Here is a 56251-nt window from a genome sequence, read left to right on the forward strand (position 1 = left end):
CAGGCTCTTTCTTCTTGCCATCGCCCATGATCGCCGTGGGCGACAAACTGTTACATTGTTTCAGTCAGAATTCGTTCAGGCTTTCCGGCATAGGCTGTGCAGGCGTCTCGTTGAGCAGTCCTTGAGAGTCCGAGCATGTCCGAATCCGCCGTACCCGTGCCCTCCGTCTACGGGGCTTCCCGTGGACATTTCCTGGCCCGCGTCTGGGCCCTGATCACCCCCTACTGGCGCAGCGAGGAGAAAGGCAAGGCCTGGCTCCTGCTGTCCGTGGTCATCGCCCTGTCCCTGGCCGGGGTCGGCCTTTCGGTGGCCCTGAACACCTGGTACCGCTATTTCTACGATGCCCTGCAGAATCGCGATCTGGCCGCCTTCATCCGGCTGATGCTGTATTTCTGCGGACTGGCCGCCACCGCCATCCTGCTGGCCGTGTACCGGCTCTATCTGACCCAGGCGCTGACCATCAACTGGCGGCGCTGGCTGACCGAAAAGCACTTCGGCCTCTGGCTGTCCGATCGCAACTACTACCAGCTGGAGCGCGAAGGCGGCGCCGACAACCCCGACCAGCGCCTCACCGAAGACATCCGCGACTTCGCCGACACCACCCTGAGCCTGGGGCTGGGCTTCATCCGTACCGTGGTCAGCTTGGTGTCCTTCGGCGTCATCCTGTTCGGCATCTCCGGCGACATCACCCTGTTCGGCATCACCATCCCGGCCTATATGTTCTGGGCGGCGCTGATCTACGCCGCCGTCGGTACCTGGCTGACCCATCTGATCGGCCGTCGGCTGATCGGTCTCTACAACCAGCAGCAACGCTATGAAGCCGACCTGCGCTTCGGCCTGATCCGCGTCCGCGAGAAGGCCGAGAGCGTGGCGCTGTTCCGCGGCGAAGCCAACGAGCACCGGCGCCTGCTGGATCGCTTCGGCTATGTCTGGGGCAACTACCATCTGGTGATGAACTACACCAAGCGGCTGACCTTCTTCACCGCCGGCTACAGCCAGATCGCGATCATCGCCGGCTTCGTGCTGGCGGCGCCGCGCTACTTCTCCGGCAAGATCCAGCTGGGCGACCTGATGCAGATCAACTCGGCCTTCGGCAATGTCCAGGAGAGTCTCAGCTGGTTCGTCGACGCCTATGTCAGCCTGGCCGGCTGGCGCGCCGTCTCCGACCGTCTGCTGACCTTCCGCGAGACCATGGCCGAATTCAGCCAGGAGACCGATATCCTGGTGCCTCATGCCAGTGACAGCGACCTGATCCTGGAAGGGCTCTCCCTGGGGGCCGCCGGCCGGTTGCTGCTGCATCCCACCGATCTGCGCATCGCCCGTGGCGAACACCTGCTGATCGAAGGGGCTTCGGGCAGTGGCAAGAGCACCCTGTTGCGCGCCCTCGCCGGACTCTGGCGGCAAGGGCAGGGCGGTATCGCCGTACCGCCGGGTCGCCAGCTGTTCCTGCCGCAGCAGCCCTATCTGCCCATTGGCACCCTGCGCGAAGCCCTGGCCTATCCGCAACCCGTGGAAGCCTATACCGACGAGCGCCTGACCGAAGTCCTGCGGCACTGTCGCCTGGACCAGCTGGTGGAGCACCTCGACGAAAGCCGTCATTGGGAACGTACCCTGTCGCCGGGCGAGCAGCAGCGCGTCGCCCTGGCCCGGGCGCTACTCTATGCCCCCGACTGGCTGTTTCTCGACGAAGCCAGCTCGGCGCTGAGCGAAGCGGACGAGCGCGCGCTCTATGAACGCCTGCTGGCGGAAAACCCCGGCCTGACCCTGGTCAGCGTCGGCCATCGTCCGAGTCTGCGCGCCTACCACCGTCGCCACCTGCTGCTGGAGGGTCAAGAGCTGCGTCCTAGAGCGGTTGGCGAGGCATCCTGATATGGACTAAGCGGTCTAAATCGGGCGTTTGGGAAGAGGGGGGTGCTATGATTCCAGAGTCCCTTCAATCGGTACGAGAATCCATGTCAGCACCCACCGTATCCCGCCCCCGAAAAAGACCCCGTAGCCTGGCAGAAGAGGTCGTCGGGGTGCTGATTCAGCAGATCGGCGACGGCCAGTTCCAGCCCGGCGACAAGCTTCCCACCGAGTCGGCCATCATGCAGGCCCAGGGCGTGAGCCGCACCGTGGTGCGCGAGGCCATTTCCCGACTGCAGGCCGGTGGCTATGTGGAGACTCGCCACGGCATCGGCACCTTCGTGCTGGAGCGGCGCCCCGAGTCGCCGTTGCCGATCGATCCGGCCACCATCACCACCCTCAAGGACGTGCTGGCGATGCTCGAGTTGCGCATCAGCCTGGAAGTCGAGGCCGCGGGCCTGGCCGCCCAGCGTCGCTCGGCCGAGCAACTGCAGGCCATGTGGGCATTGCTGGAAGCCATGCGCACCGGCGTCGAAGAGCCTGATCGCGCGGTAAGCGCCGACCTGGAGCTGCACCTGCTGATCGCCAGCTCGACCGGCAATCGCTATTTCAGCGACATCATGAGCTACCTGGGCACGGTGCTGATTCCCCGGACCCGCCTCAATTCCGCCTATCTCGCCCACGATGACCAGCAGCTCTACCAGCGCCGTCTGGATGCGGAGCACGAAGCCATCCTCCAGGCCATCGAAGACGGCAACCTGGAAGCGGCTCGCGCCGCCATGCGGCTGCACCTGAGCAACAGTCGCGAGCGTCTGAGACGCGCCCACGAAGAAATGGAGCGTCAGGCGGAAGAGCTCTGAAACAGGGTGGGAGCATCTTAAGGAGCATTTTTCTGGTTGGGGCTTGCCCCTTCCATAAAAGAGGTTGTACGATGACTTACAACAGGTAGCGGACCTGCCGCACCTCAGTCCAACCTTTGCCGAGGCACTCAAGATGACTCCACAAGAACTCAAACACGTCCTCTCTTCAGGTCTGCTGTCCTTCCCGCTGACCGACTTCGATGCCAACGGCGACTTCCGCCCCGACACCTATGCCAAGCGCCTGGAGTGGCTGGCCCCCTATGGCGCGACCGCGCTGTTCGCCGCCGGCGGCACCGGTGAATTCTTCTCGCTGGAAGCCAGCGAATACAGCGGCATCATCAAGACCGCGGTGGACACCTGCCAGGGCAGCGTGCCGATCCTCGCCGGTGTCGGTGGCTCCACCCGCCAGGCCATCGCCTATGCCCAGGAAGCCGAGCGCCTGGGTGCCAAGGGTCTGCTGCTGCTGCCGCACTACCTGACCGAAGCCAGCCAGGACGGCGTGGCCGCCCATGTCGAAGCCGTCTGCAAATCGGTCAAGATCGGCGTGGTGGTCTACAACCGCAACGTCTGCCGCCTGCAGCCCCATCACCTGGAGCAACTGGCCGAGCGCTGCCCGAACCTGATCGGCTACAAGGATGGCCTGGGTGACATCGAGCTGATGGTCGCCATCCGCCGTCGCCTGGGCGATCGCTTCAGCTACCTGGGCGGCCTGCCCACCGCCGAAGTCTATGCCGCCGCCTACAAGGCGCTGGGCGTGCCGGTCTATTCCTCGGCCGTGTTCAACTTCGTTCCCAAGACCGCCGTGCAATTCTACGAAGCCATCGCCCGTGACGATCACGAGGCGGTTGGCAAGCTGATCGACGACTTCTTCCTGCCGTACCTGGAAATCCGCAACCGTTGCGCCGGCTATGCCGTCAGCATCGTCAAGGCGGGCGCCAAGATCGCCGGCTACGACGCCGGTCCCGTGCGGACCCCGCTGACCGATCTCAAGCGGGACGAATACGAGCAACTGGCCGCGCTGATGGACAAGCTCGGTCCGCAGTAAGGTCCGCTACCCGGGAGGTGCTCCGGCATCTCTCCTCCCGTTGCACAACCCGCGGCCAGTCGCTTGGTCGCGGGCTTTTTTTTGCCCGCTCGCCGGGGTTGGCAGACCTTGGTAGCACGCGGCGGGAGGCGACCGGCTTAAGCTATCGCTAAGGACCGGGTGCGAGGCTGAGCAGGCCAGCGCGCCTGAGCGCGAAGCCGGGCAGGGTGGCGCTCCAGCCCTTTCCTGAGCAACGCTTCGCTTGGAGATCCCCGCCATGAGCGCCGCCCTGCTGTATCTCGCCCTGGCTGCATCCCCCGGACACACGACCTGCCTGGCGGCAAGACCGCCCTCGGCCGCGGCGCTGGCGCAGGCGGTCAGTCATCCTCCAGCGGCCGGGCCCCGGGCGCTGCCGGTCATCCATACCGCAGGGACCCTGCCGCATACCGGCATCCACGACCAGTCCGCCGCGGCGGTACGGGATTTCGGCTACATGCTCGATCTGGCGCTGGCTTGGCGGGACAGTCGCGATGCCGTGGCCCTGGCGCGCCTGGGCAGCTATCTCGATGCCTGGCTGCCAGGGTATCGGCCCAGCTTCCAGCCCATCGACGAAACCAACCTGAGCAGCCTCATCGTTGCCTATCAGCTGACCGCGGCGGACCTTCCCGCAGCAACGGCCCGGCGTTCCCGCGCCTTCATCAAGACCCTGGCCGAGGGTTATCTGCAGCAGATGGAGGCGCATCGGGGGAATGCCCACGGGGTCTGGAGCAACAACTGGCAGAGTCACAGGATCAAGCTGGCGACCCTGGCCGCCGGTGCGCTGGACGATCCGGCGCTGTTCGCCCGGGCGCGGGCGGCCTTCGTGGCGCAGCTGTCGGTCAATCTCAAGCCCGATGGCGAGGTGCTGGACTTCGGTGAGCGCGATGCCCTGCACTATGTCGTCTACGACCTCGAACCCCTGGTACTGGCGGCGGCGGTAGCCCAGGGTCGCGGCGAGGACTGGTTGCACTTGCCTGGCGCTGAAGGCCAGACCCTGGCCAGGGCGCTCGACTGGTTGCTGCCTTATGCGCAGGGTCAGCGCAGCCACGAGGAGTTCCGCAATACGACGGTACGCTTCGATGTGCAGCGTGCCCAGGCCGGGCTGCCCGGCTATGCGGGTCCCTGGCAGCCCCAGGGCGCCAGAAACCTGTACTGGTCGGCCAGTCTGCTCGACCCGCGCTATGCGTCCATCGCCCGACAGCTCGCTGCGACACCGTCCCGGCTACTGTGGGCCTATGCCCCGGCCTGTCAGGGCTAGCGCCCGTATCAGTCCAGGCTGCGGATGCTGACCCGGGAGGTGCCGTCGGCCACCATGTCGAGCCGATCGGCCGCGCTGCGCGACAGGTCGATCAGGCGTCGACGAACCGTCGGGCCGCGATCGTTGATGCGGACCACCACACTGCGGCCGTTGGCCAGGTTGGTGACCTGGACGCGGGTGCCGAAGGGCAGGGTGCGGTGGGCGGCGGTCAGGGCGCCAGGGTCGTATTTTTCGCCGCTGGCGGTGCGGCGACCGGCGTGCCACTTGGAGTAGAAGGACGCCATGCCGGTGTCCTGATAGTCATGGACAGCGCTGGAGGACAGCGTGGGCGGGAAGCTTTCCTGACTGGCGCAACCGGCGAACAGCAGGACCAGCGACAGCAGTCCGGCACGGTGGATCCGATGCATCTCGATGCCTCCTGGCAAAACGACCGGCAGCAGCTTAAGGGATGAGTGTGGTGATTCAGAAGCCATCTACACAATTTTGGCGGCGCTTTTTCGGCCGCGGCGGTGGACCGTCCCGGCGGCGTTGCCGCTCCCCGCCACAGCTCTGCTATGACGCGTCGCGGCGCCGAACCGTCAAAAAATCACTCGCTAATTCTTGCGCGAACGTCTGCAACACCACACCAGGACCGGGGCTGTCAGCCCCGGTCCGTAACCCCGTGCGACTGCCGTCAGCCTTCCAGTTTCTGCTTGAGCAGCTGGTTGACCTGGCCGGGGTTGGCCTTGCCCTTGGAAGCCTTCATCGCCTGACCGACGAAGAAGCCGAACATCTTGCCGCGCTTGGCTTCGTCGCTGGCGCGATATTGCTCGACCTGGGCGGCGTTGGCGGCCAGGACCTCGTCCAGCATGGCCTCGATGGCACCGCTGTCGGTGACCTGCTTGAGGCCCTTCGCTTCGATGATGGCATCGGCGCTCGCGCCTTCGCCGGCGGCCAGTGCCTCGAACACCATCTTGGCGATCTTGCCGGAGATGGTGTCGTCCTTGATGCGCAGGATCAGGCCGCCCAGCTGGGCCGCGCTCACCGGCGCCTGGGCGATGTCCAGGTCCTGCTTGTTGAGCAGGCTCGACAATTCACCCATCACCCAGTTGGCCGCCAGCTTGGCATCGCCGCTCACCCGCTGGACTTCCTCGAAGTAGTCGGCCAGTTCGCGGCTGGCGGACAACACGCTGGCGTCATAGACCGACAGCCCGTACTCGCTCTTGAAGCGATCGCGCTTCTCGGTCGGCAGCTCGGGCAGCTGACTGCGCACCTCGGCCAGGAAGGCCGGCTCGATCACCACCGGCAAGAGGTCGGGGCAGGGGAAGTAGCGGTAGTCGTTGGCTTCTTCCTTGCTCCGCATGGAGCGGGTCTCGTCCTTGTTGGGATCGTACAGGCGGGTTTCCTGCACGACCTTGCCACCGTCCTCGAGGAGCTCGATCTGGCGCTGGACCTCGTGGTTGATGGCCTTCTCGATGAAGCGGAAGGAGTTGACGTTCTTGATCTCGGCGCGGGTGCCGAAGGCCTCCTGGCCCTTGGGGCGCACCGAGACGTTGCAGTCGCAACGCAGCGAACCCTCGGCCATGTTGCCGTCGCAGATGCCCAGGTAGCGCACCAGGGCATGGATGGCCTTGACGTAGGCCACGGCTTCCTTGGCGCTGCGGATGTCCGGCTCGGAGACGATCTCCAGCAGCGGCGTGCCGGCGCGGTTCAGATCGATGCCGCTCATGCCGTGGAAGTCTTCGTGCAGGCTCTTGCCGGCGTCTTCTTCCAGGTGCGCGCGGGTGATGCCGATGCGCTTGACGGTGCCGTCTTCCAGGGTGATGTCCAGGTGCCCCTTGCCGACGATGGGATGATCCATCTGGCTGGTCTGGTAGCCCTTGGGCAGGTCCGGGTAGAAGTAGTTCTTGCGCGCGAAGACGTTGCGCTCGGCGATCTCGGCATCGATGGCCAGGCCGAACTTGCAGGCCATGCGCACGGCCTCGGCGTTGAGCACCGGCAGGGTGCCGGGCATGCCGAGGTCGACCAGGCTGGCGTGGGCATTGGGCTCGGCGCCGAAGCTGGTGGCGCTGCCGGAGAAAATCTTCGATTGGGTGCTGAGCTGAGCGTGGATCTCAAGCCCGATCACGGTTTCCCATTGCATGTCTCTATCCTTCCTCAGAAGCCGCTCGGCGCCTGGCGATGCCAGTCGCTGACCTGCTGGTACTGGTGGGCGACGTTGAGCAGACGGCCTTCCTGGAAATAGTTGCCGAGCAGTTGCACGCCCACCGGCAGGCCGTCGACGAAGCCGGCCGGCATCGACAGGCCCGGAATGCCGGCGAGGTTGGCGGCGATGGTGTAGAGGTCCTCGAGGTAGGCGGAGACCGGGTCGTCGCTCTTCTCGCCGAGTTTCCAGGCCAGGTTCGGCGTGGTCGGGCCGAGGATGACGTCGACCTCGGCGAAGGCCGCGACGAAGTCGTTCTTGATCAGCCGGCGGATGCGCTGGGCCTTGAGGTAGTAGGCGTCGTAGTAGCCGGCCGACAGGGCATAGGTGCCGACCATGATGCGGCGCTTCACCTCGGCGCCGAAGCCTTCGCCACGGGATCTCTTGTAGAGATCTTCCAGATTGACCGGATTCTCGCAGCGATAGCCGAAGCGCACGCCGTCGAAGCGCGACAGGTTGGAGCTGGCCTCGGCCGGGGCGATGACGTAATAGGCCGGAATCGCGTGCTGCAGGGTGGGCAGGGAGATGTCCTTGACGGTGGCGCCGAGCTGCTTGAGCGCCTCGACCACGGCCAGCACCTTCTCGCCGATGCGGGCGTCCAGGCCGGCGCCGAAGTATTCCCGCGGCAGACCGATGCGCAGGCCGCTCAGCGGCTGCTGCAGGGCAGCCTGATAGTCGTCCACTGGCTGGTCGACGCTGGTGGAGTCCTTGGGGTCGAAACCGGCCATGGCCTGCAGCAGCAGGGCGCAATCCTCGGCAGTGCGCGCCAGCGGGCCGCCCTGATCGAGGCTGGAGGCGTAGGCGATCATGCCCCAGCGCGAGACGCGGCCGTAGGTGGGCTTGATGCCGGTGAGGTTGGTCAGGGCCGCCGGCTGGCGAATCGAGCCGCCGGTGTCGGTGCCGGTGGCGGCCGGCAGCAGGCGCGCGGCCACGGCCGCGGCGGAGCCGCCGGAAGAGCCACCCGGCACCCGGGTGACGTCCCAGGGATTCTTCACCGGGCCGTAGTGGCTGGATTCGTTGGCCGAACCCATGGCGAATTCGTCCATGTTCAGCTTGCCGAGGGAGACGGCGCCAGCCGCGGCCAGCCGCTCCACCACGGTGGCGTCATAGGGCGCCTTGAAGCCGGTGAGGATCTTCGAACCGCAGCTGGTCAGCACCCCCTGGGTGCAGAACAGGTCCTTGTGGGCGAGCGGCGCACCGAGCAGGGCGCCGTTTTCGCCGGCGGCGCGCCGGGCGTCGGCAGCCCGCGCCTGGGCCAGCGCCTGGTCGGTGGTCACGGTGATGAAGCTGTTGAGCCGGGGGTCGAGCTGCTCGATCCGCTGCAGCAGGCCGCGGGTCAGTTCCTCGGCGGAAAAATCCTTGGCGGCCAGGGCGGCGGCGATTTCGGTCAGGGTCAGCTGATGCATGTCGTGTCTCACTCGATCACCTTGGGAACCAGGTACAGGCCGGCTTCCACGGCCGGGGCGATGGCTTGGTAGGCCTCGCGCCGGTCGCCTTCAGTGGCCTGGTCGGGTCGCAGGCGCTGGGTGGCCTCCAGCGGGTGGGCGAGGGGGGCGATACCCGTGGTATCCACGGCCTGCATCTGGTCGACGAGGCCGAGGATGTCGTTGAGGGTGGCGGTGGTAGCGGCGAGATCCGCTTCATCGAGACCCAGACGGGCCAGGTGAGCGATCTTTTCGACGTCGGTGCGTTCGAGCGCCATCGGCTTCTCCAAGCAGGAAGGCGGCGTGACCCGGTTGGCGGCCGCGTATGCTGGAGACGGGCTGGGCAGGTCGGGCGCCGCGTTGAACAGGGGCTTAACGGCCCGGAAAAGCTCTCAATCTAGCATATCGGCGCCTTGCCCTAAATCCCTGCGATTGTTAGAGTCTGCCGCACTTTTTTACCCGCACGTTTGTCCTGTCGCGTGCCTGCTTGTCACCGCCTAGGGTCACCTCATGTTCAAGAAATTGCGTGGCATGTTCTCCAGCGATCTGTCGATCGACCTGGGAACCGCCAACACCCTGATTTATGTCCGCGAGCGTGGCATCGTGCTCAACGAGCCGTCGGTCGTCGCCATCCGTACCCATGGCAACCAGAAGAGCGTCGTCGCCGTCGGTACCGACGCCAAGCGCATGCTTGGTCGGACGCCGGGCAACATTGCCGCCATCCGCCCGATGAAGGACGGCGTCATCGCCGACTTCAGCGTCTGCGAAAAGATGTTGCAATACTTCATCAACAAGGTGCACGAGAACAGCTTCCTGCAGCCCAGTCCGCGGGTGCTGATCTGCGTGCCCTGCAAGTCGACCCAGGTCGAGCGCCGCGCCATTCGCGAATCCGCGCTGGGCGCGGGTGCCCGTGAGGTGTTCCTGATCGAGGAGCCGATGGCCGCGGCCATCGGCGCCGGTCTGCCGGTCGAGGAAGCCCATGGCTCCATGGTCGTCGACATCGGCGGCGGCACCACCGAGATCGCCCTGATCTCGCTGAACGGCGTGGTCTATGCCGAATCCGTCCGCGTCGGCGGCGATCGCTTCGACGAAGCCATCGTCACCTACGTGCGCCGCAACTACGGCAGCCTGATCGGCGAATCCACCGCCGAACGCATCAAGCAGGAAATCGGTACCGCCTATCCGGGCGGCGAGGTCCGCGAGATCGACGTCCGGGGCCGCAACCTGGCCGAAGGCGTACCGCGCAGCTTCACCCTCAATTCCACCGAGGTGCTCGAAGCCATGCAGGAATCCCTGGCGACCATCGTCCAGGCGGTCAAGAGCTGCCTGGAGCAGTCGCCGCCGGAGCTGGCCTCCGACATCGCCGAGCGTGGCCTGGTGCTGACCGGTGGTGGCGCCCTGCTGCGCGACCTGGACAAGCTGCTGTCGCTGGAAACCGGGCTGCCGGTGATCGTCGCCGAAGACCCGCTGACCTGCGTGGCCCGTGGCGGCGGCAAGGCGCTGGACATGATGGATCGCCACGCCATGGACCTGCTGTCCACCGAATAAGGCAGTTCCAGGCTACAGGCCCCGCTCCGGCTGCTCCTGGCGGCCGGAGCGGGGCGCGTTCTGCGAGGAACTCACCATCAAGCCGATTTTCAGCAAAAGCCCGGCGCTGGGCATTCGTCTGCTGATCCTGGCCGCCCTTTCGGTGGGTGTCATGGTCACCGACGCGCGCTTCGACTACCTGAAACCGGTACGCAGCGAACTGGCACTGGTCCTTTCGCCCCTCTATGAGGTGGCGGGTTTCCCCCTGCGCGCCTGGGAAGGCGTCAGCGACCAGTTTTCCAGCCGCACCGAACTGATGGCGGAAAACGAGCGGCTCAAGGCTGAGCAACTGCTGCTGCAGCGCCGCCTGCAGAAACTCGCCGCCCTCACCGAACAGAACGTGCGCCTGCGCGAGCTACTCAATTCCGCCGCCCTGGTGGACGACAAGGTGCTGGTCGGCGAACTGATCGGCGTCGACCCCAATCCCTACACCCACCGCATCATCATCGACAAGGGCGCGAAGGACGGCGTCTTCGTCGGCCAGCCGGTGCTCGACGCCAGCGGCCTGATGGGCCAGGTGGTGGAGGTGATGCCCTATTCGGCGCGGGTGCTGCTGCTCACCGACGTGACCCACAGCATTCCGGTGCAGGTCAATCGCAACGGCCTGCGCGCCATCGCCGTCGGTACCGGCAATCCCGAGCGGCTGGAACTGCGCTATGTGGCCGACACCGCCGACATCAAGGAAGGCGACCTGCTGGTGAGTTCCGGCCTGGGCCAGCGCTTTCCGGCGGGCTATCCGGTGGCCACCGTGTCCAAGGTGATCCACGACTCGGGGCAACCCTTCGCCGTGGTGCGCGCCATTCCCACCGCCAAGCTCAATCGCAGCCGCTACATGCTGCTGGTGTTCAGCGATACCCGCACGCCGGAGCAGCGCGCCAACGATGCCGCCGAGGCCCAGGAAGCCGCCGATCGCCATGCGGCCCAGCGCCCGGCGGCGCCGGCGAATCCGCCGCCGGCCGGCGCCTCGGCTGCGCAGCCGGCGGCCGCCAACGCCACGCCGGCGCCCGCTACCGGCACCGGCACCGGCAGTCGCAGCGCGACGCCGGTCAAGCCGCCCGCGGGCCAGGGCAGCAGCTCGGCCCATCCCGCCACGCCGACCAAGCCGCCCGCGAATGCGAGTGGCAACGCGGCTCATCCGGCGACGCCGGCCAAGCCACCGGCGTCGGGCGCGACCGCCACGCCCGGCCACCCGGCAGCTAACGCCACCCAACCGCAGCGCCGGACCCAGCAACCCGCACCGGAACTGCCGGACGAGGGTGATCGTTGATGGCGCTGCGCATCGGCCACAACGGGTGGGTGATCTGGCTCACCCTGTTGGTCGGGTTGCTGCTGTCCGTCGTGCCCATGCCCGAGTTCATGGAGATCGGCCGGCCGCTGTGGCTGGCCATGTTGCTGACGTTCTGGACCCTGACCCTGCCGCACCGCGTCGGCCTGTTCACCGCCTGGACGATGGGCATCGCCGAAGACGTCCTCTACGGCAACCTGCTGGGCCAGACCGCCCTGGTACTGAGCCTGGTGGTCTTTCTCGTGCGCTCCCTGGCGCAGCGGCTGCGGGCCTTTCCCATCTGGCAGCAGAGTTTCGTGCTGCTGGTGGTCTACGGCATCGCCCAGTTGCTGGCGCTGTGGCTCAATGCCCTGGCCGGCAGCCGGCCACCGACCCTGGTGTTTCTCACCCCCTCGCTGGTCAGCGCGCTGCTCTGGCCGTGGATCTATCTGCTGCTGCGCGGACTGCGCCTCAGATTCGGCGTCAACTGAGGCTCGTCTGAAAAGTCGCCGAGCGAAGGTCAGGCAAGGCGCGACGACCAACGAGTGACGGCCGAAGGCTGGCCCGAAGGATGAGCGCTAGCGAATCAAGGCAGCGAGGAAGCGGACCGGGCTCGCGCACGAGCTCACGAAGGGTAGATGAGCCTTCCGAGTTGATTTTTACCGCCGCATGATCGAGCGCAGCACTTGTCAGACAAAGCCTAGGCTGGTTTCACCTGCAACAGGCTGGCATTCTCCCGTCATCCCCCCGCCGTCTGGTTGTTGTCGATGTCCCAGCTCTACCTCGCCTCCGCTTCGCCCCGCCGCGCCGAACTGCTCGAACAGATCGGCGTGGCCTTTCAGAAGGTCGCCGCAACGGTGGACGAAACCCCGCATTCGGGGGAGGCGGCGGACGCCTATGTCGAACGCCTGGCGCGGGCCAAGGCGGCCATGGGCTGGCAGGTGCTGGCCGGTGCCTCCGCTGGCTGCGTGCTGGGCGCCGATACCTGCGTGGTGCTCGATGACCAGCTGCTCGGCAAACCCCGGGATCGCGCCGACGCCCTGGCCATGCTCGCCGCGCTCAGCGGACGTCGGCACCGGGTGGTGACCGGCGTCGCCGTCGCCGATGGCGAGCGCTGCCTGAGTCGCGTGGTGTCCGCCGAGGTGGAATTCCGCCCCCTGGCGGCCGGCGAGGCCGAACGCTACTGGGACACCGGCGAGCCGGGCGACAAGGCCGGCAGCTACGCCATCCAGGGCGCCGGCGCGGTCTTCGTGCGCGGCCTGGTGGGTAGTTACAGCGCCGTGGTAGGGCTGCCGCTGTGCGAGACGGCGGAACTGCTGAGCGCTTTCGCCATCCCTTGTTGGCGGTCTGTCTGACGGCCGAATACCCCGTCCTGAGGCGCCAGGCGCCACGGTCCCCTTTCTGCCCTTCCACGTCGTCCAAGAGTCCTCCATGAGCGAAGAGATCCTCATCAACATCACGCCCATGGAGTCCCGTGTCGCCGTCGTGGAAAACGGTGTGCTGCAGGAGGTGCACGTAGAGCGCACCCTGAGACGCGGCATCGTCGGCAACATCTATCGCGGGCGGGTGGTGCGGGTGCTGCCGGGCATGCAGGCGGCCTTCATCGACATCGGCCTGGTGCGTGCGGCCTTCATCCACGCCGCCGAGATCTCCCAGCGCGAAGGTGCGGCGGTGGAAAGCATCAACGCCCTGGTACGCGAGGGCCAGACGCTGGTGGTGCAGGTCACCAAGGATCCCATAGGCACCAAGGGCGCCCGCCTCACTACCCACCTGTCGATCCCCTCGCGCTACCTGGTCTACATGCCGCGCACCTCCCACGTCGGCATCTCGCTGAAGATCGAGGACGAAGCCGAGCGCGAGCGCCTCAAGGCGATCATGGCGCGCTGCGTGGAGAGCGAGGGCATCGAGCACGAGGGCGGCTTCATCCTGCGCACCGCCGCCGAGGCGGCGCGCGAAGAAGACATCCTCGCCGACATCCGCTACCTGCGGCGGCTCTGGCAGCAGATCTCCGGAAACCTCCAGGGACCGACGCCGGTGCCCATCTACGAAGACCTGACCCTGGCCTTGCGCGCCCTGCGCGATCTGGTCGGGCCGCGCACGGAAAAGATCCGCGTCGACAGTCGCGAGAATTTCCAGCGCATCGGCCAGTTCGTCGAGGAGCTGATGCCCGAGGTGGCGACGCGGCTGGAGCACTATCCGGGCGAGCGGCCGATCTTCGACCTCTATGGCGTGGAAGACGAGATCCAGAAGGCCCTGGAGCGTAAGGTGCTGCTCAAGTCCGGTGGCTATCTGGTGATCGACCCCACCGAGGCCATGACCACCATCGACGTCAACACCGGCGCCTTCGTCGGCCATCGCAATCTGGAAGAGACCATCTTCAAGACCAATCTGGAGGCGGCCACCGCCATCGCCCGCCAGCTGCGGCTGCGCAATCTCGGCGGCATCATCATCATCGACTTCATCGACATGGAAGACGAAGAGCACCAGCGCCAGGTGATCCGTACCCTGGAAAAGCAGCTCGAACGCGACCATGCCAAAACCAACATCATCGGCATCACCGAACTGGGCCTCTTGCAGATGACCCGCAAGCGCACCCGCGAGAGCCTGTCCCAGGTGCTCTGCGAGCCCTGCGCCAACTGCCAGGGGCGCGGCATCCTGCGCACCGCCGAGACGATCTGCTACGAGATCTTCCGCGAGATCCTGCGCGAGGCGCGGGCCTACCAGGCCAATTCCTACCTGGTGCTGGCCAACCAGAAGGTGGTGGATCGGCTGCTGGACGAGGAATCGGGCAACGTCGCCGATCTCGAGGCCTTCATCGGCCGCACCGTCAAATTCCAGGTCGAGACCATGTATTCCCAGGAGCAGTACGATGTCGTGCTGCTCTAGGTCCGGGTCTTGATGTCCCTGCTCAAACGCGGCGCGCTGGGTCTGGCGCTGCTGGTGCTCGTCCTGTTGACGCTCTACCTCGGCCTGGGGCGGTTGCTCATGCCCTGGGTCGGCGAATACCGCGATGAAGTCGAGTCACGCGCTGCGGCGGTGCTCGGCGAGCCGGTGCGCCTGGGCCGGCTCGAAGGACGCTGGGCCCGCTGGAATCCGGTGCTGATCCTGCGCGATCTGTCCCTGGGTCGCGGCGAGGGCATGGTGCAGCTGGATCATCTCCAGGTGGTGCCGGATGTCTTCGGCAGCCTCTGGCATCGTCAGCTGCGGCTCAAGTCCGTGCAGGTCGATGGCGTCCATCTGGTCCTGCAGGAAGACGCCCAGGGGCATTGGCAATTGCGCGGCCTGCCGCCGCGAGCGCCGGATGCCAAGCCCTTCGATCCGGGTCCGCTGCTCGATGGCCTGGCACGTCTGGGCCATGCCAGTCTGCTGGACAGCCAGCTCAGCCTGATTCCCCAGCAGGGTTCGCCGGTGACCCTGAGGTATGCCGAGGCCAGTCTGTCCCGGCAGCTCAGCGGCGCCCTGGAACTGGCGACCCGTTTCCGGCTGCCCGACGGTGGCACGGTAGCGGCGCACTTCACCGCCATGCCGCGTCCCGAAGACTGGCGTGCCAGTACCGTCGAAGGCTATCTCAGCCTGCCCGCCAGCGATTGGTCCCGCTGGGTGCCGGCGGCCCTGACCCGGCAGTGGCAACTGCGGCGTGCCCAGGCGGAAGGCGAGCTCTGGTTCGCCTGGGCCGAAGGTCGACTAGAGCGCTCGCACCTGCGCCTGAAGGCGGATGAATTGACGCTCGCCTATGCCGATCATCCTCCGGTGCGCCTGCAGGGCCTGACCCTGGACGCCGACCAGCAGGCCGGTGACGCCAGCCAGTACCGTGGAGCCCTGGCGCTCAAGGCCCAGCTCGACGGCAAGCCGCTGGAGGCCCGCTATGGCCTGGGCTATGACAGCACCGCCCAGCACCTGCAGGTGCGCGGCGACCAGCTGGATCTCAGGCAGGCCGCCAGGCTGGCGCGGGACCTGGCGCCCCTGCCGGCGCCGGTCGCCCAGGCGCTCCAGGCCCTGGCGCCCCATGGCCAGTTGCGCAACCTCAACGCCGACTTCTATCCGCAGAAGCCGCTGCGCGAGCGCCTGACCTATGCGGCCAACCTGGAACGGGTGGGCTTTGCCGCCTATCACGGCGCCCCGGCCGCCGAGGGCGTCACCGGCAGCCTGAGCGGCAGCCTGGGCGGTGGCGAATTGCGCCTGGATACCACCGACTTCATGCTGCACCTGAGCGACCTCTTTCCCGAGCCCTGGCGCTATCGCACCGCCAGGGCGCGGCTGACCTGGAGTCTCGACGACCAGCGCTTCACCCTGGGCAGCGCCCTGATGCAGGTCACCGGGCCGGAAGGCGCCGCCAGTGGCGACATGCATATCCAGCTCGGCCTGCATCCCGAAGTGGACAGCTACATGGACCTGCGCGTCGGCCTCAAGGATGGCGACGCCAGCTACACCCGCAAGTACCTGCCGACCAAGCTGCCGGCCACGGATTTCAGCCCGGAGCTGGCCCAGTGGCTGACCACCGCCATCGTCGGCGGCCGCATCGACGAGGGCATCTACCAGTACCAGGGTTCGCTGCGCCACGGCTCGCCGGCGCACTCGCGCACCATGAGTCTGTTCTTCCGGGTGCACGACGCCCAGTTGGCCTACCAGCCCGGCTGGCCCGCCCTGCGCGAGGCGCGCGGCGATGTCTTCATCGAAAGCGACGGGGTCAAGGTGCAGTTCCCCGAAGGCCGCATCCTCGACACCCGGGTCAGGGACGTCGAGGCGCGCATTCCGCTGCTGCACGATGGCAGCGCACCCCACCTGCGGCTCAGCGCGCTACTCGACAGCAGCGTACGCGATGGCCTGAAGATCCTTCAGGAAACGCCGCTGCCGACCGCCAAGGTCTTTGCCGGCTGGAAGGGCGAGGGCGCGCTCGCCAACAGCAGCCTGAATCTGGACATCCCCCTGGCCAAGGGGCAGCCACCGGTGGTGGTGGTCGAGCTGACACCGGACAAGGCGCGCCTGGAGCTGGCCGATCCCCCGCTGACCCTCACCGAGCTGCGCGGCACCTTCCGCTACGACACCCGCAGCGGCCTCAGTGCCCCCGACATCCATGCGCGGGTCTTCGATCAGCCCATTCGCGGTCAGGCGCTGGCCGAGGGTAAACCCGACGATCCGCGCACCCGGCTGGTGGTGGACGGCCGGGTCGACGTCGACCAGCTGGCGCGCTGGCTGGGCAGCGAAGGTCGGCCCATCCCGGCGCGTGGCCTGCTCGGCTATCGCCTCGGCCTGATCCTGGCCGAGCACAGCGAACTGGCGGTCACCTCGGATCTGCGCGGGGTGACCGTCGATCTGCCGGCGCCCTTCGGCAAACACGCCGACGAGGCGCGTGACGGCTTCTTCAGCCTGGCACTCAACGAGGGCGAGCGGCGGGTCGAGGCGACCTACAAGGGCCTCGCCGATGCCGTGCTGCTGCTCGACCCCAAGGCCATCGCCAAGGGCCGCGGCGAGATCGTGCTGGGCGGCGGCACCGCCAATCTGCCCACCGCCGCCGGCTACGACCTGCGCGGGCAATTGGCGGAATTCGATCTGGCCGCCTGGCAGGACATCTACCAGCGCTATGGCAGGGCGGGGAGCGGCGGCAGTGCAGGGCCGGGCGGTGGCAATACCCTGGACGTCTCCAGCCTCGGGCGGGGCGATCTCAACTTCGGGCGCTTCCTGGCGTTCGGGCAACAGATCGACAACCTGCGGCTCACCTATGAACCCCAGGGCTCTGCCTGGCAACTCGGCCTGGCCAGCCAGACCATCGCCGGCCAGGTGCGCATCCCGCGCCAGACCGGCCAGCCGATCGACATCAACCTGCAGCACCTACGCATTCCCCAGACGCCGGCGGATCCCTCGGTGGAAAGCGAGGCGCCGCGCCCCGATCCGCTGGCCGACGTCGATCCGCGCAGCCTGCCGGCGCTGAATCTGGTCATCGATCGCCTGGAGCTGGGTGGCCGTCTGGTGGGTGCCCAGCGCCTGCAGCTCAGGCCTTCGCCCTCGGGCGCCAACTTCAACGCCCTGGATCTCGACCTGCGGGGCCTCAAGGTACAGGGCGCGCTCCGCTGGGAAGGCGCGCCAGGTGCAACCCACAGCTACTACCAGGGCCGCCTCGCCGGCGGCAACATCGCCGATATCCTGCTGGGCTGGAATTTCGCCTCCAGCGTCACCAGTCGCGATTTCCGCCTGGATGCCCGGGTCGACTGGCCCGGCTCGCCAGCCTATGTCGCCCTGGCCCGGCTCAATGGCAGCCTCGATGCCCGCTTCAATGACGGCCAGTTGCGCCAGGTGGAAGGCACGGCCTCGGCGCTGCGCATCTTCGGTCTGCTCAATTTCGAATCCATCCGCCGCCGCCTGCGGCTGGATTTCTCCGATCTGTTCGGCAAGGGCCTGAGTTACGACAGCATCACCGGGGTGCTCGACGCCCAGCAGGGTGCCTTCCGCACCCGCAAGCCCATCAGCCTCAGCGGGCCGGGTGCCGAGATGAGTCTGCAAGGCCTGCTGGACATGGCCAGCAACCGGGTCGATGCCAACCTCAAGGTGGGGCTGCCGGTCAGCAACTCCCTGCCGCTGGCCGCGCTGATCGCTGGGGCGCCGGCCATCGGTGGCGCGCTGTTCATCGTCGATCGGCTGATCGGCGATCGCATCACGCGCATGGCCAGCATCAACTACCATATCGAAGGCCCCTGGCAGAATCCGACCATGACCACGGGCAAGCGCGATTGAGCATTGCCCTGCGGCCGCGCCGCTGCTTAGGATGGACGCTCCCTTCTGGAGTGCCTGCATGTCCATAGCCATCCTGCAGATGGTCAGCGGTCCCGCGGTGGCGGCCAATCTGCGCGCCGCCGAGCGACTGCTCGAACGCGCTGCCGGAGCGGGCGCGCGCCTGGCGGTGCTGCCGGAAAACTTCGTCGCCATCGGCCATCCAGCCCCTGCCGAACTGGCGCGGGCCGAGGCGCTGGGGCAGGGCGAGATCCTGCCCTGGCTCTCCGGTCGGGCGCGCGAGCTGGGGCTCTGGTTGCTCGCCGGTACCCTGCCGCTGCTGCCCGACGGCGCGACCGAGGGCAAGCCCTGTGCCTGTTCGCTGCTGTTCGACGACCAGGGTCGCCGCGTCGCCCGCTATGACAAGCTGCATCTCTTCGATGCCGACGTCAGCGACAGCCAGGGCAGCTATCGCGAATCCGATCACTATGCCGCCGGTGAGACCCTCACGGTGGTGGATACCCCGGTCGGCCGCCTGGGCCTGACCGTCTGCTACGACCTGCGCTTTCCCGAACTCTACGGCGCCCTGCGCGCCGCCGGTGCGGAGCTGATCAGCGCCCCCTCGGCCTTTACCGTGCCCACTGGCCAGGCCCATTGGGAGCTATTGCTGCGCGCCCGGGCGGTGGAGACCCAGAGCTACCTGCTGGGCGCCGCCCAGGGCGGTGTCCATGCCAATGGCCGCACGACGTGGGGCCACGCCATGGCCGTGGATCCCTGGGGCGAGGTGCTTGCCGTCCAGGCCAGTGGCGAGGCCGTGCTGCTCATCGAGCGCGATGCCGAGCGCCAGGGCCGATTGCGCCAGCGAATGCCCGTCATCCAGCACCGCCGCTTCGCGCCGGCGCGCCTGGCTGGCCACTAGGAGCCGAACGGCAATGGCGCCCATTGGTCTTTTGCATCAGGGATCAGTCACTTCCGCGAGTAGGCTAGAGGTCACCTCGCGACCCTTTCATCGTTCCGGCGCCCCTGTTGGCGTCGTTTGGAGTTTCCATGAGTGATTACCTGAATAGCGTCGGCTCGGCCCTGCTGGGCCCCGGCGGACTCGCGGTGGACGATCTGCAACCCGTGCTGCAGCGTCTGGCCGGGCCCGGCATCGACGCCGCCGACCTGTATTTCCAAAGCATCGTCTCCGAGTCCTGGCTGCTGGAGGATGGCATCGTCAAGGAAGGCGGTTTCCACCTCGACCAGGGCGTCGGGGTGCGGGCGCTGTCCGGCGAGAAGACCGGTTTCGCCTACAGCAACGCCATTACCGGCGAGGCCCTGGATCTGGCCGCCCAGGCCGCGCGTTCCATTTCCCGCAGCGGCGCCGAGGGCCAGGTCCAGGCGTTTCGCGCGGTGGAGCCGGCGCAGCGGCTCTATGGCCAGGACAATCCCCTCGAGGTGCTGGATCGCGCCACCAAGGTCAGCTTCCTGAAGCAGCTGGACGAGGCGACCCGCGCCCTGGACCCGCGTATCCAGCAGGTCACCATCAGCCTGGCCGGGGTCTGGGAGCGCACCCTGGTGGCCGCGGTCGACGGCACCCTGGCGGCCGACGTACGCCCGCTGGTACGCCTGGGCGTCAGTGTCATCGTCGAGCAGAACGGCCGCCGCGAGCGCGGCAACAGCGGCGGCGGCGGTCGCTGCGACTACCGCTATTTCCAGCGTGACGACCGCGCCCTGGGCTATGCCCGCGAAGCGGTGCGCCAGGCGCTGGTCAACCTCGAAGCCACCGCGGCCCCGGCGGGCACCCTGCCGGTGGTCCTGGGCGCCGGCTGGTCCGGCGTGCTGCTGCACGAGGCGGTCGGCCATGGCCTGGAAGGCGACTTCAACCGCAAGGGCAGCTCCAACTACAGCGGCCAGCTCGGTCGCCAGGTGGCGTCCTCGCTGTGCACCATCGTCGACGACGGTACCCTGCCGGATCGTCGCGGATCCCTGTCCATCGACGACGAGGGCACCCCCAGCGGCTATAACGTGCTGATCGAGAACGGCATCCTCAAGGGCTACATGCAGGACAAGCTCAACGCCCGGCTGATGGGCGTGGCGCCCACCGGCAACGGTCGCCGCGAATCCTATGCGCACCTGCCCATGCCGCGCATGACCAACACCTACATGCTGGCCGGCCAGAGCGATCCGGCCGAGATCATCGCCTCGGTGGAGAAGGGCATCTATTGCGCCAGCCTGGGCGGCGGTCAGGTGGACATCACCAGCGGCAAGTTCGTCTTCACCACCAACGAGGCCTATCTGATCGAGAACGGCAAGCTCGGTCGCCCGGTGAAGGGCGCCACCCTGATCGGCAACGGCCCCGAGGTCATGAACCGGGTGTCCATGGTCGGCAACGACCTGGCGCTGGATGCGGGGGTAGGGACCTGCGGCAAGGACGGCCAGTCACTGCCGGTGGGCGTGGGTCAGCCGACCCTGAAGATCGATGCCATCACCGTGGGCGGCACCGGCGCCTGATGCGGGCGCCGGCCGTGGCCATCGCGGACAGAGACCTAGCGCAGACCGCGCTGGCTCTCGTCGAGGGTGCGGATGTACTTGAACACCTTGCGCGCCGCCGCGGGCGGCTTGTTGTGCGCGGCCTCGTGCTGGGCATGCCGCACCAGGCCGCGCAAATGCTGGCGATCGGTTTCCGGATACAGCGCCACGAAGGCTTCCAGCGCCTGGTCGCCCTCGGCGATCAGGCGGTCGCGCCAGCGCTCCAGGGCATGGAAGCGCTCGTTGTACTGCCGCGTCGAGGTGTCCATCTGGTCGGCCAGCGCCAGGATGGCTTCCAGGTCCTGGTCGCGCATCAGTTTGCCCAGGTACTGGATATGCCTTTTGCGCGCGATGTGCGTCTTGTGCTTGGGCGCGTCGGCCAGGGCCTTGCGCAGCGGATCGGTCAGCGGCAGGCGGTCCAGCTGCTCGGCCGGCAGGCCGGCCAGGCGTTCGCCCAGATCCTGCAGCGCATGCAGCTCGCGCTTGACCTGTGTCTTGCTCTTTTCGCCCAGCGGCGCGTCGTCGTCGTAAGAATCAACCATGAACTATGGGGTCCAGCTAAGAATGGGCGCCATCATAACGAGTTGCCGCACGGTTGTCCGGCCTGGCCGGCGCCGTCCGTAAGGAGAACGTCATGAATCGCAACGCCGCCGTGGGTCCCGCCGCGCTCCCCGAATTGCGCGAACAGGTCGAGGCCATCCTGGCCGAGGCCCGGCGCCAGGGCGCCAGTGCCGGTGAAGTGGCCGTCTCGGTCGACCAGGGTCTGTCCACCTCGGTGCGCAAGGGCGAGGTGGAAACGGTCGAATTCAATCGCGACCAGGGCTTCGGTATCACCCTCTATGCCGGTCAGCGCAAAGGCTCGGCCAGCACCTCCGCCACCGGTCCCGAGGCGATCCGCGAAACCGTGGCCGCGGCCCTGGCCATCGCCAAGCACACCTCCGAGGATCCCTGCGCGGGCTTGGCCGACGCCGAGCTGATGGCGCGCGGCGAGCTGCCCGATCTCGACCTCTATCATCCCTGGGACATCACCCCCGAGCAGGCCATCGAGCAGGCCCTGGCCTGTGAAGCGGCGGCCTATGCCGCCGACAGTCGCATCGGCAACGCCGACGGCACCACCCTCAACACCCACCAGGGCTGCCGGGTGTACGGCAACAGCCACGGTTTCGTCGGCGGCTATGCCAGCACCCGCCACAGCCTGAGCTGCGTGATGATCGCCGGCAGTGGCGAGGCCATGCAGCGCGACTACTACTACGACGTCAACCGGATCGGCAGCGAGTTGATGAGTGCCGAGGAAATCGGCCGCCGCGCCGCCGAGCGTGCCGTGAGTCGCCTGGGCGCGCGGCCGGTGCCCACCGCCAAGGTCCCGGTGCTGTTTTCCCCGGAAATGGCGGCCGGTCTGTTTGGCACCTTTCTCGCCGCCATCTCCGGCGGCAACCTCTATCGCAAGTCGTCCTTCCTCGAAGGCGCCCTGGGCCAGCAGGTGTTTCCCGAGTGGCTGACCCTGGACGAGCGGCCGCACCTGCCGCGCGCCCTGGGCAGTGCCGCCTTCGACGGCGAGGGGCTGGCCACCTACGCCAAGCCCTTCGTCGAGAACGGCCGCCTGGTGTCCTATGTGCTCGGCAGCTATTCCGCGCGCAAGCTGGGCATGCAGAGCACGGCCAATGCCGGCGGCGTGCACAACCTCCATGTCAGCCACGGCACGGCGGATCAGGCCGAACTGATCCGGCAGATGGGCACCGGCTTTCTGGTCACGGAAATGATGGGGCAGGGCACCAACCTGGTCACCGGTGACTATTCCCGTGGCGCGGGCGGCTTCTGGATCGAGAATGGCGAGATCCAGTTTCCGGTCCAGGAGGTCACCATCGCCGGACGGCTGGGCGACATGTTCCGCCAGGTCCTGGCCGTGGGCAGCGACGTGGAACGCCGCGGCAGTCTGCGCACCGGCTCGGTGTTGATCGATGGCATGACCCTGGCGGGCAGCTAGTTGCAGGTCGCCGCAGACGTCGTGGAAAGGAAAATCCTGTCGAACGCGAGACAGCCCACCCCGTTACTCGTTAGTATCCTAGCAATGCACTAGGACATAGCCGTGCGGTCGAATCCGCTGACCGGACGGCCCAGGCTTCAGACGGTGCGCCGTGGCGCACCAGCCGTACACCCCATCGCCCAAGGGCGATGGGTCCATACCAAAGCCACCATGGAGACAATCCGCATGCCGCATACTCTGCCTCAGCTGCCCTACGCCTACGACGCGCTGGAACCGCACGTCGATGCCCAGACCATGGAAATCCACCATACCAAGCATCACCAGACCTACATCAACAACCTGAACGCGGCGCTGGAAGGCACCGAGTTCGCCAACCTGTCGGCCGAAGACGTGGTTCGCCAGCTGGACAAGCTGCCCCAGGACAAGCGCGGCGCCGTGCAGAACAACGGTGGCGGCCATGCCAACCACAGCCTGTTCTGGACCGTGATGGCCCCCAACGCCGGTGGCAAGCCCGAAGGCGCCCTGGCCGAAGCCATCGAGTCCCAGCTGGGCGGCTTCGATGCCTTCAAGGAAGCCTTCACCAAGGCTGCCCTGACCCGCTTCGGCAGTGGCTGGGCCTGGCTGAGCGTCACCCCCGAGAAGAAGCTGGTGGTCGAGAGCACCGGCAACCAGGACAGCCCGCTGATGACCGGCAACACCCCGATCCTCGGCCTGGACGTCTGGGAGCACGCCTACTACCTGCGCTACCAGAACCGCCGTCCCGAGTACATCGGCGCCTTCTTCAACGTCATCAACTGGCCGGAAGTGACCCGTCGCTACGAAGCGGCGCTGAACGCCTGAGTCGACGCCCAATAAAAAAGCCGCCTTCGGGCGGCTTTTTTATTGGGCGATGCTGGAGCAGGGCCGATCACTCACCTTCGTCGAAGTAGTTGTTGATCAGCTCGACCAGGGCACGCATGGCCTCGTCGCTCTGTTCACCCTCAGTTTCCAGTTGCAGCACCGTGCCCTTGCCAGCGGCCAGCATCATGACCGCCATGATGCTCTTGCCATCCACGGGCGGCTCGCCACTGCGACCGACGCGAATGCTGGCGGGATAGCGGCCGGCCACGCCGACGAACTTGGCAGCCGCACGCGCGTGCAGGCCCAGCTTGTTGATGATGGTGATCTGTTGGGCAGGCATTGAGTCTGTCCTTGTCGAAACAAAACGGGCGTCAGAGATCGCGGTGACGAATCTGGACGTTCTTGAGCAGGTCTTTGAGTTCGCGACCCAGGCGATCGGCCAGATAGACCGAGCGGTGATGACCACCGGTACAACCAATGGCGACGGTCACATAGGACCTGTTGTTGGCGGCAAAACGCGGCAGCCACTTCACCAGGTAATCGCGGATGTCATTGTACAGGGTCTCTACCTCGGGCTGTTGCTCGAGATAGTCGCGTACCGGCGCATCCAGTCCGGAAAAGTCGCGCAGGTCCGGTTTCCAGTAGGGATTGGGCAGGAAGCGCACATCGAACACCATGTCCGCGTCCACCGGCAGCCCGCGCTTGAAGCCAAAGGATTCCACCAGGTAGGCGGTACCGGGCTCCGGCGCGTTCAGCAGGCGCAACTTGAGGATGTCGCGCAGCTGATAGAGATTCAGGTGGGTGGTGTCGATCTTCAGGTCGGACAGGTCGGCGATGGGCGACAGCAGCACCTGTTCGTCGTGAATGGCCTCGGCCAGGGACCTTTCCTGGTTCGACAGCGGATGCCGGCGGCGCGTCTCGGAAAAGCGCTTGAGCAGCGCCTGGTCATCGGCATCCAGGTAGAGGACGTCGCAGCGGATGTTGCGACTGCGCACCTGTTCGAGCAATTCGGGAAAGCGTTGCAACTGACTGGGCAGGTTGCGCGCATCGATGGAGAGGGCGACCTTGGGCTGGGGGCGCTCCATGTCGGTCAGCGCATGCTGGGCCAGATCGGGCAGCAGGCTAGCCGGCAGGTTGTCGATGCAATAGAAGCCATTGTCCTCAAGCACGTTGAGCGCCGTACTCTTGCCCGACCCGGAACGTCCGCTCACGATGATGAGGTGCATGTCAGTGTCCGCTCTGGGCCTCGACGACGATCTGATAGAGCGCCTGACTGTCCCTGGCCTTGCGCAGCCGCTCGCGGATGTCGGCGCGATCGAGGATGCCGGCGATCTGGCGCAGCAGCGTGAGGTGCTGCTCGGTGGCGGCTTCCGGGACCAGCAGGACGAACACCAGGTCTACCGGAGCGCCGTCCAGGGAGTCGAAGTCGACCGGTTGCTGCAGGTGGAAGAGCACGCACAGCGGTTGCTGCAGACCCGCCAGGCGGCAGTGGGGAATGGCAATGCCGTTGCCGAAACCGGTCGAACCCAGGCGCTCGCGCGCCATCAGGCATTCATGGATGTGCGCCGCGTCGTGGCCGGGCAGTTCCTGCGCGGCCAGTTCGGCGATGCGTTCCAGTACAGCGGCTTTGCTGCCACCCGGCGCATCCGTCTGGGTGCGGCCGGGGGTCAGGATGTTTTCGAGTCTGATCATAAAGCGGCGATCGAAACCTCAGCGGACGCCGACGCCCTGCTGGCGTTCGATCGATTTTTCCTTGTGTTTAATCAGTTGGCGGTCGAGCTTGTCGGCCAGGAGATCGATGGCGGCATACATGTCGTCGTGCTCGGCATTGGCAACCACCGCGGCGCCGGCGACGTGCAGGGTGGCTTCGGCTTTCTGCTTGAGCTTGTCCACTTCCAGAATGACCTGGACGTTGGTGATACGGTCGAAGTGCCGTTCGAGGCGGGCGAGTTTCTCGCCGATGTAGTCACGCAGGGCTTCTGTCACTTCAAGCTGATGGCCACTGATGTTGACTTGCATACCGCTTCTCCTTATTGCCGGGCTGCGATCGGCGAAGCTGCTCGCCGACATGACACGGGTCGAACGAAGCACGGTCACACATCAGGACGCGTCAGATGAGACGCTTGCGTTCGCTGGACGGAGCGATACCCAGGGATTCCCGATACTTAGCCACCGTGCGACGAGCGACTTGTATACCTTGCGATTCCAGTAAACCAGCGATCTTGCTGTCACTCAACGGCTTTTTCGCGTTTTCCGCCGCCACCAATTTCTTGATGATCGCGCGGATCGCGGTGGAGGAGCATTCGCCCCCCTCGGCGGTGCTGACGTGGCTGGAGAAGAAATACTTGAGTTCGTAGATGCCACGCGGGGTGTGCATGAACTTCTGGGTGGTCACCCGGGAGATGGTCGACTCGTGCATGCCCACCGCCTCGGCGATGTCATGCAGGACCAGCGGCTTCATGGCCTCTTCGCCGTATTCGAGAAAACCGCGCTGGTGCTCGACGATCTGGGTCGCCACCTTCATCAGGGTCTCGTTGCGGCTCTGCAGGCTCTTGATGAACCAGCGCGCTTCCTGCAGCTGGTTGCGCATGTAGGTGTTGTCGGCGCTGCTGTCGGCACGCTTGACGAAGCCGGCGTACTGGGGATTGACCCGCAGGCGCGGCACGGCTTCCTGATTGAGCTCCACCAGCCAGCGCTCGTTATGCTTGCGGACGATGACGTCCGGCACCACGTATTCGGCTTCGCCGGATTCGATCTGCGAGCCGGGACGCGGATGCAGGGTCTGGATCAGTTCGATGACGGGCTTGAGCTCGTCTTCCTTGATCTTCATGCGCCGCATCAGCTGCGCATAGTCGCGGCTGCCGAGCAGATCGAGGTAGTCGCTGACCAGGCGCCTGGCCTCGCCGAGGAGGGGGAGGTTGGCCGGTAGCTGGGCCAGCTGGATCAGCAGGCATTCGCGCAGGTTGCGAGCGGCGACACCGGCCGGCTCGAATTGCTGGACGCGTCTGAGGACCACCTCGACTTCATCGAGATCGACTTCCAGTTCGGGATCCAGCGAAGCATGGATGTCTTCGAGGCTTTCCTGCAGATAGCCGTCGGTATCGATGCCGTCGATGATCGCCACGGCGATCAGGCGATCGAGATCCGACATGGGTGCCAGGTTGAGCTGCCAGAGAAGGTGGGTCTGCAGGCTCTCGCCCGCCGAGGTGCGAGTGGTGAAGTCCCACTCGTCGTCGTCATTGCTGGGCAGGCTGCTGGCGCTGGTCTGGTAGATGTCTTCCCAGGCGGTATCGACCGGCAGCTCGCTGTCGCTGGGGATGCGCTCGCTCCACTCGGATTCGTCGGCCATCTCGTTGGTGGCGACCGAAGTTTCCTTGAAGGTGGTTTCCATGTTGCCCGAGCCTGAGCTCTCATCGCCTTCGCTCGAGGCTTCGCTCTGGTCGAAGTCTTCACCTTCTTCCTGGCGTTCCAGCATCGGGTTGGACTCCAGGGCTTCCTGGATTTCCTGCTGCAAGTCGAGCGTCGAGAGCTGAAGCAGACGTATGGCTTGTTGCAGCTGCGGCGTCATCGTCAGCTGCTGGCCCATCTTGAGGACTAGCGATGGTTTCATGGCTGCGGAAATACACCTTGTCTACCGACGCGAACAGCGCCACCGAACCTCGCGAACCCTGCGAGCGTTAGCAAATTATATGCCTTGTTTCCCCGGGTTTGCCTAGAGGCGGAATTCGTGGCCCAGATAGACTTCCTTGACCAGGTCGTTGGCGAGGACTTCCTCGGCGGTACCCTCGGCGATGAGCTGGCCGTCGTTGACGATATAGGCCGTTTCGCAGATGGTCAGGGTTTCCCGGACATTGTGGTCGGTGATGAGCACACCGATGCCCTTGGCCTTGAGGTGGCGAATGATCTGCTTGATGTCGCCCACCGAGATGGGGTCCACACCGGCGAAGGGTTCGTCCAGCAGGATGAACTTGGGTGCGGTGGCGAGGGCGCGAGCGATCTCGACGCGGCGTCTTTCGCCACCCGACAGGCTCATGCCGCGATTGTCGCGGATATGGGTGATGTGGAATTCCTGCAGCAGGCTTTCCAGCTCGCGCAGGCGACCGGCCTTGTCCAGGTCCTTGCGGGTTTCCAGGATGCCGAGGATGTTGTCGGCCACGGTCAGCTTGCGAAAGATCGAGGCTTCCTGCGGCAGGTAGCCGATCCCGGCGCGGGCCCGGCCATGCATGGGCAGGGCGGTGACATCCTGATCGTCGATCAGCACGCGACCCTGATCGGCCTTGACCAGGCCGACGATCATGTAGAAACAGGTGGTCTTGCCGGCGCCGTTCGGACCGAGCAGGCCGACGATCTGACCGCTGTCGATGCTGACGCTGACGTCGCGAACGACCTGACGACCCTTGTAGCTCTTGGCCAGATGCTGGGCTTTGAGCGTGACCGTCATTGTCCCTGCCCCGACTGCTGCTGATCCTTGGGCTGGATGACCATGTCGATGCGCGGCCGTGGCGTGGTGACCTTGCTGCCGTTGGCGCGCCCGGCGTTGACGATCTGGCGCTGGGTATCGTAGACGATCTTCTCGCCTTCGAAGGTGTTGCCCTGTTGGACCACCTTGGCCTGATCGATCAGGATGATGCGATTTTCCTGGGCGAAATACTGGATCGTCAGACCATAGGCCTTGACGATGTCCTTGTCTGCCGAGGGCTTCTGCTCGTAGTAGGCCGGTTTGCCCACTGCGGTGGCGACCTTGATGTTGCCCTGGTTGTCCTGGGTCAAGGTCACCGTGTTGCCGGTGATCTTCATGCTGCCCTGGGTGATGACCACGTCTCCGCGGTACACGGCCACGCCCTGCTTGTCGTCGAGCTCGGCGCTGTCGGCCTGCACGCGGATCGGCTGGGTGCGATCGGTCGGCAGGGCCCAAGCCGCGGCACTGCCAAAGGTGGCGCCGAGGGTGAACAGGAAGGGGAGGGTTTTAACGAACCTCATGCTGGCCTCTTACGTTGGACAGCAGGAGCATTCTGCCGTCTTCTAGATACGCTTTCATGCCATTGGCCGTGGTCACCCCATTGGCGGCCTCGATTCTAACGGCTTGCTCGGTTTGCGCATATTGTTTGTCAGGAAAGACGGTCATGCGGGTGGTGGTCAACACCACCGGGCGGCCTTTTTCATCGGTACGCTCGACGCGCACGTCATCGATCAGCTCCGCCTGACTGCCACCGGGGGCGACCTCGGCGCGGGCACTGCGAATGTGCCAGGGATAGTCGGTACCGCGAAAGGCCAGCATGTCGGGCCGGGTCACCAGGGTGACGTCGGTCGCCTTGACGTGTTCGCTGCGCTCGGCCTTGAGTTCGTACTGGATCTTGCCGTCCAGGCGATACTGGATCGTCCGGGTATTGAGGGCATAGCCGTCGATGGCGCTGTCTTGCGGGGTCGACGAGGCCGGAGCATCGACGAAGCGCTGCGGCAGGATGTTCCAGTAGCCGATCGCGATGAGCGCGGCGGCGATCAGGACCAACAGCACGGGGCGGCGCAAGCTGCGAAACATGAGGGTACCTGTGGTGGGCCGCACCAGGGGCGGCGGGTTGAACACGAGATTGCGGCGTATTAGTCGGGCAGTATAACCCGGCCTACAGCACCCCGGCGCGTAGCAGGTCACCCATGTTGAGGGCGCCGATCGGCCGGCGCTCGTCATCGATCACCACCAGCGCGTTGATCTTGTGCTCCTCCATGATCTTCAGCGCCTCGGCGGCGAGCATCTGCGCCCTGGCGGTTCGACCGCCACGGGTCATCACGGTTGCGATCGCCGTGGCGCGCACGTCGATGCCGCGATCCAGGGCGCGACGCAGATCGCCGTCGGTGAAGATGCCGGCCAGACGACCATCGGTGCCGAGCACGCTGGTCATGCCCAGTCCCTTGCGCGACATCTCCAGCAGGGCATCGGACACCAGGGTGTCTTCGCTGACCTGCGGCAGGTCGACGCCGGCATGCATGACGTTTTCCACCTTGAGCAGCAGGCGCCGACCCAGGGCGCCGCCCGGGTGGGAAAAGGCGAAATCCTCGGCGGTGAAGCCGCGGGCCTCGAGCAGGGCGATGGCCAGGGCGTCGCCGAGCACTAGGGCGACGGTGGTGGAGGAGGTGGGTGCCAGATTGAGCGGGCAGGCCTCGGTGGCGACGCTGGTATCCAGGTTGACGTCGGCGGCCTTGGCCAGCGGCGAGGCGGGATTGCCGGCGAAGCTGATCAGCGGGACGCCGAGGCGCTTGATCAGTGGCAGCAGGGTCAGGATCTCACTGGAGGTGCCCGACTGGGAGATGGCGATGATGACGTCATCGCGGGTGATCATGCCCATGTCGCCATGGCTGGCTTCGGCCGGGTGCACGAAGAAGGCCGGACTGCCGGTGCTGGCCAGGGTCGCGGCGATCTTGTTGCCGACATGCCCGGACTTGCCCATGCCCAGGACCACGATCCGCCCGCGGCAGGCGAGCAGGCGGCGACAGGCGGCGGCAAAGCTTTCGTCGATACGTTCGCCCAGGGCGGCCACTGCCGCTCGCTCTACATCTATGGTGCGCTTGGCGGAAGCGATGAAATCTATTGAGTCGGGCATGGGTCAGAAGGCAGGTGACGGGACAATCGGAAATTATATGCGCAAAGCCGCGACACTCAGCAACGTCGCCCGCAGTTCAGGAGTCTCATCGGCAACGAATGCTATAGTGCCGCCCTTTTGCCGGGGCCGCCGAACGCGAGAGCCGCGTGCCCTGAAGCGGCGGAGCGGCGTCTCCCTGCACAGAGTTGAACCTTAGGAGTCTCGATGACCGTCGATAGCCCGTACGCCGTGGAGCTAAAGGGCGTTTCCTTCAAGCGCGGCACGCGTCTCATCTACGACCGGGTCGATATCCGCATCCCGCGGGGCAAGGTCACCGGGATCATGGGACCGTCCGGCAGTGGCAAGACTACCCTGTTGCGCCTCATCGCCGCCCAGTTGCGGCCAAGCAGTGGCGAGATCTGGGTCAATGGCGCCAATCTGCCGCAGCTGTCCCGGGGTGAGCTGTTCGACATGCGCCGGCAGATGGGTGTGCTGTTCCAGAGCGGCGCGCTGTTCACCGATCTCGATGTGTTCGAGAACGTGGCCTTTCCACTGCGGGTGCACACCAAGCTGCCCGAAGAGATGATCCGCGACATCGTCCTGCTCAAGCTGCAGGCGGTGGGCCTGCGCGGTGCCGTCGAGCTGATGCCGGACGAGCTGTCCGGCGGCATGAAGCGCCGGGTCGCCCTGGCACGGGCCATCGCCCTGGATCCGCAGATCCTCATGTACGACGAGCCCTTCGTTGGCCAGGACCCCATTGCCATGGGCGTGCTGGTACGGCTCATCCGCCTGCTCAACCAGGCGCTCGGGCTGACCAGCATCGTGGTCTCCCACGACCTGGCCGAGACGGCCAGCATCGCCGACTACCTCTATGTGGTTGGCGATACCAAGGTGCTGGGGCAGGGCACGCCGAAGGAGCTGCGCGAATCGCCCGATCCGCGGGTTCGCCAGTTCATGCAGGGCATCCCCGATGGCCCCGTACCCTTCCACTACGCCGCGCCTGATCTGCGCGATGCCTTGCTGGGGAAACACTGATGCGTAAGGTCTCCGCCGTAGAGCGGATTCGTCGGCTGGGCAAGGCCGGGCTGGACGTCGTGGCGGCCATTGGCCGCTCCGTCATCGTCCTGCTCCTGGCAGTGTTCGGTCGCGGTGGCGTGGGCAGCGGCCTGCAGCTGCTGGGCAAGCAACTCTATTCAGTGGGCGTGATGTCGTTGCCCATCATCGTGGTGTCGGGCTTCTTCATCGGCATGGTGATTGCCCTGCAGGGCTACAACATCCTGGTCAAGTACGGCTCCGAGCAGGCCGTGGGGCAGATGGTCGCCCTGACCCTGCTGCGCGAACTCGGCCCGGTGGTGACGGCGCTGCTGTTCGCCGGTCGGGCCGGTTCCGCCCTGACCGCCGAGATCGGCAACATGAAATCCACCGAGCAGCTGTCCAGCCTGGAAATGATCGGCGTGGATCCGCTCAAGTACATCGTCGCGCCGCGTTTCTGGGCCGGCTTCATTTCCATGCCCTTGCTGGCCGCCATGTTCAATGTGGTGGGTATCTGGGGCGCGGCCATGGTCGCCATCGACTGGCTCGGCGTCTACGACGGGTCCTTCTGGGCCACCATGCAGAACAGCGTGATGCTCAGCGACGTGCTCAATGGAGTGATCAAGAGCCTGGTGTTCGCCTTCGTGGTGACCTGGGTCGCCGTTTTCCAGGGGTATGACTGCGAGCCGACCTCCGAAGGCATCGGTCGCGCCACCACCCGTACCGTCGTCTATGCGTCGCTTGCCGTGCTCGGCCTCGACTTCATTCTTACCGCCCTGATGTTTGGAGATCTCTGATGCAAACCCGCACCCAGGAAATCGGTGTCGGACTCTTCCTGCTGGCCGGCGTGCTCGCATTGCTGCTGCTGGCGCTGCGGGTAAGCGGTCTGACGATGAGCGACCATCACGATACCTACAAGGTCTATGCCTACTTCGACAACATCGCCGGTCTCACCGTGAGATCGCGGGTGACCATGTCGGGCGTGACCATTGGCAAGGTCACCGCCATCGATCTCGACCGCAACAGCTACCGCGGCCGGGTCACCATGCAGATCGACAAGCAGGTGGACAACCTGCCGACCGACTCCATCGCCTCGATCCTGACCGCCGGCCTGCTCGGCGAGAAATACATCGGCATCAGCGTGGGCGGGGACGAACAGGTGCTCAAGGAAGGCTCGACCATTCGAGATACACAATCCTCGCTGGTTCTCGAAGACCTGATCGGCAAATTCCTGCTCAACTCGGTCAATAAAGACTCTTCCGCCAACAAATGATGAGAGGCTTCTCCATGCTCAAGCTACTTCGTCACGGAGTGATCGCGATCCTGGCCCTGCTGCCCCTGGTGTCCCAGGCGGCACCCTCGGCCCACGACGTGATCCAGCAGACCACCAGCACGCTGCTCAGCGATCTCGAGGCCAATCGCGACAAGTATCGCAGCAGCCCGGAAGCCTTCTACGAGTCGCTCAACAATATCCTCGGCCCGGTGGTGGATGCCGAAGGCATCTCGCGCAGCATCATGACCGTGCGCTATAGCCGCAGCGCCTCGCCCGAGCAGATGACGCGCTTCCAGGAAAACTTCAAGCGCAGCCTGATGCAGTTCTATGGCAACGCGCTGCTGGAATACAACAACCAGGGTATCCGGGTACTGCCCGAAGGTCCGTCCGACGGTCCTGATCGCACCAGCGTGGGCATGGAGGTCAAGGGCAACAACGGCGCCGTCTATCCGGTGCAGTACAGCATGGTCAAGCAGGGCAATGACTGGAAGGTGCGCAACGTCATCATCAATGGTCTGAACCTCGGCAAGCTGTTCCGCGACCAGTTCGCCCAGGCGATGCAGGAAAACGGCAACGACCTGGACAAGACCATCAACAACTGGGCGGGCACCGTGGCCAAGGCCAAGGATTCTCCCGAGGCCCAGAAGGCCAAGGTCGGTTCGTGAGTCGCGCCGCCATTACCCGCGAGGGCGCCCGGCTGCAGCTGTCGGGCGTACTCGATCACGCCAGTGTGCCGGTCCTGCGCGAGCAAGGTCGAACCCTGATCGCCCAGGGCAGCGGTCCGCTGGTGCTGGACTGCGCTGGCGTTGAGCACTCAAACAGCGCCGGGCTGGCGCTGTTGCTGGCCTGGTTGCGCGATGCCCAGGCCGCGGGCTGCTCGCTGGCTATCGTCAGGCTGCCCTCCGAGTTGCGGCAGATCGCCGAGGTCTCGGATGCCCTGGAGCTGCTACCCCTGGCGGACGACGCTCACGGGTAACGGTCATCGCAGTCGCCGTACAGCCGGTTTTTTTGTATGATCGCCGGCTGTACTAGATTGCCGAGGTGCCGCCATGCAGGCCCAAGAAGTCAAAAGCCTCCTTGAGGCAAAACTGGCCGATACCCAGGTTGAAGTGGAAGGCGAGGGCTGCAACTTCCAGCTCTACCTGATCAGCGACGAGCTCCAGGCACTCAGCCCGGTCAAGCGTCAGCAGCAGGTCTACTCCCATCTCCAGCCGCAGATCGCCGATGGCAGCATCCATGCTGTCACCATGAAATTCTTCACCCGTGCTGCCTGGGCCGAACGCGCCTGATTCGCAGCGCCGAGAACTCGCTATGGACAAACTGATCATTACCGGCGGCAACTGCCTGAACGGTGAAATTCGCATTTCCGGGGCCAAGAATTCCGCCCTGCCGATCCTGGCCGCGACCCTGCTCGCCGACACCCCGGTGACCATCGCCAACCTGCCGCACCTGCACGACATCACCACCATGATCGAGCTGTTCGGCCGCATGGGCGTCCAGCCGGTGATCGGTGAAAAGCTCAATGTCGAGGTAGATGCGTCCAGCATCAAGACCCTGGTCGCGCCCTATGAACTGGTCAAGACCATGCGCGCCTCGATCCTGGTGCTGGGCCCGATGGTCGCGCGCTTCGGCGAAGCGGAAGTCGCTCTGCCCGGTGGCTGCGCCATCGGCTCGCGTCCGGTCGATCTGCACCTGCGCGGCCTGGAGGCTATGGGTGCCAAGATCACCGTCGAAGGCGGCTACATCAAGGCCAAGGCGCCGGCCGGCGGCCTGCGCGGTGCCCACTACTATTTCGACACCGTCAGCGTGACCGGTACCGAGAACGTGCTGATGGCCGCCACCCTGGCCAAGGGGCGCAGCGTGATCCAGAACGCCGCTCGCGAGCCCGAGGTCGTCGATCTGGCCAACTGCCTGATCGCCATGGGTGCCAATATCCAGGGCGCCGGTACCGACACCATCACCGTGGAAGGCGTCGAGCGCCTGGGCGGCGCCACCTATTCGGTCCTGCCCGACCGCATCGAGACCGGCAGCTACCTGGTCGCCGCCGCTGCCACCCGTGGCCGCGTCAAGCTCAAGGACACCGATCCGACCATCCTCGAGGCCGTGCTGGCCAAGCTGGAAGAGGCCGGTGCCCACATCTCCACCGGCAGCAACTGGATCGAGCTGGACATGAAGGGCAATCGCCCCCGCGCGGTCAACATCCGCACGGCGCCCTACCCGGCGTTCCCCACCGACATGCAGGCCCAGTTCATCTCCATGAACGCCGTCGCCGAAGGCACTGGTACCGTGGTCGAGACCATTTTCGAGAACCGCTTCATGCACGTTCACGAGATGGTACGCATGGGTGCCAACATCGCCATCGAAGGCAATGCCGCCATCGTCACCGGCGTGCCCAGCCTCAAGGCCGCCCCGGTCATGGCGACCGACCTGCGCGCCTCGGCGAGCCTGGTCATCGCCGCCCTGGTGGCCGAAGGCGATACCCTGATCGATCGCATCTACCACATCGACCGCGGCTACGAATGCATCGAGGAGAAATTCCAGCTGCTCGGTGCCAAGATCCGTCGTACGCCCAAGTAAGGACCTCCGATGCTGACCATCGCCCTGTCCAAGGGCCGTATCCTCGACGACACCCTGCCGCTGCTGGCGGCGGCGGGGATCGCCCCGACCGAGAATCCGGACAAGAGCCGCAAGCTCATCATCCCGACCACCCAGGACGATGTGCGCCTGCTCATCGTTCGCGCCACCGACGTGCCCACCTATGTGGAGCACGGCGCCGCGGACCTGGGCGTGGCCGGCAAGGACGTGCTGATGGAGTACGGCGGCGATGGCCTCTATGAGCCGCTGGACCTGCGTATCGCCCGCTGCAAGCTGATGACCGCGGGTGCCGTGGGCGCTCCGGCGCCACGTGGCCGGCTGCGGGTGGCGACCAAGTTCGTCAATGTCGCCAAGCGCTACTATGCCGAGCAGGGCCGCCAGGTCGACATCATCAAGCTGTACGGCTCCATGGAGCTGGCACCGCTGGTGGGGCTGGCCGACAAGATCATCGACGTGGTCGACACCGGCAATACCCTCAAGGCCAACGGTCTCGAACCCCAGGAGCTGATCGCCCACATCAGCTCGCGCCTGATCGTCAACAAGGCCTCGATGAAGATGCAGCACGGTCGTATCCAGGCGCTCATCGAAACCCTGCGCCACGCCGTCGAGGCGCGTGGCGCCTGAGAACCTGTTCAAAGCCTGCTGCGCGTCGGCCAAACTACGTTAAAAATGGCCTGGAGGGTCAGCCCCGTCGGAATGCTCGTTTACCACTCGTAAACTCGTGCGCGAGCCCGGTCCGCTTCCTCAGCTATTTTCGTGTGGCCGCCTAGGCCTTGTTTGTCTCTAGCTAGCGAGACTTTGAACAGGCGCTAAGTCCTGGCCGGTAGCTGAATGCCGGCCAAGACTGCTTCCATCCTTCCAGCTTCGCCTATCCGTGCCATAGCCAAATTGTCGGGCGCCCACACGGAGCCGGCTGTTACTCTCGGGCGCCCCTTTCGCTCTCCTGAAGAGGATCCGCCATGACCGCTCCGCTCGCCATCCGCCGACTCGCCGCCTCCGCTCCGGATTTCGCCGAGCATCTGGATCATCTGCTGAGCTGGGAAGGGGTGTCCGACGCCGACATCAACCAGCGGGTCCTGGCGATCATCGCCGACGTCCGTCATCAGGGTGATCAGGCCCTGCTGGAATACACCCGGCGCTTCGACGGCGTCGAAACGACGTCCATGAGCGATCTCATCCTGCCGCGTGCGCGCCTGGAAGAAGCCCTGACCCGGATCACGCCGGAGCAGCGCACCGCGCTGGAAGCCGCCGCCGAGCGCGTCCGTCGTTATCACGAAAAGCAGCGCCAGGATTCCTGGCAGTACCAGGAGGCCGATGGCACCGTGCTCGGCCAGCAGGTCACCCCGCTGGATCGTGCCGGTCTCTATGTGCCGGGGGGCAAGGCCTCCTATCCGTCCTCGGTGCTGATGAACGCCATCCCGGCCAAGGTCGCCGGCGTGCGCGAGGTGGTCATGGTGGTGCCGACGCCCCGCGGCGAGGTCAACGAACTGGTGCTGGCCGCTGCGGCCCTGGCCGGTGTCGATCGCGTCTTCACCATTGGCGGCGCCCAGGCGGTGGCCGCCCTGGCCTATGGCACCGAAAGCGTGCCTCCGGTTGACAAGATCGTCGGCCCCGGCAACGTCTATGTCGCCACCGCCAAGCGCCACGTGTTCGGCAAGGTCGGCATCGACATGATCGCCGGCCCCTCCGAGATCCTGGTGGTCTGCGACGGCCAGACCGATCCCGACTGGATCGCCATGGACCTGTTCTCCCAGGCCGAGCACGACGAGGATGCCCAGGCCATCCTGGTCAGTCCGGACGCCGCCTTCCTCGACGCCGTGGCGGCCAGCATCGCCCGCCTGCTGCCCGAGATGGAGCGCGCCGACATCATCCGTGCCTCCCTGGAAGGGCGGGGTGCCCTGATCCAGGTCACCGACATGGCCCAGGCCATCGAAGTGGCCAATCGCATCGCCCCCGAACACCTGGAGCTTTCCGTCGCCGAGCCGGAGCAGTGGCTACTCAGCATTCGCCATGCCGGCGCCATCTTCATGGGTCGCTACACCGCCGAGGCCCTGGGCGACTACTGCGCCGGTCCCAACCATGTGCTGCCGACCTCGGGCACCGCGCGCTTCTCCTCGCCGCTGGGCGTCTACGACTTCCAGAAGCGTTCCTCGATCATCCACTGCTCGGCCGCTGGCGCTTCCACGCTGGGCCGGGTCGCCTCGGTCCTGGCGCGCGGCGAGTCCCTGACCGCCCACGCCCGCAGCGCCGAATACCGTATTCAGGAAGAGCAGGCATGAGCGAACTCTGGAGTCCCTTCGTCAAGAATCTGGTGCCCTATGTGCCGGGTGAGCAGCCCAAGCTGACCAACCTGGTCAAGCTCAATACCAACGAGAACCCCTATGGTCCGTCGCCGCGGGCGCTGGACGCCATCCGCGCCGCGGCTACCGATGACCTGCGTCTCTATCCCGATCCCAACGGCCAGGCGCTGAAGGATGCCGTCGCCCGCTACTACGGCATCCAGAGCGACCAGGTGTTTGTCGGCAATGGCTCGGACGAGGTGCTGGCGCACATCTTCCTGGGCCTGTTCGGCCATGGCCGACCCGTGCTGTTCCCGGACATCAGCTACAGCTTCTATCCGGTCTATTGCGGCCTCTACGACATCGCCTTCGAGACCCCGGCGCTGGACGAGGATTTCCAGATCGTCCCCGAGGACTATCTGCGCCCCAATGGCGGCATCATCTTCCCCAACCCCAATGCGCCGACCGGCAGCGCCCTGGCGCTGGACGCCATCGAGCGCATCGTCGCCGGCAATCCGACCTCGGTGGTGGTGGTGGACGAAGCCTATGTCGACTTCGGGGCGGAGTCAGCGGTCGCCCTGATCGAGCGCCATGCCAATCTGGTGGTGACCCAGACGCTGTCCAAGTCCCGTTCCCTGGCCGGTCTGCGGGTAGGCCTGGCCATGGGTCAGGCGCCGCTGATGGAGGCCCTGGAGCGGATCAAGAACAGCTTCAACTCCTATCCGCTGGATCGCCTGGCCCTGGCCGGCGCGACCGCTGCCTTCGAGGACCGCGCCTATTTCGACGAGACCTGCCGGCAGGTGATCGAGAGTCGCGAAGCGCTGGTGGGCGAGTTGCTGGCGCGCGGCTTCGAGGTCCTGCCCTCGGCCGCCAACTTCATCTTCGCCCGTCATGTGCACAAGGGCGGGGCGGTGCTGGCCGCGGGCTTGCGCGAGCACGGCGTCATCGTGCGCCACTTCAGCCGCCCCGAACGCATCGCCGACTTCCTGCGCATCACCATCGGTACGCCCGCGCAGAATCAGGCGTTGATCACGGCCCTCGACACCCTCTAAGGGCCGCTCATGGCCAGGCTCTGTTCGAAAAGTCGCCGAGCCTAGGCACTTTACGTACGGAGCCTAGCGCGCCTTCTCCATCAGGGGGCGCAGCCCGACGGTCACCTTGACCTGCACGGTCTTGTCCTGGCGCAGCACCTCGATGGGGATGCTGTCGCCAGGTTGCTTGCGGGCGATCTGGTTCATCGCCAGCCGGCCGTCTCTGATCGGTTGACCGGCCAGCTTGACCAGCACGTCGCCGGCGCGCAGGCCGCCCTTGTGTGCCGGTCCTTCCGGATCGATATCGGTCACCACGATGCCCTGGTCGACCTTCAGCCCGTAGGTCTTGACCAGCTCTGGCGTGATCACTTCCACCGCCACCCCCAGCCAGCCGCGGATGACCTGGCCATGCTGGATGATCGAGCGCATGACCTCCATGGCCAGCTTGATCGGGATGGCGAAGCCGATGCCCTGGGAGCCGCCGGAGAGGATGGCGGTGTTGATGCCGATCAGATTGCCGTTGGCATCCACCAGCGCCCCGCCCGAATTGCCCAGGTTGATCGCCGCATCGGTTTGGATGAAGTCCTCGTAGGTATTGAGACCCAGCTGGTTGCGGCCGGTGGCGCTGATGATGCCCATGGTCACGGTCTGGCCGACGCCAAAGGGATTGCCGATAGCCAGCACCACGTCACCGATGCGGATGGCGGTCGAATCGCCTACCGAGATGGCCGGCAGGTTGGGCAGGTCGATCTTGAGTACGGCAAGGTCGGTGGCCGGATCGTTGCCGATCAGCTTGGCCAGGGTCTGGCGACCGTCGGCGAGCGCCACCACGATGGATTCGGCGTCGAGGGTCACGTGGTTGTTGGTCAGCAGATACCCGTCATGGCTCATCAGCACGGCCGAGCCCAGGCTGAGTTCTTCCACCGGTTTGGTCGCGCCCTTGCGGTCACTGGCCGTATCGCCGGCCTTGCCCGGCTTGGCCGCCTTGGTCGAACGCAGCGATACCACCGCGGGCGCGGCGCGGCTCGCCGCGTCGGCGTAGGAGACCGGTCCCTGCTGACGCGAATTCGCGGGCGCCTGGGCCGCCTCGAACAGCGGCGGCTGGGCGGGCAGGCCGAGCCATTGCGGATAGCGCTGCATGATCAGGGCCGCAACGAGCAGACCGCACAGCACGGGCCAGCCGAGATAACGCAAAGCCTTGTACATCGATCACATCCTTGAATTTGTCCACCCGGGGTGCGCCGGATAAGCTGGCGGGCATTATAAGGAGCGGCGCCACCCGAAGACACGCTGTGGCGCCGCCAGCGAGGAGGTAAGCCGTCCGTGACCCTGTCCCTTGATCAATTGGTGGAGACCGCCGACCGCTACCTGGAGTCGGCCCGTATCCAGGATTATTGCCCCAACGGCCTGCAGGTCCAGGGCCGCGAGCAGGTGCGCCTGCTGGTCAGTGGCGTCACCGCCTCCCAGCAGCTGCTGGACGCCGCCGTGGCGGCCGGGGCCGATGCCATCCTGGTGCACCATGGCTATTTCTGGAAAAACGAGGACGCCCGCCTTATCGGCATGAAGCACCGGCGGATCAAGACGCTGCTGAGCCACGACATCAGCCTGCTGGCCTACCACCTGCCGCTGGACGTCCATCCCGAGGTGGGCAACAACGTCCAGCTGGGTCGCCGCCTGGGCCTGCAGGATATCCGGCCGCTGCCGAGTGATGCCAAGGGGCTGATCTGGCAAGGCGAATTGCCGCAGCCACGGTCCGCCGCGGACTTCGCTCGGCAGGTGGCGCAGGTGCTGCAGCGCGAGCCGCTGGTGGTCGACGGCGGGCGGTCGATCCGGCGCCTGGCCTGGTGCACCGGCGGTGCCCAGGGCTACCTCGATCAGGCCATTGCCGCAGAGGTGGATGCCTATCTCACCGGTGAGGTGTCCGAGCAGACGGTGCACAGTGCCCGTGAGAACGGGGTGAGTTTCTTCGCCGCCGGCCACCATGCCACCGAGCGCTATGGGGTGCAGGCGCTGGGCGATTTTCTGGCCGCGCAACTGGGCATCGAGCATCGTTTCATTGACTGCGACAATCCCGCCTGAGCGTCATAAGCATATAACTTCTGGATCTAGATGGCCTGGCGGGCCATAACCGTTGCCTATGGTAAGGTTGAGGTTCGTCCACGGCCCGCTCTGTCCGGTGTGTCCAGTCGACTGGATGCCGCAACGGACATCTTCTAGGCCACCTTTCTGCAATCGTGAGTAGCCATGCTCGACAAACAGACGCACCTCAAACAGCTTGAGGCGGAAAGCATCCACATCATCCGTGAAGTGGCCGCCGAGTTCGACAATCCGGTCATGCTGTATTCCATCGGCAAGGATTCGGCCGTGATGCTGCACCTGGCCCGCAAGGCCTTCTTTCCCGGCAAGCTGCCGTTCCCGGTACTCCACGTGGACACCGGCTGGAAATTCCAGGCCATGTACGAATTCCGCGATCGCATGGTCGCCGACATGGGGCTCGATCTGCTGGTGCACAAGAATCCGGAAGGGGTCGCCCAGGGCATCAACCCCTTCACCCATGGCAGCGCCAAGCACACCGACATCATGAAGACCCAGGGCCTCAAGCAGGCGCTGGACAAGTACGGCTTCGACGCGGCCTTCGGCGGCGCGCGCCGCGACGAGGAGAAGTCCCGGGCCAAGGAGCGCGTCTACTCCTTCCGCGACAGCAAGCACCGCTGGGATCCCAAGAATCAGCGTCCCGAGCTGTGGAACATCTACAACGGCAAGACCAACAAGGGCGAGTCGATCCGCGTCTTTCCGCTGTCCAACTGGACCGAGCTGGACATCTGGCAGTACATCTATCTCGAAGGCATCCCGATCGTGCCGCTGTACTTCGCCGCCGAGCGCGAGGTGATCGAGAAGAACGGTACCCTGCTCATGATCGACGACGACCGTATCCTCGAACACCTCTCGCCCGAGGAGAAGGCACGTATCCACAAGCGCCAGGTGCGCTTCCGTACCCTGGGCTGCTACCCCCTGACCGGCGCGGTGGAATCCCAGGCGACGACGCTGACGGACATCATCCAGGAGATGCTGCTCACCCGCACCTCCGAACGCCAGGGCCGAGTCATCGACCACGATGGCGCCGGATCCATGGAAGAGAAGAAACGTCAGGGGTATTTCTAAGATGTCGCACCAATCCGATCTGATCGGCCAGGACATCCTGGCCTACCTCGCGCAGCACGAACGCAAGGAGCTGCTGCGCTTTCTCACCTGCGGCAATGTCGATGACGGCAAGAGCACCCTGATCGGGCGCCTGCTGCACGACTCCAAGATGATCTACGAGGATCACCTGGAAGCCATCACCCGTGATTCCAAGAAGGTGGGCACCACCGGCGAAGAGGTCGATCTGGCACTGCTGGTGGACGGCCTGCAGGCCGAGCGCGAGCAGGGCATCACCATCGATGTGGCCTATCGCTATTTCTCCACCGCCAAGCGCAAATTTATCATCGCCGACACCCCCGGCCATGAGCAGTACACCCGCAACATGGCCACCGGTGCCTCCACCTGCGACCTGGCGATCATCCTGGTCGACGCCCGCTACGGTATCCAGACCCAGACCCGTCGGCACAGCTACATCGCCTCGCTGCTGGGCATCAAGCACATCGTGGTCGCCATCAACAAGATGGACCTGCTGGGCTTCGACGAGGCGGTGTTCGAGCGCATCAAGGACGACTACCTGGCCTTCGCCCAGCGCATCGACCTGAACGCCAAGGACATCCATTTCGTGCCCATGTCGGCGCTCAAGGGCGACAACGTGGTCAACCGCAGCGAGCAGACGCCCTGGTACAGCGGCAAGTCCCTGATGGAGATTCTCGAAACCGTCGAGATCGCTGCGGATCGCAACCTCGACGACCTGCGCTTCCCGGTGCAGTACGTCAATCGTCCCAACCTCAATTTCCGTGGATTCGCCGGGACCCTGGCCTCGGGCGTGGTCACCAAGGGCGATGCCGTCGTGGTCCTGCCGTCGGGCAAGGGCAGCCGGGTCAAGTCCATCGTCACCTACGAGGGTGAGCTGGAGCAGGCGGGCCCTGGCCAGGCGGTGACCCTGACCATGGAAGACGAGATCGACATCTCCCGCGGCGATGTCCTGGTGCATGCCGACAATCGTCCCCAGGTGACCGACAGCTTCGAGGCCATGCTGGTGTGGATGGCCGAGGAGCCCCTGCGCCCGGGCAAGAAGTACGACATCAAGCGCGCCACCAGCTATGTGCCGGGTTCGCTGCCGAGCATCGTGCACACGGTGGACGTCAACACCCTGGAGCACGGCGCTGCCAGCGAACTCAGGCTCAACGAGATCGGCCGGGTCAAGGTGGCCCTGGATGCCGCCATCGCCCTCGACGGCTATGGCGTCAACCGCACCACCGGTGCCTTCATCGTCATCGATCGCCTGACCAATGGCACCGTGGGTGCCGGCATGATCATCGCCGAGCCGGTGGGCGCTAGCGGTCACGGCCAGGGCGCGCATCAGTTGCACGTCGCCACCAGCGAGCGGGCGGCGCGTTTCGGTCAGCAGCCCACCACGGTGCTCTTTACCGGTCTTTCCGGTGCCGGCAAGACCACCCTGGCCTATGCGCTGGAGCGTCGGCTGTTCGATGCCGGTCGTGCGGTCTTCGTGCTGGACGGCCAGAATCTGCGCCACGACCTGAACAAGGGGCTGCCGCAGGATCGCGCCGGTCGTCGCGAGAACTGGCTGCGCGCCGCCCAGGTGGCCCGTCAGTTCAACGAGGCCGGCCTGATCGCCCTGGCTGCCTTCGTTGCACCCGATGCCGAGGATCGGGCCCAGGCCCAGGCGCTGATCGGCGCCGAGCGTCTGCTGACCGTGCATGTCAAGGCCTCGCCCAAGGCTTGTGCCGAGCGCGATCCCCAGGGACTCTATGCGGCCGGTGGTGACAACATCCCGGGTCTTTCCTTCGCCTACGATGCCCCGGAAGACGCGGATCTGGTAATCGACACCGAGCAGCTGTCGGTGGAGGAGGGCGTCCAGCAGATCCTCGACGTCCTGCGTCGGCGGCAGGTGATCTAGGGCGTTCAGCCATGAAAAAACCCGCCTCTCGGCGGGTTTTTTCATGAGCCTCTACCAGCGCGGGGGCGGGCCGTAGTAGTAGGCGCCGGGCGGCGGGCCGTAGTACACGGGGCGCGGTTCCACCACGCGATATTCGTAGACCGGTGCCGGTTCGTAATAGACCACGCGCGGCGGTGGCGGCGGTGGCCCTTCGACATAGACTGGCTCGCGGGCGTAGGAATGGGAGACGATGGCTCCGCCAACCACGGCGCCCACTACGGCACCGAGAAAGGCCGGACCGGGGCCACGACCGTGGGCGGACGCCTGACCGGCGATGGCGAGGCAACCGGCAAGCACCACGACTTGAGTGATGCGACGTAGCATGATCATTCTCCTGCAACCCGGGGAAATGAAACCGGGTATGTCTATCAGACCGCAAGGGCGGCGAGTCGCCTAGATCGACGCGGGTAAAGTTTGGGTAAAACCAAATTCGGGGACATCAGTCCCAACAACTCGAGGTCGACGTGTCCCCAGTCCCGCGGGATGCATCTCCTGTATCTGGTACCGCGACCGGTGCCCTGACCACGAGACCACCGTGCAGATTCTCTATACCGCTCTGATTCTCTTGCTGATGGTGGGTGCCACCCGTCTCAGCGCCCATCTCATTCCCATCCCGCTGCCCCTGATCCAGGTGGTGGTCGGCGCCTTGCTCGCCTGGCCCACCCTGGGGTTGCATGTCGCCCTGGACCCCGAACTCTTCCTGCTGCTGTTCATCCCGGCACTGCTGTTCTCCGATGGCTGGCGCATGCCCAAGCGGGAGTTCTGGCGTCTGCGCCGACCGATCTTCGTCCTGGCCTTCGGCCTGGTATTCCTCACGGTGCTGGGCGCCGGCTGGTTCCTGCACTGGATGCTGCACCTGCCCTGGGCGGTGGCCTTCGCCCTGGCGGCGGTACTGTCGCCCACCGATGCCGTGGCGGTCTCCAGCATCGTCCGCGGCCGGCTGCCCAGCGCCCTGCTGCACGTGATCCAGGGCGAGGCCCTGCTCAACGACGCCTCGGGTCTGGTGACCTTCAAGTTCGCCGTGGCGGCGGCCCTCACCGGCGTCTTTTCGCTGAGCCAGGCCAGTCTGGAATTCGTCATCGTCGCGGTGGGCGGCGTGCTGGTCGGCGGGGTGCTGAGCTGGCTGGTCGGCCGGGCGCGCGCCTGGATGGTGGTGAAACGCGGCTGGAGCGACGCCGCGCCCCATGTCGTCTTCATGCTCCTGCTGCCTTTCGCCGCCTATGTGCTGGCGGAGCGACTGGGCGTTTCCGGCATCCTGTCCGCCGTGGCCGCCGGGATGATGCAGAGCCGGGTCGACATGCTGCCCCGCCAGACCGCTACCCGCCTGCTCAATCACAGCGTCTGGGGGCTGGTGGAGTTCGCCTTCAACGGCCTGGTGTTCCTGATCCTGGGTCTGCAGCTGCCCGACATCCTGGCGGCCGCGCTGCCGGCCTCCCAGGCGCTCTGGCCGGCCGCGGGCTGGCTGACGCTCTATGTGCTGAGTGCCTACGGGGTGATCATGGCCATTCGCTTCGGGGTCATCCTCGGCTATTGGCACCTGAGCCAGCCTGGCAGCGGCCCCATCACCCTTGTGGGCGATCCGCGCCTGATCGCCGCCATCGCCTCGCTCAGCGGGGTGCGCGGCGCCGTGACCCTGGCCGGTGTGCTGTCGCTGCCGTTGATGCTCCCGGATGGCACGCCCTTTCCCCTGCGCGACATCCTGGTGTTCATCGCCGCGGGCGTGATCCTGCTGTCACTGGTGGTGGCGAGCATCGGTATTCCGCTGCTGCTGGCGCGCTTGCCGGAGCAGTCCAACGACCTGTTGCAGCGGGAGCGTTGCGAGGTGCGGATCAACGCCGCCCGGGCTGCCATCGCAGCGCTGGAAGACGTGGCATCGAACGATGCCGACGAGCCGGCGCGGGCAGCGCTGCAGGCCGAGATCAAGGCCGGCATCATCGCCGAATTCCGTGACGAGCTGAGTTCCGCCGACGACAGCGAGGATGCCCGTTCCCTCGCGCGCCTGCGGGATACCCTGGATGGCGAGCTGCGCCTGCTCGCCATCCGCGCCCAGCGCCGCGAACTCTACCGGCTGCGAATCGCCGGGGTGATCGATGACCTGGTGGTCAGCGAGTTCCTCCGCGAGCTGGACATCCAGGAGACCGCGCTGATGCGCGATCAGGGCAATCGCTAGCCCTGGCAGAAGCGGCGGATGCGCTCCGCCGCTTCCACGCATTCGGCCAGGGGCGCGACCAGCGCCATGCGGATGCGACCGGCGCCCGGATTGACGCCCGCCACTTCCCGCGACAGGTAGGAGCCTGGCACCACGGTCACGTGTTCGCGGGCGAACAGGTCGCGGGCGAAGGCTTCGTCATCGCCCGGTGTCCTGGCCCAGAGATAGAAGCCGCCATCCGGCAGCGACACCTCCAGGCTGCCCTGCAGGATATCCAGCACGGCGGCGAACTTCTGCCGATAGAGCTCGCGGTTCTCGCGCACATGGGCCTCGTCGCGCCAGGCCACGGCACTGGCCTTCTGCACCTGCACCGGCATGGCGCAGCCGTGGTAGGTGCGATAGAGCAGGAAGCGCTTGAGAATGGCGGCATCGCCCGCGACGAAGCCCGATCTCATGCCCGGCAGGTTGGAGCGCTTGGACAGGCTGTGGAAGACCACGCAGCGAGCGAAGTCGCTACGACCCAGTTCGGCGCAGGCGGTGAGCAGGCCGGGTGGCGGGCTGGCTTCGTCGAAATAGAGTTCGCTGTAGCACTCGTCGGCGGCGATCACGAAGTCGTATCGATCGGCCAGGGCGATGAGCTTTTTCAGCGTCGCCACCGGCAGCAGGGCACCGGTGGGATTGCCGGGCGAGCACAGGAACAGCAGCTGGCAGCGCTGCCAGACTTCGTCCGGCACGCTGTCGAAATCGGGATTGAAGCCCTTATCCGCCAGGCACGGCAGGTAGTGGGGCTCGGCGCCGGCGAGCAGGGCCGCGCCTTCGTAGATCTGATAGAAGGGGTTGGGACTCAGCACCAGGCCCGCCTGGCTGCGATCCACCACCGCCTGGGTAAAGGAGAACAGCGCCTCCCGGGTACCGGTCACCGGCAGCACGTGACGCGCCGGGTCCAGCCAGCCCGCGGGTACGCCGAAGCGCTGGCCGGCCCAGCTGGCGATGGCCTCGCGCAACTCGGCGATGCCAAGGGTGGTCGGGTAGACCGCCAGCTGATCCAGGTTGGCGGTCAGAGCCTCGGCGACGAAGGCCGGTGACGGGTGCTTGGGCTCGCCGATCGACAATGGAATCGGCTTGAGCGCCGCCGGCGGGGTCACGCCAGCGAGGAGGGCGCGCAGCTTCTCGAACGGATAGGGCTGCAGCAGGTCGAGGGTGGGATTCATCGTCGGGTGGTCCTTCGTTCGAGACTAGATGCTGATGCGGCTAAGTGGCGCCTGGCTGTCAGGCTCGCGCAGCTGTTTGATCAGGGCCTGCTGCAGGGCGCTGCAGAGGCCGGGATCCGCCAGCGGACGACCCTCGGCGTCGGTGACATAGAAGACGTCTTCCACGCGTTCGCCGAGGGTGGCGATCTTGGCGTTGAGCACGGACAGGTCGAAGTCGAGGAAGATCCGCCCCACCCGCGCCAGCAGTCCGGGCCGATCCGGGGCCGTCAGTTCGATCAGGCTCGCCGAGCGCGTGGTGTCGGTGTAGATGTTCACCTGGGGCGAGAAGGCGAAATGCTTGAGCTGGCGGGTCACGCGCCGGTTGATGATGCTCGGGTATTCCTCGGGATGCTTGAGCGCCTCGATCAGGCCGCCGCGGATCTGGGCGATGCGCGCGGGATTGTTGCCGATCGAGCCGCCATCGGTATCCAGCACGATGTAGGTGTCCAGGGTGAACTGGCTGCTGGAGGTGATGATGCGCGCGTCCTGAATGTTCAGGTTGAGCTGGTCCATCACCGCCACGGTCACCGCGAAGAAATCGTGCTGGTCCGCGGCATAGATGAAGATCTGGGTGCCGCCTTCGGAATCGCGCTGGGTGGTCTCGCGGATCAGCACCAGCGGCTCGGCGGTATCGCCATGGCCGAGGATGGCCTCGGTGTGCCAGGCGACGTCCAGCGCGGTATGCCGCAGGAAATAGGTGTCGCCCAGCTGCGACCAGAGCTGTTCGGCGTCATCGGCATCGATGCCGCGACGCATCAGGGTGTCCAGCGCCGATTGCTGGGTACTGCGGATCTGTTCTTCGCGATTGACCGGATTTTCCAGGCCGCGACGCAGGGCGCGCTTGGTCTCGGTGTAGAGCTGGCGCAGCAGGGTCGCGCGCCAGGAATTCCACAGCGACGGATTGGTCGCGGTGATGTCGGCCACGGTGAGGACGTACAGATAGTCCAGGTGGGTGTGGTCACCGACCGTCAGGGCGAAATCGTGGATCACCTGGGGGTCGGAAAGATCCTTGCGCTGGGCGGTGGTGGACATCACCAGGTGATTGCGCACCAGCCAGCTGACCAGGCGGGTGTCCCACTCCGGCAGCTGGTGACGGCGACCGAAGGCCTCGACGTCTGCCGCGCCCAGTTCCGAGTGATCGCCACCCCGGCCCTTGGCGATGTCGTGGTAGAGGCCGGCGATGTAGATCAGCTCCGGCTTGGGCAGCTTGTGGATCACCCGCGTCGCCAGCGGATACTTCTCGGCGAGTACGTCATAACTCATCTTGCGCAGATGCTTGATGAGATTGAGCGTATGGGCGTCCACCGTATAGATGTGGAAGAGGTCATGCTGCATCTGGCCGACGATCTGGCCGAATTCGGGCAGGTAGAGCCCCAGCAGCCCGTAGCGATTCATCCGTCGCAGGTTGCGATGGATGCCGGATTCGCTCTTGAGCAGTTCGATGAAGAGGCTGGTATTGCGGATGTCCTGGCGAAAGGCGTCGTCGATGAGGTGACGGCTGTCGCGCAGCAGACGGATGGTGCCGGCACTGGGTCCCTTGATCGCGGGATTTTGCGCCAGCAGCACGAACAGCTCCATCAGCGCGAAGGGGGTGCGCAGGAACACCTGGGGGTGCACCACCTCCAGATAACCGTTGCGGATCTGGAATCTGTTGTTGAGCGGAGTCACCGCGACTGGCACCTGCTCGTCGCGCAGATTCACTTCCTCGAAGTGCTGCATGACCACATCGCTGAGCTGGGACACGTCCATCACCACCCGGTAGTACTTCTGCATGAAGCGTTCTACCGCCAGCTTGGCGTCGTTGTCCTCGTAGCCGAGCAGGCTGGCGATGCGCCGCTGGTGGTCGAACAGCAGCCGATCCTCGGCGCGCCCGGCCAGCATGTGCAGGGCATAGCGGACCTTCCACAGGTATTCCTGCGCCGAGATCAGCAGGCTGCATTCGCTTTCGGTCAGGAAGCCCTGGCCTACCAGGGCCTGCAGATTGAGGGTGCCGAACTGCCGCCGGGCGATCCACAGCAGCGTCTGGATGTCGCGCAGACCGCCAGGCGAACCCTTCACGTTGGGTTCGAGGTTGTACTCGGTGTCGTTGTACTTGGCATGCCGCGCACTCTGCTCGGCGCGCTTGGCCAGATAGAAGGCGCGTCCTGGCCAGAGGTGCTCGACACTCGTGGCCGCCAGCATTGCCTGGCGCAGGTGCTCGGGGCCGGCGAGGGTACGGCTTTCCATCAGGTTGGTGATCACCGTCAGGTCGGCCAGGGCCTCGGTGGTGCATTCGCGCAGGGATCTGACGCTCTGCCCCACGGCCAGGCCCACGTCCCACAGCAGGGTCAGGAAGCCCTCGATGGATTCGCGGAAGCGTTCCTGTTCCTCCTCGGCCAGCAGGATCAGCAGGTCGATGTCCGAGTGCGGATGCAGTTCACCGCGGCCATAGCCGCCCACCGCGAGCAGGGCGATGCCATCCCCCGGCCAACTGAAGCGATTCCAGGCGGCGATCAGCATCTGGTCGATGAACCAGGCGCGATCCTCGACCAGCCGGCGCACGCTGCGGCCCGCCATGAAGCGGGCATCGAGAGTGGCGTTCGCGGCCCGGATGAATTTCTTGAAGGCCGCGAGGGGGCTGGCTTTCAGCGAAAGCTCAGCCTGGAACTGACCGGCGTCGAACAACTCCGAATCGACCTGGGGCATGGGCGCTCACTCACGCAGAAACGCGGGGAAAGGTTTCGTCCTTGCGCAGGGTCAGGATCTCGTAACCCTCTTCGGTGACCAGCACCGTGTGTTCCCACTGCGCGGACAACTTGCGGTCCTTGGTGATGGCGGTCCAGCCGTCGCCCAGCAGGCGGGTCTCGTAGCGGCCCTGGTTGATCATCGGTTCGATGGTGAAGATCATCCCGGCCTGCAGTTCGAGGCCCGTGCCGGCCCGGCCGTAGTGCACCACCTGCGGCTCCTCGTGGAAGCCCTTGCCGATCCCGTGGCCGCAGTATTCGCGAACCACCGAGAAGCCGTTCTTCTCGGCGTGCTTCTGAATGACCTCGCCGATATCGCCCAGCCGCGCGCCAGGGCGCACCAGGTCGATACCCTTGTAGAGGCATTCCTGGGTGACCTGGCAGAGCCGGTCGGCCCACTCGGGCACGTCGCCCACCAGGTACATCTTGCTGGTGTCGCCGTGGTAGCCGTCTTTGATGACGGTGATGTCCACGTTCATGATGTCGCCGCTCTTGAGCGGCTTGTCATTGGGAATGCCGTGGCAGACCACGTGGTTCAGCGAGGTGCAGATGGATTTGGGGTAGCCCTTGTAGTTCAGCGGGGCGGGGATGGCCTGCTGCACGTTGACGATGTAGTCGTGGGCCAGCCGATCCAGTTCTTCGGTGGTGATGCCGGGACGCACGTGTTCGTCCAGCATTTCGAGCACTTCGGCGGCCAGCTGGCCGGCGATGCGCATCTTGGCGATGTCTTCAGGGGTCTTGAGGATGACGGTCATCGGAAATCTCTAGGTATCACGCCGGGTGTCAGCTTTCGATCCGCTATTCTATCAGAGCCGGCGCCCGCACTGTGGCTGCCGGCGGTACCCCGGACCTCCGGCATGCGGCAATCGCCGCTGGTGGTATCCGGCAGGGCGTGATATAAAGTCGCGCGCTTTTTAGGGGCTATGCCCTTCAGCGCTCCTAACCCCACACACGCATCGACACGATGACCTGGGTGCTTCCCGATGGGAAGTTGGTCATTGGGATGCGTGGAGGCCCAACCCGACTACGAGGAACATCTAAATGTCTCAAGTCTCCATGCGTGACATGCTGAAAGCCGGCGTGCATTTCGGCCACCAAACCCGTTACTGGAACCCGAAGATGGGCAAGTACATCTTCGGCGCGCGTAACAAGATCCACATCATCAACCTCGAAAAGACCCTGCCGATGTTCAACGAGGCCCTGACCTTCGTTGAGCGCCTGGCGTCCGGCAAGAACAAGATCCTGTTCGTCGGCACCAAGCGTGCTGCCGGCAAGATCGTTCGCGAAGAAGCCGCGCGTTGCGGTCAGCCCTTCGTTGATCATCGCTGGTTGGGCGGCATGCTGACCAACTACAAGACCATCCGTGCCTCGATCAAGCGTCTGCGTGATCTGGAAATCCAGTCCCAGGACGGTACTTTCGACAAGCTGACCAAGAAAGAAGCCCTGATGCGTACCCGCGATCTCGAAAAGCTCGAGCGCAGCCTGGGTGGTATCAAGGACATGGGCGGTCTGCCGGATGCCCTGTTCGTGGTCGACGTTGACCACGAGCGCATCGCCATCACCGAAGCCAACAAGCTGGGCATCCCGGTCATCGGCGTCGTCGATACCAACAGCAGCCCGGAAGGTGTTGACTACATCATCCCTGGCAACGATGACGCCTTCCGCGCCGTTACTCTGTACCTGAGCAGCGTTGCCGATGCCGTGATCCGTGGCGGCAGCAACGGCGGTGCCAACGAGCAATTCGTCGAAGAACCCGCTGCCGAAGCCGTCGAGGGCTGAGCATTTCGACCCTAGGGTCGAGCGGTTCGACGTGCGAGAAGGGGGCCTAGCCCCCTTTTTGCCTACTGGCGTTTCATTGGCTCCGCCTGCGTGCGGAGTGACCTCGAAACCGATTCAAGAGGATTTCAAACATGGCAGAAATCACTGCAGCCCTGGTCAAAGAACTGCGCGAGCGCACCGGCCAAGGCATGATGGATTGCAAGAAGGCCCTGACCGCTGCCGGTGGCGACATCGAGAAAGCCATCGACGACATGCGTGCCGCTGGCGCCATCAAGGCTGCCAAGAAAGCCGGTAACGTGGCTGCCGAAGGTTCCATCGCGGTCAAGGTCGCTGACGACCACAAGGCTGCCGTCATCATCGAAGTCAATTCCCAGACCGATTTCCTGGCTCTGCAGGATGACTTCAAGGGCTTCGTCGCCGCCAGCCTGGACAAGGCCTTCGCCGAGAAGATGAGCGATGCCGCTCCGCTGATCGCCGCTCAGGAAAGCGCCCGTGAAGCGCTGGTCGCCAAGTGCGGCGAGAACGTCAACATCCGTCGCCTGACCCGTGTCGAAGGCGATGTCGTTGGCGCCTACCTCCACGGTCACCGCATCGGTGTGGTCGTTACCCTGCAGGGTGGCACCGCCGAACTGGCCAAGGAAATCGCCATGCACGTCGCGGCGAGCAATCCCCAGTTCCTGAATCCCTCCCAGGTTTCCGAAGAAGCTGTCGCCAAGGAAAAGGAAATTTTCCTGGCGCTGAATGCCGACAAGATCGCCGGCAAGCCGGAAAACATCGTGGAGAACATGGTCAAGGGTCGTATCAACAAGTTCCTGGCCGAAGCCAGCCTGGTTGAGCAGCCCTTCATCAAGGATCCGGAAGTCAAGGTCGGTGAGCTGGCCAAGAAGGCCGGCGCCGAAATCGTTTCCTTCGTGCGTTACGAAGTAGGCGAAGGCATCGAGAAGGCTGAGGTCGACTTCGCTGCCGAAGTCGCTGCCCAGCTGGCTGCCAGCAAGCAGTAAGACCGGCATCCGCCGTTGACCAGGAGGCCGCCCGCTTCGAGCGCGCGGCCTCTTTGTCAAATTGGAAGGCAGGTCTGATTTCTGGTCTTCCAAGGAGTTTTTTGCCGATTGGAGTGAACGCAACTGCGGTTGCGCTTTCCTATCGCAGGATCAAAATCCCCCGCACATGTTCATCGCCACAGGAGAGAGTGAATGGCACAGCAGATGAGTGGTCGCCAACCCCGTTACAAGCGTATTCTGCTGAAGCTCAGTGGCGAAGCCCTGATGGGAAGTGAAGACTTCGGGATCGATCCGAAGGTGCTGGATCGCATGTCGCTGGAGATCGGCCAACTGGTGGGCATCGGTGTCCAGGTCGGTCTGGTGATTGGCGGTGGCAACCTGTTCCGCGGTGCAGCGCTGTCCGCCGTGGGTATGGACCGGGTGACCGGCGACCACATGGGCATGCTGGCTACCGTGATGAACGCCCTGGCCATGCGCGATGCCTTGGAGCGCTCCAATATTCCCGCCACGGTGATGTCCGCCATTTCCATGGTTGGGGTAACCGATCAATACGATCGTCGCAAGGCCCTGCGTCAGTTGAAGGACGGCGAAGTCGTCATCTTCTCCGCCGGTACCGGCAATCCGTTCTTTACCACCGATTCCGCCGCCTGCCTGCGGGCCATCGAGGTCGAAGCCGATCTGGTGCTCAAGGCCACCAAGGTGGATGGTGTATACACGGCAGATCCCTTCAAGGATCCCAACGCCGAAAAATTCGAGCGTCTGACCTACGACGAGGTGCTCGACCGCAAGCTGGGTGTCATGGATCTCACGGCCATCTGTCTCTGCCGTGATCACAACATGCCCTTGCGGGTTTTCAACATGAACAAGCCCGGCGCCCTGCTCAATATCGTGGTGGGCGGAGGTGAGGGCACCCTGATCGAGGAGGGAGCAGCATGATCAACGAGATCAAGAAGGATGCGCAGACGCGCATGACCAAGACCCTGGAAGCCCTGGGCCACGCCTTTGCCAAGATCCGTACCGGACGCGCTCATCCAAGCATCCTGGATAGCGTCATGGTGTCCTACTACGGCAGCGACACTCCGCTGCGTCAGGTGGCCAACGTCACCGTCGAGGATTCGCGGACCCTGGCCCTGAGCGTGTTCGACAAGGGCATGATCCAGGCAGTCGAGAAGGCCATCATGACTTCCGACCTGGGCCTCAATCCGGCCACTGCCGGTACCACCATTCGCGTGCCGATGCCGGCGCTGACCGAAGAGACCCGCAAGGGCTTCACCAAGCAGGCGCGTTCCGAGGCCGAGCAGGCGCGCGTTTCCGTGCGCAACATCCGCCGCGATGCCCTGGCTCAGCTCAAGGATCTGCTCAAGGAAAAGGAAATCAGTGAAGACGAGGATCGTCGCGCTCAGGATGAAGTCCAGAAGCTGACTGATAAATTCGTCGCCGAGGTGGACAAGGCTCTGGAGGCCAAGGAAGCCGACTTGATGGCTGTTTGACAACGGTTGGGATGTAACATGGGCATGAGCAAGCCAGGCAAGGTGGTGCCGCGTCACGTGGCGATCATCATGGATGGGAACAATCGCTGGGCGCGCCGTCGGCTGCTGCCGGGCGTCGCCGGTCACAAGGCCGGAGTGGACGCCGTACGCGCGGTCATCGAGGTGTGCGGCGATGCGGGCGTCGAGGTGCTGACGCTGTTCGCCTTCTCCAGCGAGAACTGGCGGCGTCCGGCCGACGAGGTCGGCGCCCTGATGGAGCTCTTCCTTTCCGCCCTGCGGCGGGAGGCCAAGAAGCTGCATCAGAACGGCATCCGGCTGCGCATCATCGGCGATCGCTCGCTGTTCCATCCGGAACTGCAGGCGGCCATGGCGGAAGTCGAGGCACTCACTGCCCATCACACCCGGTTCGTGCTGCAGATCGCGGCGAACTACGGGGGGCAGTGGGACATCACCCAGGCCGCCCAGCAGCTGGCCCTGCAGGTTCAGCAGGGCACGCTGCAGCCGGGTGAGATCACCCCCGAGCTGTTGCAAGGCCGTCTGGCGACGGCCGACCTGCCACTGCCCGACCTGTGCATCCGCACCGGCGGCGAGCGGCGGGTGAGCAACTTCCTGCTCTGGCAGATCGCCTATGCCGAGTTGTATTTCTCCGACCTGTTCTGGCCGGACTTCAAGCACGAGGCCATGCATGCCGCGCTGGCCGACTTCGCCACCCGCCAGCGGCGGTTCGGCCGGACCTGCGAACAGGTGGAAGCGGAGCTACGCGCCTAATGTTGAAGCAGCGAGTTATCACGGCGATGGTGCTCCTGCCCATCGCCCTGGCCGGATTTTTCTGGCTGGAAGGGGCGACCTTCGCCTTGTTCATTGGCGCGGTCGTGGTCCTGGGCGCATGGGAGTGGGCGCGCTTGGCGGGTCTGGAAACCCAGCCGCTGCGTTGCGCCTATGCCGCCGTGGTCGCGCTGGCGCTGTTGCTCTGTTGGTGGTTGCCCGGTGGTGCCCATGGTCTGCTGTTCATCAGTCTGGCCTGGTGGCTCTATGCGACCGTGCTGGTGCTTACCTATCCCGATAGCGCTCGTGCCTGGCAGGCTTCCTGGCGGCGCCTGCTGATCGGTCTGGTGGTGCTGGTTCCGGCCTGGCAGGGGCTGATGCTGCTCAAGGGGGCACCGGGTGGCAATCTGCTGATTCTCGAAGTGATGATGCTGGTGTGGCTGGCCGACATCTTCGCCTACTTTTCCGGGCGCGCCTTCGGCAAGCGCAAGCTGGCGCCGGCCGTGAGTCCGGGCAAGAGTTGGGAAGGCCTCTACGGAGGACTGGCCGCCGCACTGGTGGCGACCCTGGTGCTCGGCCTGGTCCGAGGCTGGGGCCTGGGTGACCTCTTGCAGGCGCTCATCGGCGCCGCCTGCGTGGTGCTGATCTCCGTGGTCGGCGATCTCACCGAGAGCATGTTCAAACGCCAGGCCGGACTCAAGGACAGCAGTCAGCTGCTGCCCGGGCATGGTGGCGTGCTGGATCGCATCGATAGCCTCACCGCTGCCGTTCCGCTGTCTGCTCTGCTGCTCTGGTGGGCTGGCTGGGGTGTTCAGTGAGCCTCCAGCAGCTTTGCGTGCTGGGTGCGACTGGCTCCATCGGTGCCAGCACCCTGGATGTCGTGGCCCGGCATCCTGATCGCTATCGTATCTTCGCCCTCAGCGGACATCGTCGGCTGCAGGAGCTGGCTGACCTTTGCCGGCGTTTCCAGCCGGTCTATGCAGCCGTCCCGGACCAGGCCTCCGTCGAGCAGTTGGCCGGCCTGCTGCAGGATGTCGAGCGGCGCCCCGAGATCCTGGTAGGGGAGGGTGGCCTGGAGGCCATCGCGGCTCACCCGGAGGTCGATACCGTCATGGCGGCGATCGTCGGCGCGGCGGGTCTGAAGCCGACGCTGGCTGCGGTCAAGGCCGGCAAGCGCGTGCTGCTGGCCAACAAGGAAGCCCTGGTCATGAGCGGCGCGCTCTTCATCGAGGCGGTGCAGGCCAGTGGCGCGACCCTGCTGCCCATCGACAGCGAGCACAATGCCATCTTCCAGTGCCTGGCCGATCCGGCGACGCCTGGGCTGGCGCGCAAGGGTGTCAGGCGCATCCTGCTCACCGCCTCGGGTGGTCCGTTCCGCGAGACGCCGGCCGAGCAGCTGGCTGGCGTGACACCGGACCAGGCCTGTGCCCATCCCAAGTGGTCCATGGGGCGCAAGATTTCGGTGGATTCCGCCACCCTGATGAACAAGGGGCTGGAGCTGATCGAGGCCTGCTGGCTGTTCGAGGCGACGCCGGAACAGGTCGAGGTGGTCATCCATCCCCAGAGCGTGATCCATTCGCTGGTGGACTACGTGGATGGTTCGGTGCTGGCCCAGCTGGGCAATCCCGACATGCGCACCCCGATCGCCCATGCCCTGGCCTGGCCCGAACGGATCGACTCCGGTG

Annotated in this window: 54 protein-coding genes (1 of these 54 cut by a window edge); 35 read left to right on the top strand and 19 right to left on the bottom strand. The window is 65.4% G+C overall.

The genetic code is table 11. The features are described 5' to 3' along the window. Positions 1 to 135 precede the first annotated feature (135 nt). The 4 genes from PVZ77_RS24875 to PVZ77_RS24890 all read left to right on the top strand — a co-directional run bounded on the left by PVZ77_RS24875 (position 136) and on the right by PVZ77_RS24890 (position 5026). Complete coding sequence (locus tag PVZ77_RS24875) at positions 136 to 1869, top strand: ABC transporter ATP-binding protein/permease (protein WP_273808706.1); 1734 nt, start codon at positions 136 to 138, stop codon at positions 1867 to 1869. An 83-nt stretch (positions 1870 to 1952) separates the two neighbouring features. Next, positions 1953 to 2705 (top strand): FadR/GntR family transcriptional regulator, encoded by a 753-nt coding sequence (locus PVZ77_RS24880; protein ID WP_273808707.1) that lies wholly within the window; start codon positions 1953 to 1955, stop codon positions 2703 to 2705. Between the two features lie 133 nt (positions 2706 to 2838). After that, complete coding sequence (gene kdgD, locus PVZ77_RS24885; RefSeq protein WP_273808708.1) at positions 2839 to 3750, top strand: 5-dehydro-4-deoxyglucarate dehydratase; 912 nt, start codon at positions 2839 to 2841, stop codon at positions 3748 to 3750. Between the two features lie 256 nt (positions 3751 to 4006). Then, positions 4007 to 5026 carry an alginate lyase family protein gene (locus PVZ77_RS24890; protein ID WP_273808709.1) on the top strand — a complete coding sequence of 340 codons (1020 nt, stop codon included), beginning with the start codon at positions 4007 to 4009 and terminating at the stop codon, positions 5024 to 5026. 8 nt (positions 5027 to 5034) lie between these two features. Here the strand turns inward: PVZ77_RS24890 and PVZ77_RS24895 are convergent, their stop codons facing one another. The 4 genes from PVZ77_RS24895 to gatC form a co-directional block, all read right to left on the bottom strand. Continuing rightward, positions 5035 to 5433, bottom strand: a complete 399-nt coding sequence (locus PVZ77_RS24895) for a septal ring lytic transglycosylase RlpA family protein (protein ID WP_273808710.1) — start codon at positions 5431 to 5433, stop codon at positions 5035 to 5037. A gap of 266 nt (positions 5434 to 5699) precedes the next feature. Continuing rightward, a complete protein-coding gene (gatB, locus tag PVZ77_RS24900; RefSeq protein WP_273808711.1) occupies positions 5700 to 7148 on the bottom strand; it encodes an Asp-tRNA(Asn)/Glu-tRNA(Gln) amidotransferase subunit GatB in 1449 nt (482 codons plus the stop codon). 14 nt (positions 7149 to 7162) lie between these two features. Beyond that, positions 7163 to 8614, bottom strand: a complete 1452-nt coding sequence (gene gatA / locus PVZ77_RS24905; RefSeq protein ID WP_273808712.1) for an Asp-tRNA(Asn)/Glu-tRNA(Gln) amidotransferase subunit GatA — start codon at positions 8612 to 8614, stop codon at positions 7163 to 7165. A gap of 8 nt (positions 8615 to 8622) precedes the next feature. Beyond that, complete coding sequence (gene gatC / locus PVZ77_RS24910; RefSeq protein ID WP_133859854.1) at positions 8623 to 8910, bottom strand: Asp-tRNA(Asn)/Glu-tRNA(Gln) amidotransferase subunit GatC; 288 nt, start codon at positions 8908 to 8910, stop codon at positions 8623 to 8625. A 232-nt stretch (positions 8911 to 9142) separates the two neighbouring features. Between gatC and mreB the strand changes: the two genes are divergently transcribed. The 8 genes from mreB (at position 9143) to tldD (ending at position 20681) form a co-directional block, all read left to right on the top strand. Further along, complete coding sequence (gene mreB / locus PVZ77_RS24915) at positions 9143 to 10180, top strand: rod shape-determining protein MreB (protein WP_133859853.1); 1038 nt, start codon at positions 9143 to 9145, stop codon at positions 10178 to 10180. Between the two features lie 124 nt (positions 10181 to 10304). After that, entirely contained in the window at positions 10305 to 11486 is a 1182-nt protein-coding gene (gene mreC, locus PVZ77_RS24920; protein ID WP_405046275.1) for a rod shape-determining protein MreC, read from the top strand. Continuing rightward, positions 11486 to 11974, top strand: coding sequence for a rod shape-determining protein MreD (gene mreD, locus PVZ77_RS24925; RefSeq protein ID WP_133859851.1), 489 nt, complete (start codon positions 11486 to 11488; stop codon positions 11972 to 11974). Before mreC ends, mreD begins: the two co-directional genes overlap by 1 nt. 276 nt (positions 11975 to 12250) lie before the next feature. Then, positions 12251 to 12838, top strand: coding sequence for a Maf family protein (locus PVZ77_RS24930; RefSeq protein WP_273808713.1), 588 nt, complete (start codon positions 12251 to 12253; stop codon positions 12836 to 12838). Between the two features lie 76 nt (positions 12839 to 12914). Beyond that, positions 12915 to 14369, top strand: coding sequence for a ribonuclease G (rng, locus tag PVZ77_RS24935; RefSeq protein ID WP_273808714.1), 1455 nt, complete (start codon positions 12915 to 12917; stop codon positions 14367 to 14369). Positions 14370 to 14381: 12 nt separating this feature from the next. Then, positions 14382 to 18212 carry a YhdP family protein gene (locus PVZ77_RS24940; RefSeq protein WP_273808715.1) on the top strand — a complete coding sequence of 1277 codons (3831 nt, stop codon included), beginning with the start codon at positions 14382 to 14384 and terminating at the stop codon, positions 18210 to 18212. A 58-nt stretch (positions 18213 to 18270) separates the two neighbouring features. Continuing rightward, entirely contained in the window at positions 18271 to 19107 is an 837-nt protein-coding gene (locus PVZ77_RS24945) for a carbon-nitrogen hydrolase family protein (RefSeq protein WP_273808716.1), read from the top strand. 128 nt (positions 19108 to 19235) lie between these two features. Further along, positions 19236 to 20681, top strand: coding sequence for a metalloprotease TldD (gene tldD / locus PVZ77_RS24950; protein WP_273808717.1), 1446 nt, complete (start codon positions 19236 to 19238; stop codon positions 20679 to 20681). A gap of 35 nt (positions 20682 to 20716) precedes the next feature. Here the strand turns inward: tldD and yjgA are convergent, their stop codons facing one another. Then, positions 20717 to 21241, bottom strand: a complete 525-nt coding sequence (gene yjgA, locus PVZ77_RS24955; RefSeq protein WP_273808718.1) for a ribosome biogenesis factor YjgA — start codon at positions 21239 to 21241, stop codon at positions 20717 to 20719. Positions 21242 to 21333: 92 nt separating this feature from the next. On the opposite strand from yjgA, the gene pmbA reads away from it, so the two are divergent. Together pmbA and PVZ77_RS24965 are read left to right on the top strand one after the other, a co-directional pair. Continuing rightward, positions 21334 to 22683 (top strand): metalloprotease PmbA, encoded by a 1350-nt coding sequence (gene pmbA / locus PVZ77_RS24960; protein WP_273808719.1) that lies wholly within the window; start codon positions 21334 to 21336, stop codon positions 22681 to 22683. A gap of 225 nt (positions 22684 to 22908) precedes the next feature. Further along, positions 22909 to 23523 (top strand): superoxide dismutase, encoded by a 615-nt coding sequence (locus PVZ77_RS24965; protein WP_133859843.1) that lies wholly within the window; start codon positions 22909 to 22911, stop codon positions 23521 to 23523. A gap of 67 nt (positions 23524 to 23590) precedes the next feature. Here PVZ77_RS24965 and PVZ77_RS24970 read toward each other — a convergent pair whose 3' ends face one another. The 9 genes from PVZ77_RS24970 to PVZ77_RS25010 all read right to left on the bottom strand — a co-directional run bounded on the left by PVZ77_RS24970 (position 23591) and on the right by PVZ77_RS25010 (position 30119). Continuing rightward, on the bottom strand, positions 23591 to 23863 hold the full coding sequence (locus PVZ77_RS24970; protein ID WP_133859842.1) for an HPr family phosphocarrier protein: 273 nt from the start codon (positions 23861 to 23863) through the stop codon (positions 23591 to 23593). A gap of 31 nt (positions 23864 to 23894) precedes the next feature. Continuing rightward, positions 23895 to 24749 (bottom strand): RNase adapter RapZ, encoded by an 855-nt coding sequence (rapZ, locus tag PVZ77_RS24975; protein ID WP_133859841.1) that lies wholly within the window; start codon positions 24747 to 24749, stop codon positions 23895 to 23897. Position 24750: 1 nt separating this feature from the next. Then, positions 24751 to 25215: a PTS IIA-like nitrogen regulatory protein PtsN gene (gene ptsN / locus PVZ77_RS24980; RefSeq protein WP_273808720.1), complete on the bottom strand. Its 465-nt coding sequence runs from the start codon at positions 25213 to 25215 to the stop codon at positions 24751 to 24753. A gap of 18 nt (positions 25216 to 25233) precedes the next feature. Then, on the bottom strand, positions 25234 to 25542 hold the full coding sequence (gene hpf / locus PVZ77_RS24985; protein WP_007159519.1) for a ribosome hibernation-promoting factor, HPF/YfiA family: 309 nt from the start codon (positions 25540 to 25542) through the stop codon (positions 25234 to 25236). Between the two features lie 91 nt (positions 25543 to 25633). Then, complete coding sequence (locus PVZ77_RS24990) at positions 25634 to 27133, bottom strand: RNA polymerase factor sigma-54 (protein ID WP_273808721.1); 1500 nt, start codon at positions 27131 to 27133, stop codon at positions 25634 to 25636. Positions 27134 to 27235: 102 nt separating this feature from the next. Beyond that, complete coding sequence (lptB, locus tag PVZ77_RS24995; protein WP_017640054.1) at positions 27236 to 27964, bottom strand: LPS export ABC transporter ATP-binding protein; 729 nt, start codon at positions 27962 to 27964, stop codon at positions 27236 to 27238. Beyond that, positions 27961 to 28503: a lipopolysaccharide transport periplasmic protein LptA gene (gene lptA / locus PVZ77_RS25000; RefSeq protein ID WP_007159516.1), complete on the bottom strand. Its 543-nt coding sequence runs from the start codon at positions 28501 to 28503 to the stop codon at positions 27961 to 27963. The genes lptB and lptA overlap by 4 nt, the downstream gene beginning before the upstream one ends. After that, a complete protein-coding gene (lptC, locus tag PVZ77_RS25005) occupies positions 28490 to 29062 on the bottom strand; it encodes an LPS export ABC transporter periplasmic protein LptC (RefSeq protein ID WP_007159515.1) in 573 nt (190 codons plus the stop codon). The genes lptA and lptC overlap by 14 nt, the downstream gene beginning before the upstream one ends. A gap of 82 nt (positions 29063 to 29144) precedes the next feature. After that, on the bottom strand, positions 29145 to 30119 hold the full coding sequence (locus PVZ77_RS25010; RefSeq protein WP_273808722.1) for a KpsF/GutQ family sugar-phosphate isomerase: 975 nt from the start codon (positions 30117 to 30119) through the stop codon (positions 29145 to 29147). Positions 30120 to 30323: 204 nt separating this feature from the next. On the opposite strand from PVZ77_RS25010, the gene PVZ77_RS25015 reads away from it, so the two are divergent. The 10 genes from PVZ77_RS25015 (at position 30324) to hisC (ending at position 38329) form a co-directional block, all read left to right on the top strand. Further along, positions 30324 to 31133, top strand: a complete 810-nt coding sequence (locus PVZ77_RS25015) for an ATP-binding cassette domain-containing protein (protein WP_187978685.1) — start codon at positions 30324 to 30326, stop codon at positions 31131 to 31133. After that, entirely contained in the window at positions 31133 to 31927 is a 795-nt protein-coding gene (gene mlaE, locus PVZ77_RS25020; protein WP_059314028.1) for a lipid asymmetry maintenance ABC transporter permease subunit MlaE, read from the top strand. The genes PVZ77_RS25015 and mlaE overlap by 1 nt, the downstream gene beginning before the upstream one ends. Then, complete coding sequence (mlaD, locus tag PVZ77_RS25025; RefSeq protein WP_007159511.1) at positions 31927 to 32403, top strand: outer membrane lipid asymmetry maintenance protein MlaD; 477 nt, start codon at positions 31927 to 31929, stop codon at positions 32401 to 32403. Before mlaE ends, mlaD begins: the two co-directional genes overlap by 1 nt. Positions 32404 to 32417: 14 nt before the next feature. Beyond that, positions 32418 to 33068 (top strand): MlaC/ttg2D family ABC transporter substrate-binding protein, encoded by a 651-nt coding sequence (locus tag PVZ77_RS25030; RefSeq protein WP_187978686.1) that lies wholly within the window; start codon positions 32418 to 32420, stop codon positions 33066 to 33068. After that, a complete protein-coding gene (locus PVZ77_RS25035; RefSeq protein WP_273808723.1) occupies positions 33065 to 33379 on the top strand; it encodes an STAS domain-containing protein in 315 nt (104 codons plus the stop codon). Before PVZ77_RS25030 ends, PVZ77_RS25035 begins: the two co-directional genes overlap by 4 nt. 73 nt (positions 33380 to 33452) lie before the next feature. Beyond that, positions 33453 to 33692 (top strand): BolA family protein, encoded by a 240-nt coding sequence (locus PVZ77_RS25040; protein ID WP_007159508.1) that lies wholly within the window; start codon positions 33453 to 33455, stop codon positions 33690 to 33692. A gap of 22 nt (positions 33693 to 33714) precedes the next feature. Then, positions 33715 to 34980: a UDP-N-acetylglucosamine 1-carboxyvinyltransferase gene (gene murA / locus PVZ77_RS25045; protein WP_273808724.1), complete on the top strand. Its 1266-nt coding sequence runs from the start codon at positions 33715 to 33717 to the stop codon at positions 34978 to 34980. A gap of 9 nt (positions 34981 to 34989) precedes the next feature. Beyond that, complete coding sequence (gene hisG, locus PVZ77_RS25050) at positions 34990 to 35622, top strand: ATP phosphoribosyltransferase (protein ID WP_007159506.1); 633 nt, start codon at positions 34990 to 34992, stop codon at positions 35620 to 35622. Positions 35623 to 35957: 335 nt separating this feature from the next. Further along, entirely contained in the window at positions 35958 to 37277 is a 1320-nt protein-coding gene (gene hisD, locus PVZ77_RS25055) for a histidinol dehydrogenase (protein WP_273808725.1), read from the top strand. Beyond that, positions 37274 to 38329: a histidinol-phosphate transaminase gene (gene hisC / locus PVZ77_RS25060; protein WP_273808726.1), complete on the top strand. Its 1056-nt coding sequence runs from the start codon at positions 37274 to 37276 to the stop codon at positions 38327 to 38329. Before hisD ends, hisC begins: the two co-directional genes overlap by 4 nt. A 63-nt stretch (positions 38330 to 38392) precedes the next feature. Here the strand turns inward: hisC and PVZ77_RS25065 are convergent, their stop codons facing one another. Then, the gene (locus PVZ77_RS25065; protein WP_273808727.1) at positions 38393 to 39514 is read right to left on the bottom strand and encodes a S1C family serine protease; all 1122 of its coding nucleotides are present in this window, start codon (positions 39512 to 39514) and stop codon (positions 38393 to 38395) included. 117 nt (positions 39515 to 39631) lie between these two features. Between PVZ77_RS25065 and PVZ77_RS25070 the strand changes: the two genes are divergently transcribed. From PVZ77_RS25070 to cysN, 3 genes are all read left to right on the top strand, one after another. Continuing rightward, complete coding sequence (locus tag PVZ77_RS25070; RefSeq protein WP_273808728.1) at positions 39632 to 40387, top strand: Nif3-like dinuclear metal center hexameric protein; 756 nt, start codon at positions 39632 to 39634, stop codon at positions 40385 to 40387. A gap of 165 nt (positions 40388 to 40552) precedes the next feature. Next, the gene (cysD, locus tag PVZ77_RS25075) at positions 40553 to 41470 is read left to right on the top strand and encodes a sulfate adenylyltransferase subunit CysD (RefSeq protein WP_007159501.1); all 918 of its coding nucleotides are present in this window, start codon (positions 40553 to 40555) and stop codon (positions 41468 to 41470) included. Position 41471: 1 nt separating this feature from the next. Then, a complete protein-coding gene (gene cysN, locus PVZ77_RS25080; protein WP_273808729.1) occupies positions 41472 to 43370 on the top strand; it encodes a sulfate adenylyltransferase subunit CysN in 1899 nt (632 codons plus the stop codon). A 51-nt stretch (positions 43371 to 43421) separates the two neighbouring features. On the opposite strand, the gene PVZ77_RS25085 is transcribed toward cysN, so the two are convergent. Next, the gene (locus PVZ77_RS25085) at positions 43422 to 43733 is read right to left on the bottom strand and encodes a hypothetical protein (RefSeq protein WP_273808730.1); all 312 of its coding nucleotides are present in this window, start codon (positions 43731 to 43733) and stop codon (positions 43422 to 43424) included. 211 nt (positions 43734 to 43944) lie between these two features. Here PVZ77_RS25085 and PVZ77_RS25090 point away from each other — a divergent pair, with 211 nt between their 5' ends. Continuing rightward, on the top strand, positions 43945 to 45579 hold the full coding sequence (locus PVZ77_RS25090) for a Na+/H+ antiporter (RefSeq protein ID WP_273808731.1): 1635 nt from the start codon (positions 43945 to 43947) through the stop codon (positions 45577 to 45579). Here the strand turns inward: PVZ77_RS25090 and dapC are convergent. From dapC to map, 3 genes are read right to left on the bottom strand one after another with little or no spacing between them, the layout of a single operon-like run. Further along, positions 45576 to 46769: a succinyldiaminopimelate transaminase gene (gene dapC / locus PVZ77_RS25095; RefSeq protein WP_273808732.1), complete on the bottom strand. Its 1194-nt coding sequence runs from the start codon at positions 46767 to 46769 to the stop codon at positions 45576 to 45578. The genes PVZ77_RS25090 and dapC overlap by 4 nt on opposite strands. 24 nt (positions 46770 to 46793) lie before the next feature. Then, positions 46794 to 49493 (bottom strand): [protein-PII] uridylyltransferase, encoded by a 2700-nt coding sequence (locus tag PVZ77_RS25100; RefSeq protein ID WP_273808733.1) that lies wholly within the window; start codon positions 49491 to 49493, stop codon positions 46794 to 46796. Positions 49494 to 49503: 10 nt separating this feature from the next. Next, the gene (map, locus tag PVZ77_RS25105) at positions 49504 to 50286 is read right to left on the bottom strand and encodes a type I methionyl aminopeptidase (protein ID WP_133859822.1); all 783 of its coding nucleotides are present in this window, start codon (positions 50284 to 50286) and stop codon (positions 49504 to 49506) included. A gap of 286 nt (positions 50287 to 50572) precedes the next feature. On the opposite strand from map, the gene rpsB reads away from it, so the two are divergent. The 7 genes from rpsB to ispC all read left to right on the top strand — a co-directional run. Beyond that, entirely contained in the window at positions 50573 to 51310 is a 738-nt protein-coding gene (gene rpsB / locus PVZ77_RS25110) for a 30S ribosomal protein S2 (RefSeq protein ID WP_208694438.1), read from the top strand. Between the two features lie 131 nt (positions 51311 to 51441). Further along, complete coding sequence (gene tsf / locus PVZ77_RS25115; protein ID WP_187978696.1) at positions 51442 to 52311, top strand: translation elongation factor Ts; 870 nt, start codon at positions 51442 to 51444, stop codon at positions 52309 to 52311. A gap of 192 nt (positions 52312 to 52503) precedes the next feature. Further along, the gene (gene pyrH, locus PVZ77_RS25120) at positions 52504 to 53247 is read left to right on the top strand and encodes a UMP kinase (RefSeq protein ID WP_017639054.1); all 744 of its coding nucleotides are present in this window, start codon (positions 52504 to 52506) and stop codon (positions 53245 to 53247) included. Continuing rightward, complete coding sequence (frr, locus tag PVZ77_RS25125) at positions 53244 to 53801, top strand: ribosome recycling factor (RefSeq protein ID WP_208694440.1); 558 nt, start codon at positions 53244 to 53246, stop codon at positions 53799 to 53801. Before pyrH ends, frr begins: the two co-directional genes overlap by 4 nt. 18 nt (positions 53802 to 53819) lie before the next feature. Continuing rightward, entirely contained in the window at positions 53820 to 54569 is a 750-nt protein-coding gene (gene uppS / locus PVZ77_RS25130) for a polyprenyl diphosphate synthase (protein ID WP_183631063.1), read from the top strand. After that, positions 54569 to 55384 carry a phosphatidate cytidylyltransferase gene (locus tag PVZ77_RS25135; protein ID WP_273808734.1) on the top strand — a complete coding sequence of 272 codons (816 nt, stop codon included), beginning with the start codon at positions 54569 to 54571 and terminating at the stop codon, positions 55382 to 55384. Before uppS ends, PVZ77_RS25135 begins: the two co-directional genes overlap by 1 nt. Further along, positions 55381 to 56251, top strand: the 5' portion of a protein-coding gene (gene ispC / locus PVZ77_RS25140) for a 1-deoxy-D-xylulose-5-phosphate reductoisomerase (RefSeq protein ID WP_273808735.1). It continues 311 nt past the right edge of the window; only the first 871 of its 1182 coding nucleotides appear in the window; the start codon lies at positions 55381 to 55383; its stop codon lies beyond the right edge, outside the window. Before PVZ77_RS25135 ends, ispC begins: the two co-directional genes overlap by 4 nt.

Source organism: Pseudomonas sp. SHLD1 (assembly GCF_028640935.1).
Lineage (GTDB): Bacteria > Pseudomonadota > Gammaproteobacteria > Pseudomonadales > Pseudomonadaceae > Chryseomonas > Chryseomonas aestiva.

Coding starts and splice junctions, on each gene's coding strand:
- tsf (WP_187978696.1), top strand. CDS start 51,442: ATGGCAGAAATCACTGCAGCCCTGGTCAAAGAACTGCGCGAGCGCACC.
- PVZ77_RS25100 (WP_273808733.1), bottom strand. CDS start 49,493: ATGCCCCAGGTCGATTCGGAGTTGTTCGACGCCGGTCAGTTCCAGGCT.
- PVZ77_RS24990 (WP_273808721.1), bottom strand. CDS start 27,133: ATGAAACCATCGCTAGTCCTCAAGATGGGCCAGCAGCTGACGATGACG.
- lptA (WP_007159516.1), bottom strand. CDS start 28,503: ATGAGGTTCGTTAAAACCCTCCCCTTCCTGTTCACCCTCGGCGCCACC.
- PVZ77_RS25010 (WP_273808722.1), bottom strand. CDS start 30,119: ATGCCCGACTCAATAGATTTCATCGCTTCCGCCAAGCGCACCATAGAT.
- gatB (WP_273808711.1), bottom strand. CDS start 7,148: ATGCAATGGGAAACCGTGATCGGGCTTGAGATCCACGCTCAGCTCAGC.
- hisG (WP_007159506.1), top strand. CDS start 34,990: ATGCTGACCATCGCCCTGTCCAAGGGCCGTATCCTCGACGACACCCTG.
- hisD (WP_273808725.1), top strand. CDS start 35,958: ATGACCGCTCCGCTCGCCATCCGCCGACTCGCCGCCTCCGCTCCGGAT.
- lptB (WP_017640054.1), bottom strand. CDS start 27,964: ATGACGGTCACGCTCAAAGCCCAGCATCTGGCCAAGAGCTACAAGGGT.
- PVZ77_RS25030 (WP_187978686.1), top strand. CDS start 32,418: ATGCTCAAGCTACTTCGTCACGGAGTGATCGCGATCCTGGCCCTGCTG.
- cysN (WP_273808729.1), top strand. CDS start 41,472: ATGTCGCACCAATCCGATCTGATCGGCCAGGACATCCTGGCCTACCTC.
- frr (WP_208694440.1), top strand. CDS start 53,244: ATGATCAACGAGATCAAGAAGGATGCGCAGACGCGCATGACCAAGACC.
- PVZ77_RS25085 (WP_273808730.1), bottom strand. CDS start 43,733: ATGCTACGTCGCATCACTCAAGTCGTGGTGCTTGCCGGTTGCCTCGCC.
- hpf (WP_007159519.1), bottom strand. CDS start 25,542: ATGCAAGTCAACATCAGTGGCCATCAGCTTGAAGTGACAGAAGCCCTG.
- tldD (WP_273808717.1), top strand. CDS start 19,236: ATGAGTGATTACCTGAATAGCGTCGGCTCGGCCCTGCTGGGCCCCGGC.
- pyrH (WP_017639054.1), top strand. CDS start 52,504: ATGGCACAGCAGATGAGTGGTCGCCAACCCCGTTACAAGCGTATTCTG.
- yjgA (WP_273808718.1), bottom strand. CDS start 21,241: ATGGTTGATTCTTACGACGACGACGCGCCGCTGGGCGAAAAGAGCAAG.
- gatC (WP_133859854.1), bottom strand. CDS start 8,910: ATGGCGCTCGAACGCACCGACGTCGAAAAGATCGCTCACCTGGCCCGT.
- PVZ77_RS25040 (WP_007159508.1), top strand. CDS start 33,453: ATGCAGGCCCAAGAAGTCAAAAGCCTCCTTGAGGCAAAACTGGCCGAT.
- murA (WP_273808724.1), top strand. CDS start 33,715: ATGGACAAACTGATCATTACCGGCGGCAACTGCCTGAACGGTGAAATT.
- mlaE (WP_059314028.1), top strand. CDS start 31,133: ATGCGTAAGGTCTCCGCCGTAGAGCGGATTCGTCGGCTGGGCAAGGCC.
- mreB (WP_133859853.1), top strand. CDS start 9,143: ATGTTCAAGAAATTGCGTGGCATGTTCTCCAGCGATCTGTCGATCGAC.
- gatA (WP_273808712.1), bottom strand. CDS start 8,614: ATGCATCAGCTGACCCTGACCGAAATCGCCGCCGCCCTGGCCGCCAAG.
- rng (WP_273808714.1), top strand. CDS start 12,915: ATGAGCGAAGAGATCCTCATCAACATCACGCCCATGGAGTCCCGTGTC.
- map (WP_133859822.1), bottom strand. CDS start 50,286: ATGACCGTCATCCTCAAGACCCCTGAAGACATCGCCAAGATGCGCATC.
- mreD (WP_133859851.1), top strand. CDS start 11,486: ATGGCGCTGCGCATCGGCCACAACGGGTGGGTGATCTGGCTCACCCTG.
- PVZ77_RS24890 (WP_273808709.1), top strand. CDS start 4,007: ATGAGCGCCGCCCTGCTGTATCTCGCCCTGGCTGCATCCCCCGGACAC.
- hisC (WP_273808726.1), top strand. CDS start 37,274: ATGAGCGAACTCTGGAGTCCCTTCGTCAAGAATCTGGTGCCCTATGTG.
- PVZ77_RS25015 (WP_187978685.1), top strand. CDS start 30,324: ATGACCGTCGATAGCCCGTACGCCGTGGAGCTAAAGGGCGTTTCCTTC.
- rpsB (WP_208694438.1), top strand. CDS start 50,573: ATGTCTCAAGTCTCCATGCGTGACATGCTGAAAGCCGGCGTGCATTTC.
- PVZ77_RS25135 (WP_273808734.1), top strand. CDS start 54,569: ATGTTGAAGCAGCGAGTTATCACGGCGATGGTGCTCCTGCCCATCGCC.
- PVZ77_RS24970 (WP_133859842.1), bottom strand. CDS start 23,863: ATGCCTGCCCAACAGATCACCATCATCAACAAGCTGGGCCTGCACGCG.
- mlaD (WP_007159511.1), top strand. CDS start 31,927: ATGCAAACCCGCACCCAGGAAATCGGTGTCGGACTCTTCCTGCTGGCC.
- PVZ77_RS24895 (WP_273808710.1), bottom strand. CDS start 5,433: ATGCATCGGATCCACCGTGCCGGACTGCTGTCGCTGGTCCTGCTGTTC.
- ptsN (WP_273808720.1), bottom strand. CDS start 25,215: ATGATCAGACTCGAAAACATCCTGACCCCCGGCCGCACCCAGACGGAT.
- PVZ77_RS24875 (WP_273808706.1), top strand. CDS start 136: ATGTCCGAATCCGCCGTACCCGTGCCCTCCGTCTACGGGGCTTCCCGT.
- lptC (WP_007159515.1), bottom strand. CDS start 29,062: ATGTTTCGCAGCTTGCGCCGCCCCGTGCTGTTGGTCCTGATCGCCGCC.
- dapC (WP_273808732.1), bottom strand. CDS start 46,769: ATGAATCCCACCCTCGACCTGCTGCAGCCCTATCCGTTCGAGAAGCTG.
- pmbA (WP_273808719.1), top strand. CDS start 21,334: ATGAATCGCAACGCCGCCGTGGGTCCCGCCGCGCTCCCCGAATTGCGC.
- PVZ77_RS24930 (WP_273808713.1), top strand. CDS start 12,251: ATGTCCCAGCTCTACCTCGCCTCCGCTTCGCCCCGCCGCGCCGAACTG.
- PVZ77_RS25065 (WP_273808727.1), bottom strand. CDS start 39,514: ATGTACAAGGCTTTGCGTTATCTCGGCTGGCCCGTGCTGTGCGGTCTG.
- cysD (WP_007159501.1), top strand. CDS start 40,553: ATGCTCGACAAACAGACGCACCTCAAACAGCTTGAGGCGGAAAGCATC.
- PVZ77_RS24945 (WP_273808716.1), top strand. CDS start 18,271: ATGTCCATAGCCATCCTGCAGATGGTCAGCGGTCCCGCGGTGGCGGCC.
- uppS (WP_183631063.1), top strand. CDS start 53,820: ATGGGCATGAGCAAGCCAGGCAAGGTGGTGCCGCGTCACGTGGCGATC.
- PVZ77_RS24880 (WP_273808707.1), top strand. CDS start 1,953: ATGTCAGCACCCACCGTATCCCGCCCCCGAAAAAGACCCCGTAGCCTG.
- PVZ77_RS24940 (WP_273808715.1), top strand. CDS start 14,382: ATGTCCCTGCTCAAACGCGGCGCGCTGGGTCTGGCGCTGCTGGTGCTC.
- PVZ77_RS24965 (WP_133859843.1), top strand. CDS start 22,909: ATGCCGCATACTCTGCCTCAGCTGCCCTACGCCTACGACGCGCTGGAA.
- kdgD (WP_273808708.1), top strand. CDS start 2,839: ATGACTCCACAAGAACTCAAACACGTCCTCTCTTCAGGTCTGCTGTCC.
- rapZ (WP_133859841.1), bottom strand. CDS start 24,749: ATGCACCTCATCATCGTGAGCGGACGTTCCGGGTCGGGCAAGAGTACG.